This window comes from Pseudocitrobacter sp. RIT415, assembly GCF_003057695.2.
Lineage (GTDB): Bacteria > Pseudomonadota > Gammaproteobacteria > Enterobacterales > Enterobacteriaceae > Pseudocitrobacter > Pseudocitrobacter faecalis.
Window position 1 is genome coordinate 56,131 of sequence record NZ_QBJC02000017.1, and the last position, 45,959, is coordinate 102,089.

The following is a 45,959-nucleotide window of genomic DNA, read 5'->3' on the forward strand; positions in this document are numbered from 1 at the left end:
TACTGCGTGAAGGTGTGGGCGATGTGAAGCCGTTTCTCTGAGCGTGAATAAACCAGATGAATCTTTTCATCAGAAATTCAGGTAAGATACGCGGCCACGAATTATTGTTATGGCGCACGTGGTGCGCCATTTTACGTGTAAAAGATACCTTTCAATGAGTTAGGGTTTAAAAAAACTCAACACATTGTTTTTGAAAGTATACCCAGACGCCTGTGAAGGCGACACCGGAAGGAAGCTCTATGAGCGATAAAAGCGAAAAACTGCAAAAAGTGCTGGCGCGTGCTGGCCACGGCTCCCGTCGTGAAATCGAAGCGATCATTGAAGCGGGGCGCGTGAGCGTCGACGGCAAAATTGCTAAACTGGGCGATCGCGTTGAAGTGATCCCGGGCCTCAAAATTCGTATTGATGGCCATCTGATTTCCGTTAAAGAATCCGTAGAACAAATTTGTCGCGTTCTGGCTTATTACAAGCCGGAAGGTGAACTCTGTACACGTAACGATCCGGAAGGTCGCCCGACCGTATTCGATCGTCTGCCAAAACTGCGTGGTGCGCGCTGGATTGCCGTTGGTCGTCTGGATGTGAACACCTGCGGTCTGCTGCTGTTCACCACCGACGGTGAGCTGGCAAACCGCCTGATGCACCCAAGCCGCGAAGTTGAGCGTGAATACGCTGTCCGCGTGTTTGGCCAGATCGATGACAGCAAAGTCCGTGAGCTCTCCCGCGGCGTACAGCTTGAAGATGGCCCGGCGGCGTTTAAAACCATCAAATTTACCGGTGGCGAAGGCATCAACCAGTGGTACAACGTGACGCTGACGGAAGGCCGCAACCGTGAAGTGCGTCGTCTCTGGGAAGCCGTTGGCGTGCAGGTGAGCCGTTTGATCCGCGTTCGCTACGGTGATATTCCATTGCCAAAAGGCCTGCCGCGCGGCGGCTATACCGAACTGGATCTGGCGCAGACCAACTACCTGCGTGAGCTGGTTGAACTGCCGCCTGAAACCGCATCGAAAGTGGCCGTTGAGAAAGACAGACGCCGCATGAAGGCGAATCAGATTCGCCGTGCGGTGAAACGCCATAGCCAGGTGAGCAACCCGCGCCGTGGCGGGGGAAGCCGCAGCAACGGTTAATCAACCTCCTGATTATCAAGCCGGGCAAACAGCAATGTTCGCCCGGTTTTTTTGTGCCTGACATTCCACCTTCACAAAATCTGCCGAATTGATTGTTTTATAGTCAAAAAAGGAGATGTGGAGGAGATTCCATGAATCATATGTGAAATACGAATAATTATCATTAGTATGCGCACTTGATTTTATGCTTCATGACAGGGAATGATGGAATGTATATTTCTGTAACAACACGCAAAAAACCAATTGCCCTCTTTTTAGCCAGCCTGCTGAGCACCACTGCGTGGGCCGCCAATGAAGAGCCAACAGAACCGCTTGCCGATAACGAAACCATGATTGTTACCGCTGAGCAGGAACTCAAGCAGCAGCCGGGGGTCTCGACCATCACCGCTGAAGATATCCAGAAAAGCCCGCCGGTGAACGACCTTTCCGACATCATCCGCAAAATGCCCGGTGTTAACCTGACAGGGAACAGCGCCAGCGGCAGCCGTGGTAATAACCGCCAGATCGATATCCGTGGCATGGGGCCGGAAAATACCCTGATTATGGTTGATGGTGTGCCGGTGACATCACGTAACTCTGTGCGCTACAGCTGGCGCGGAGAACGTGACACGCGCGGTGATACCAACTGGGTTCCGGCGGAAATGGTCGAGCGCATCGAAGTGATTCGTGGCCCGGCGGCGGCGCGCTATGGTTCTGGTGCGGCGGGCGGGGTGGTGAATATCATCACCAAACGTCCGACGAATGACTGGCACGGCTCGCTCTCTCTGTTCACCAACCAGCCGGAAGACAGTAAAGAAGGTGCGACCAAACGTGCTAACTTCAACCTGAGCGGCCCGCTGGCCGGTGATGCGCTGACCATGCGTCTGTATGGCAACCTGAACAAAACTGATGCTGATGCCTATGATATCAATACAGCCCAGAACGGTTCTGCCGCTGCGGGGCGTGAAGGCGTGCGCAATAAAGATATTAACGCGGTGGTGTCGTGGAAAATTACCCCGTTGCAAATTGTCGATTTCAGCTATGGCTACAGCCGGCAGGGGAATATCTACGCGGGTGATACCCAGTACAGCAACAGCAACGTCAGCCCGGGCGGATTAATTCAGACGCTGTATGGCGACGAAACCAACCGCATGTACCGCCAGAACTACGGCATTACCTACAACGGCATCTGGGACTGGGGAACATCTAAACTCAACTTCAACTACGAAAAAACCAACAACACGCGTCTGGATGAAGGTTCCACCGGCAAAGTGGAAGGGATGATCAACAGTGATGATTATTCAACCAGCCGTCTTGAAAGCTATCGTGCGGGTGGCGAAGTGAACTTCCCGCTTCAGTTGCTGGTCGATCAAACTGTTACGCTGGGCGCAGAGTGGAACCGCGACGAGTTAAACGATCCGGCATCAATGACCGCCACGGATAGCGCAGGCGTTACTGTAGGCAACGTTTCCGGCAGTGCCAGCGACCGCAGCAGTAAAAACAGCGCGACGATTAGCTCCCTCTATTTTGAAGATAACATCGCCGCGACGGACAGTACCCAGATTCTGCCGGGGTTGCGCTTTGATTATCACGACACTTTTGGAGCCAACTGGAGCCCGAGCCTGAATATTTCGCAAGGATTAGGCGATATGTTCACTCTGAAAGCGGGGATCGCGCGTGCGTTTAAAGCGCCAAACCTCTATCAATCTACTGAGGGATATCTGCTCTCCACGCGTGGCAATGGTTGCCCGGTCGGGGTGAGTACCGGTAGCTGCTTCCTGTTAGGTAACGAAGACCTTGACCCGGAAATCAGCGTGAACAAAGAAGTGGGGATTGAGTTCCATGACAACGGCTATGCGGCAGGGGTGACCTGGTTCCGCAACGATTATAAAAACAAAATCGTGGCCGGGGATGACGTGGTAGGTTACGCCTCAAATGGCGCCAATATCCTGCGCTGGGAAAACGGCGGTAAAGCGATCGTTGAAGGTCTGGAAGGGAACCTGACTATTCCTGTGCTGCGTGATGTCCTTGAATGGCGTACCAACGCGACCTACATGTTCCGCTCGGAGAGCAAAAAAACCGGTAACCCACTCTCGGTTATACCGGAATTTACCATTAACTCGCAGCTTGATTGGCAGGTCACTGACAAACTGGATACCACGTTAAGCTGGACGCAGTATGGTCGTCAGAAGCCGCGCCAGAATGCGGAGATCCGTAATGAAGCGGGCGAGATGTCGAACCGCGAAATCAGTCCGTACGCTATTTTCGGCCTGAACGTCAATTACGACATCACCAAAAACCTGCGCGCCAATGCCGGGATCAACAACCTGTTTGATAAACGGGTTTATCGTGAAAACGACGGTGCATCCACCTACAACGAACCAGGCCGCGCGTACTACGCAGGCGTAACCGTTTCGTTCTAAGCCGTATGCCGGAAAGGTGAATCTTTCCGGCATTTCTTCGTTTAATAATCGATGCCGATCTGCGCTTTTATCCCCGCGTCAAACGCATGTTTCACCGGACGCAGTTCGCTGACGGTATCGGCCATCTCGGTGATATCACGGTGACAGCCGCGACCGGTGATAATCACTGACTGGTGCGTCGGGCGCTGGCGTAACGCGCTCAGTACCTCTTCCAGTGGCAGATAGTCATAGGCCACCATATAAGTCAGCTCATCAAGCACAACCAGATCCAGTGATGTATCGGCCAACATGCGTTTTGCGTGTTGCCAGACGTCCATACAGGCGGCAGTATCGCTCTCACGGTCCTGCGTATTCCAGGTAAAACCAGTGGCCATCACCTGAAACTCGACGCCGTGGGGCTCCAGTAAGTTGCGCTCACCGTTAGGCCAGGTACCTTTAATAAACTGAATAACGCCCACTTTTTTGCCGTGCCCGACGGCGCGCGTCGCCGTACCAAAGGCAGCGGTGGTTTTTCCTTTCCCGTTGCCGGTGAAAACCATCACAATGCCACGTTCTTCCTGAGCGGCCGCGACGCGGGCATCAACTTTATCTTTCACGCGCTGCTGGCGCTCACGGTAGCGTTCATCACTCATTGGGCAATCCCCGGTTTACGGCCTGGCTGGGCATCAAAAGTCATCCCCGTTTTACGGCGGCTATCGTCGCCCATCAGCCACAAATAGAGCGGCATGATATCGGCAGGTGTTTTCAGTTTTAACGGATCTTCCGTTGGGAACGCGCTGGCACGCATGCCGGTTCGCGTACCGCCTGGATTAATACAGTTGACGCGCAGGCGGTTTTGATACTCCTCAGCCAGCACCTGCATCATGCCTTCGGTGGCGAATTTTGACACGGAATAGGCCCCCCAGTTAGCACGCCCCTGGCGTCCTACGCTTGAAGAGGTAAAGACCAGTGAGCCCGCTTCAGACTGCAACAACAGCGGCAGTAGGGCCTGAGTCAACATAAAGGTACCGTTCACGTTAACCTGCATCACCTGCTGCCAGACGTCGGGTTTCTGCTCAGACATCGGCACCACGTCGCCGAGCAGCCCGGCATTGTGCAGTACGCCGTCAAGCCGCGGGTAATGCATGCTGATTTGCTGAGCTACCTGCTGGCAATCCTGTGGTGTGCAGGTGAGCAGGTCGAGCGTAAACCAACGTACGGGTAACCCGCCATGGTTTTCAATTTCTTGCGCGACGGCGCGTAATTTTTCTTCATTACGACCAAGTAAAACCACGCTGGCGCTATAGCGTGCGTAGGTGATGGCTGCTTCCCGACCAATACCATCACTGGCTCCGGTGACCAGAATTATACGGTTTTGCAACAAATCGCGTTTGGGCTGGTAGTGCACGACGACTCCTTTGTGGCTTTTCGCTACCACAATCTGTGTTCTTTTCATGGCTTTTGGGCTTTATGCCCTAATCGCGCCACTATTTCAATCAGCCAGGAGGAGAGACAACGGAAAATTAACAATTTGCAATGATTTCATCAGCCAATTTGAATTACTGAAAGCGTCTCGCAGGCTTTAATCGTGGATGAGACGTAGCGAAAACGGTGTTGTACACTGGGCGCAGATTCAGTGGATTTGTACAAGGTGAAAGCGTGGAAATTCTTTTTCAATATGGCCTGTTTTTGGCGAAGATCGTGACGGTTGTCGTCGCAATCATTGTAATTGCAGCACTTATTATTAATTTGTCACAGCGCAAGCGGCAACGTGGAGAGCTGCGGGTAACCAATCTCAGCGAGCAACATAAAGAGATGCAGGAGGATTTAGCGGTGGCGCTGCTCGACGGCCCGCAGCAAAAACTCTGGCATAAAGAACAAAAGAAAAAAGCCAAACTTGAAGCAAAGGCGGCCAAAGCAAAGGCCAAACAGGGCAACGCAACGCCTTCAGGCAAACCGCGCGTGTGGGTGATTGACTTTAAAGGCAGTATGGATGCACATGAAGTCGCTTCACTGCGTGAAGAGGTCACCGCCGTGCTGACGGTCGCCACGCCGCAAGATGAAGTGGTGGTGCGCCTGGAAAGCCCTGGTGGCGTGGTGCACGGTTACGGCCTGGCATCGTCTCAGCTGCAACGCATCCGTGATAAGCAGATCCCGTTGACGGTGGCGGTCGATAAAGTGGCGGCCAGCGGGGGTTATATGATGGCCTGCGTGGCAAATAAAATTGTCGCTGCCCCGTTTGCCATTCTTGGCTCTATTGGCGTGGTCGCACAAATTCCTAACCTTCATCGTTTTCTGAAAAATAAAGATATTGATATTGAACTGCACACGGCGGGGCAGTACAAACGCACTCTGACGCTGCTGGGTGAAAACACGGAAGAGGGGCGACAGAAGTTCCGCGAAGATCTTAACGAAACTCATCATCTGTTTAAGGCTTTCGTTAAAGAGATGCGACCCACGCTTGATATCGACGCCGTGGCGACCGGTGAGCACTGGTACGGCGTACAGGCGCAGGAGAAAGGGCTGGTGGATGAAGTGGGCACCAGCGATGAACTGCTGCTGAACCTGATGAAAGACCGCGAAGTGATGAGCGTGAGTTATAAACAGCGCAAGAAAATGATGGACCGTTTCACCGGGAGTGCGGCAGAAAGTGCGGATCGTCTGCTGCTGCGCTGGTGGCAACGGGGGCAAAAACCGTTGATGTAAGTCTCAGGACAGCCCGGTAGGCTCACTGCCGGGCTGTGAGATCGCCTGACTCAACGTGTGTTAGTCGACCAGGTGATATTTCTCGGAAAGCTGATGGGCAAGGTATTTAAACATGTTAAATACTGCCGTGCTTTTCGGCGTGGGCAGGCCTTGTTCATCCAGGAAATACTCGCCGCTGAATATCAATACGCCATTGCGCTGTTCTACGCCCGTGGCTTCGATGCCAGCTAAGGTATCTTCATGTTCACGGATGAGTCGGTTTGCTTCAATAAGCAGAGTTTGACGATCGATGGGTTGTGTATTACCAGACATTTTCTACTCCTCGAAAAACTTCCTCTAGTTTACGCCGGGCACGCGCTCGGGGCAAATACTCCCTTGAAACTTCAGGGCTATAGTTATGCTTTAGCCTGTGCCTGCCTTTCTGGCGCGTTTAACAAATGCGTGCTAATAAAGTTGCGTAACGAATTTTATCAGGTACAGTGTGACGCTTTCGGCAATCTGGCAACAGATTTGCTTGACATTCGACCGAAAATTCTTCGTGCTATAGCACCTGGCGGTAAAACGTCAGTGAACTCAACCGCCTGGCTTCAGGATGTGAAGTGGGTGGCTTAAGGGTTGATATCCATTGAGACCGCCGCAACATACAAGGCTTGTCGCCAGTGGACAGGTGACTCAATGTGCGATGTATTCTGGAAGAATCAAATTAGGTAAAGGTGAATATGGGTAAAGCTCTCGTTATCGTTGAGTCCCCGGCAAAAGCCAAAACGATCAATAAGTATCTGGGTCATGACTACGTGGTTAAGTCCAGCGTCGGTCATATCCGCGATTTGCCGACAAGTGGCTCAGCCGCCAAAAAGAGCGCTGACTCTGCCTCCACCAAAACGGCCAAAAAGCCTAAAAAGGATGAACGTGGCGCGCTGGTTAATCGCATGGGCGTTGACCCATGGCATGACTGGAAAGCGCACTACGAAGTGCTCCCGGGTAAAGAAAAGGTAGTTTCAGAACTTAAACAACTGGCGGAAAAAGCCGACCACATCTATCTCGCAACCGACCTTGACCGCGAAGGGGAAGCCATTGCCTGGCACCTGCGGGAAGTGATTGGTGGAGATGATTCGCGCTATAGCCGCGTGGTGTTCAACGAAATTACAAAGAATGCGATTCGTCAGGCGTTTGAAAAGCCGGGCGAACTGAATATCGATCGTGTTAACGCGCAGCAGGCGCGCCGCTTTATGGACCGCGTTGTGGGCTATATGGTGTCGCCACTGCTGTGGAAAAAAATCGCCCGCGGTTTGTCCGCAGGCCGCGTGCAATCCGTTGCCGTGCGTCTGGTGGTTGAGCGCGAGCGCGAAATCAAAGCCTTTGTGCCGGAAGAGTTCTGGGACGTGGTTGCCAATACGACTACGCCGGGCGGCGACGCGTTACCGCTGGAGGTGACGCATCAGAATGATAAAGCCTTCCGCCCGGTAAATCGCGACGAGACAATGGCTGCCGTTAGCTTGCTGGAAAAAGCGAGCTACAGCGTTCTTGAGCGTGAAGATAAACCGACCAGCAGCAAGCCTGGCGCACCGTTTATCACCTCTACGCTGCAGCAGGCCGCCAGCACGCGTCTGGGCTTTGGCGTGAAAAAAACCATGATGATGGCGCAGCGTCTGTACGAAGCGGGCCACATTACTTATATGCGTACCGACTCTACCAACCTGAGCCAGGACGCAGTGAGCATGGTGCGTGGGTACATCAGCGATAACTTTGGCGATAAATATCTGCCGAAGAACCCGAACCAGTACGCCAGCAAAGAGAATTCACAGGAAGCGCACGAAGCGATTCGTCCTTCCGATGTCTCCGTGGTGGCAGAATCACTAAAAGATATGGAAGCCGATGCGCAAAAACTGTATCAGCTGATTTGGCGCCAGTTTGTTGCCTGTCAGATGACACCGGCGCAATACGACTCCACAACGCTTACGGTGCAGGCGGGTGATTTCAAACTCAAGGCGCGCGGTCGTACCCTGCGTTTTGATGGCTGGACGAAGGTTATGCCTGCGCTGCGCAAAGGCGATGAAGATCGCACGCTGCCGATGGTTAATCAGGGGGACACACTCTCGCTGGTTGAACTGACGCCTGCTCAGCACTTCACCAAACCGCCGGCGCGCTTTAGCGAAGCCTCACTGGTTAAAGAGCTGGAAAAACGCGGTATTGGTCGTCCGTCCACCTATGCGTCGATCATTTCGACCATTCAGGATCGTGGCTATGTGCGCACCGAAAACCGTCGTTTCTACGCGGAAAAAATGGGCGAAATCGTCACCGACCGTCTGGAAGCAAACTTCCGCGAGCTGATGAACTACGATTTTACCGCGCAGATGGAAGACCATCTCGACCGCGTGGCAAACCACGAAGCCGAGTGGAAGCAGGTGCTGGATCTCTTCTTCGGTGATTTCACCAAGCAGCTTGAAACCGCTGAGAAACCGCCAGAAGAGGGCGGCATGCAGCCAAACGAAATGGTGCTGACCAGCATCGATTGCCCGACCTGCGGTCGCAAGATGGGTATTCGTACCGCCAGCACCGGTGTGTTCCTGGGCTGCTCCGGTTACGCGTTGTCGCCAAAAGAGCGCTGCAAAACCACCATCAATCTGGTGCCTGAAAACGAAGTGTTGAACGTGCTGGAAGGCGACGACGCTGAAACCAACGCGCTGCGCGCAAAACGTCGTTGCAAGAAGTGTGGTACGGCGATGGACAGCTATCTCATCGATCCGAAACGCAAACTGCACGTTTGCGGTAATAACCCGACCTGTGACGGTTATGAGATCGAAGAGGGTGAATTCCGCATCAAAGGGTATGACGGCCCGATCGTTGAGTGTGAGAAATGTGGTTCTGAAATGCACCTGAAAATGGGGCGTTTTGGTAAGTACATGGCGTGTACTAACGAAGAGTGTAAGAACACCCGTAAGATCCTGCGTAACGGTGAAGTGGCGCCGCCGAAAGAAGATCCGGTTCCATTGCCGGAGCTGCCGTGTGAGAAATCAGACGCCTACTTCGTTCTGCGTGACGGTGCTGCCGGGGTCTTCCTGGCGGCGAACACCTTCCCGAAATCGCGTGAAACCCGCGCGCCGCTGGTCGAAGAGTTGTTCCGATTCCGCGATCGTCTGCCGGAGAAACTGCGTTATCTGGCCGATGCGCCGCAGGAAGATCCGCAAGGTAACAAGACGATGGTGCGCTTCAGCCGTAAGACGAAGCAGCAATATGTTTCTTCCGAGAAAGATGGCAAAGCGACCGGGTGGTCTGCCTTCTTTGTCGACGGTAAATGGGTCGAAGCGAAGAAATAATTGTCACGTGACAAACCGCATAAAGGGCCGATCATCGGCCCTTTTTTATAACCGCGTTATTATTTTTTGTTCCCATCTATACACACTTGCTATAAATGATATAGTGGTTATAGCAAACACTTTTCTTATTATTAAATCGTCTTAATAGCGTATCACTACGCAACCGGATATCGCACCATGAAACTACAGCAGCTCCGCTATATCGTTGAAGTGGTTAACCATAACCTCAACGTTTCCTCTACCGCTGAAGGCTTGTACACCTCACAGCCGGGCATCAGTAAGCAGGTCAGAATGCTGGAAGATGAGCTGGGTATCCAGATTTTTGCGCGCAGCGGTAAGCATCTGACGCAGGTCACGCCAGCCGGCCAGGAAATTATTCGCATTGCCCGTGAAGTGCTGTCGAAAGTGGATGCGATTAAGTCGGTGGCGGGCGAACATACCTGGCCGGACAAAGGCTCATTGTACGTCGCCACAACGCACACCCAGGCGCGCTATGCACTGCCTGGGGTGATTAAGGGCTTTATCGAGCGCTATCCGCGCGTTTCTCTGCACATGCATCAGGGCTCGCCGACGCAGATTGCGGAAGCAGTCTCGAAGGGGAACGCGGATTTTGCCATCGCCACAGAAGCGCTGCATCTGTATGACGATCTGGTCATGTTACCGTGCTACCACTGGAACCGTTCCATTGTGGTGACGCCGGAGCATCCATTGGCATCGAAAACGTCGGTGACTATCGAAGAACTGGCCCAATATCCATTGGTAACCTATACCTTTGGCTTTACCGGGCGCTCAGAGCTGGATACCGCGTTTAACCGCGCCGGGCTGACGCCGCGTATAGTTTTCACCGCTACCGATGCCGACGTTATCAAAACCTACGTCCGCTTAGGTCTGGGGGTTGGGGTGATTGCCAGCATGGCGGTTGACCCGGTTTCCGATCCCGATCTGGTGAAACTGGATGCCGACGGTATTTTCAGCCATAGCACCACCAAGATAGGCTTCCGCCGCAGCACCTTCCTGCGCAGCTATATGTACGACTTTATCCAGCGCTTTGCGCCGCATTTAACGCGCGACGTTGTCGATACGGCGGTTGCGCTGCGATCGAATGAAGACATCGAAGCGATGTTCAAAGATATTAAATTGCCTGAGAAGTAATTCTCTGACCTTCTGAACGGTATCTCCTGGCGGGGATACCGTTTAAATCGTAATACGTCCTCTCCTCATTCTCATCTTCTTACTCAGAATATACGTCTCTGTTTTTCATTAATTTGTCTAATGTATTGCTGCGGCGCGCATAAAAGTAGAAACGAATTCCCCTTAAGGCAAATTTTACTGCTCAATTATTTATTTTTGGTCAAAAGATTAAATAAATGCGTCCGTTTTGCTGGCGAAAGCACTGGATTTTTGACTAGATTTTATTTAGGATTTGTCTCAGTGATGATTAATCGTACCGATTGTTTGGTGCCAAAATGATAAGTAATATCGATTGTAAGAGGTTGTCGATGCCGTCAGGAACCAAAGGCCCACAGCGCGATCCGCACGTGAAGCGAAAAGCCTGGACGGCGGTGTTCCTGGGCTCTGCGCTGTTTTGGGTGGTTGTTGCACTGCTTGTCTGGAAGTATTGGGGTTGATGATGTTCATCTCCAGTCGTTCCCGGCCTGCTCAGCCCAAGCCGCAGCCGGAGAAACGCGACAAGGTCAAAATTCCTGAATCATGGGAATTGACGCCAGAACAACGTGAATTTATTGAGTCCTTTAATCCTGCTGAGCGTAAAAAAAAATAATAGCAGGGTGGCTCGCCCAACTTACCTTCCGCATTGGCGCTGGCTTTTAAATACACCACAGCAACGGTCTGTCGGCACATTGTCGGCTGAATGCACTCCTGCATAAAAGGTGTACGCAAAATGAATACGCATCACAATTTGAAATACTGGTCATGGATGGGCGCGCTGTCGGCTTCGCTTCTGTTCTGGGGGCAAATTATCTGGCTGCTGTGCCGATAAACCCGCAGAGTAACTCTCTCCGTCTTCCCGCTATCTCACGCCTGGTCGTTGCGCCGGGCGTTTTCATTTCTCCGAATAGTCTCACCAATTTTATCAATTAGAGTTGTTATCAAAACGTTACGACATCTTTGTGTTATCTTTAATGCGTACCCTGAGGAGTGTCAGGGGGATTGCAAGTCCCGTTACGCATAAAGGAGGAGCTATGTCGTCAACACTACGAGAAGCCAGTAAGGACGCGCTGCACACACAAGATAAAACCTATCACTACTACAGCTTACCGCTGGCAGCCAACACGCTGGGTGACATTTCCCGTCTGCCCAAATCATTAAAAGTCCTGCTGGAAAACCTACTGCGCTGGCAGGATGGGGATTCTGTTACTGAAGAAGATATCAAAGCCCTGGCCGGGTGGGTGAAAACCGCCCATGTCGACCGGGAGATTGCCTACCGCCCGGCGAGGGTCTTGATGCAGGACTTTACCGGCGTACCGGCGGTGGTGGATTTGGCCGCCATGCGCGAAGCGGTGAAGCGTTTGGGTGGCGATACCGCGAAGGTGAATCCGCTCTCGCCGGTTGACCTGGTCATTGACCACTCGGTTACTGTGGATCATTTTGGCGATGACGATGCTTTCGCTGAAAACGTGCGTCTGGAGATGGAACGTAACCATGAACGCTATGTGTTCCTGCGCTGGGGGCAGCAGGCGTTCAGCCGATTCAGTGTCGTGCCGCCGGGTACCGGAATTTGTCACCAGGTCAACCTTGAGTATCTTGGTAAAGCGGTCTGGAGCGAGTTACAGAACGATGAATGGATTGCTTACCCCGACACGCTGGTTGGCACCGACTCACACACCACGATGATTAACGGCCTGGGCGTACTTGGCTGGGGCGTTGGGGGAATCGAAGCAGAAGCGGCAATGCTCGGTCAGCCGGTTTCGATGCTGATACCGGATGTGGTGGGCTTCAAGTTAACCGGCAAACTCAGCGAAGGTATTACTGCCACCGATCTGGTGTTGACCGTCACGCAAATGCTGCGTAAACACGGCGTGGTGGGGAAATTTGTCGAATTCTATGGCGATGGTCTGGACTCTCTGCCACTGGCAGATCGTGCCACCATCGCCAACATGTCACCGGAGTATGGCGCAACCTGCGGCTTCTTCCCGATTGATGGCGTTACACTCGATTACATGCGCCTGAGCGGGCGCAGCGACGAGCAGGTTGCGTTAGTTGAAGCCTACGCGAAAGCGCAGGGGATGTGGCGCAACACGGGTGATGAACCGATCTTCACCAGCAGCCTTGAGCTGGATATGGGTACGGTAGAAGCGAGTCTCGCCGGGCCGAAACGCCCGCAGGATCGTGTTGCGCTGGGCGATGTGCCTAAAGCCTTTGCCGCCGCGACAGAGCTCGAAGTGAACGTCGCCCAGAAAGATAAGCAGGCGGTGGAATACACATTGAATGGTCACACTATCCCGTTGCCGGATGGTGCTGTGGTAATTGCCGCCATAACCTCCTGTACCAATACATCCAACCCGAGCGTTCTGATGGCAGCAGGGCTGCTGGCGAAAAAAGCTGCACAGCTGGGCCTGAAGCCGAAACCGTGGGTGAAAGCCTCACTGGCGCCGGGATCGAAAGTCGTTTCTGATTATCTCGCCCATGCACGTCTCACCCCATACCTGGATAAACTCGGGTTTAACCTTGTGGGTTATGGCTGCACCACCTGTATCGGTAACTCCGGGCCATTGCCTGAACCCATCGAAACGGCGATTAAGAAGGGCGACCTGACCGTTGGGGCCGTACTTTCTGGTAACCGTAACTTTGAAGGGCGTATCCATCCGCTGGTAAAAACCAACTGGCTGGCCTCGCCGCCGCTGGTGGTGGCTTATGCGCTGGCGGGTAATATGAACGTCAACCTGGCAAGTGACCCGCTCGGCCACGATCAGAAAGGCGACCCGGTTTACCTGAAGGATATCTGGCCGAGCAGCCAGGAAATCGCTAAAGCTGTGCAGCAGGTGTCTACAGAGATGTTCCGCAAAGAGTATGCGGAAGTCTTTGAAGGCACACCGGAGTGGAAAGCTATTACCGTCACCGAATCGGATACTTACAACTGGCAGCAGGACTCTACCTACATTCGTCTGTCACCGTTTTTTGACGATATGGAAGCGCAGCCGAAGCCGGTGGAGGATATCCACGGCGCACGAATCCTGGCGATGCTGGGTGATTCCGTCACGACTGACCACATCTCCCCGGCAGGCAGCATTAAACCGGACAGCCCGGCAGGCCGCTTCCTGCAGGCGCGCGGTGTTGAACGTCGTGACTTCAACTCTTATGGTTCCCGCCGCGGTAACCACGAAGTGATGATGCGCGGCACCTTTGCCAACATTCGTATCCGAAACGAAATGGTGCCAGGTGTGGAAGGGGGAATGACGCGTCTGTTGCCCGGTTCGGAAGTGATGTCGATATACGATGCGGCAATGGCGTATCAGAAGCAGGGTACGCCGCTGGCGGTGATCGCCGGAAAAGAGTACGGCTCGGGTTCCAGTCGCGACTGGGCAGCGAAGGGGCCGCGTTTGCTGGGCGTGCGGGTGGTGATTGCCGAATCCTTTGAGCGTATCCACCGTTCCAACCTGATCGGTATGGGGATTCTGCCGCTTGAGTTTCCGCAGGGTGAAACGCGGCAGTCGCTGGGGCTGACCGGGGAAGAGAAGATTGATATCCCGGATTTACAGCAGCTTAAGCCAGGTGCCACGATCCCGGTGACCCTGACACGTGCTGACGGCACCACAGAAACGCTGGCCTGCCGTTGCCGTATCGATACCCAAACCGAACTGACGTATTACCAGAACGACGGGATCCTGCATTACGTAATTCGTAATATGCTGGATTGATTCGGTCAACACTACAGCCCGACACACGAAAGTGGTCGGGCTTTTTTTACCTATATTACTAATATTATTAGTTTTTGGTAAAAATAAATTTATGATTTATTAGTTTTATTAGCAAATATTTTATATTAATGCGTAAAGGACGATTAGAGCTTTAATTCATTCACGGTAATTATGTTTGATTCCTTGTGTGGCAAGGCTTTGATGCCGATCACAGCTTGCGTTTTCTTAATTATTTTGACTGTGATATCGATCGCGATGTTTATATGAATTTTACGGGATGATACGGCATTATTTATTTGTCCTGAGGCTGTTATGAATGAAAATAAGTGGCTAGGGTTGGCATGGATCTCACCCTACATAATTGGATTGTTGGTGTTTACCGCCTTTCCCTTCGTCTCTTCCTTTCTGTTGAGCTTTACGCAATATGATTTGATGAGTCCTCCTGAGTTTAACGGTATTGAAAACTACCGTTATATGGTCACGGAGGACCCGTTATTCTGGAAATCTCTCGCGGTCACTTTTGTATATGTGTTCGTTACCATCCCGCTGAAGCTCATGTTTTCGTTGTTCATTGCCTTTGTGCTGAACTTTAAACTGCGCGGCATTGGTTTCTTCCGCACGGCGTACTACATTCCTTCTATTCTCGGCAGCTCGGTCGCTATTGCCGTGCTGTGGCGTGCGCTGTTTGCTATCGACGGCCTGCTGAACAGCTTTACTGGTCTATTTGGCCTTGATCCCATCAACTGGTTGGGTGAACCGCCGCTGGCGCTGTTCTCTGTAACGCTGCTCAGCGTTTGGCAGTTTGGTTCTTCAATGGTTATTTTCCTTGCGGCACTGCAAAACGTGCCGCAGTCACAATACGAAGCGGCGATGATCGACGGTGCCACTAAGTGGCAAATGTTCCTGAAAATTACCGTGCCGCTGATTACACCGGTCATTTTCTTCAACTTCATTATGCAAACCAGCGGCGCATTCCAGGAATTTACCGCGCCGTTTGTCATCACCGGCGGCGGCCCAACCTACTATACCTACCTGTTTTCGCTCTACATCTACGATACCGCCTTCAAGTATTTCGACATGGGGTATGGCGCGGCGCTGGCGTGGGTGTTGTTCCTGTTGGTGGCCATCTTTGCGCTGTTGGCCTTTAAGTCATCGAAATATTGGGTCTTCTACTCGGCGGATAAAGGAGGCAAAAATGAGTGAACAACATATCATGACGGCAACTGCACAGGATGCGCAGAGCGAAGTCGCACGTACGCTCCGCCGCGAAAAAATCAGCCGTAATATTCGCTATTTGATTTTGCTGTTGGTCGGCCTGCTGATGCTTTACCCGCTGGTGTGGATGTTTTCTGCGGCCTTCAAACCGAACAGCGAAATTTTCACCACCCTGAATCTCTGGCCAACACATGCCACCTGGGATGGGTTTATCAATGGCTGGAAAACGGGTACGGAATATCACTTCGGTCACTACATGATTAACACCTTTAAGTACGTACTCCCGAAGGTGATACTGACCATTATCTCTTCCACCATTGTGGCTTACGGTTTTGCACGTTTTGAGATCCCGTGGAAGAAATTCTGGTTTGCCACGCTCATCGCCACCATGCTGCTGCCGAGCACCGTGCTGCTGATTCCGCAGTATCTGATGTTCCGGGAAATGGGCATGCTGAATAGCTATCTGCCGCTTTATCTGCCAACCGCGTTCGCCACGCAGGGGTTCTTCGTCTTTATGCTGGTGCAGTTCCTGCGCGGTGTACCGCGTGATATGGAAGAAGCCGCACAGATTGACGGCTGTAATTCCTGGCAGGTGCTGTGGTATGTGCTGGTGCCGATTCTGAAACCAGCGATTATCTCGGTCGCACTGTTCCAGTTTATGTGGTCGATGAACGACTTTATCGGCCCGTTAATTTACGTATACAGCGTGGATAAATATCCGATTGCACTGGCGCTGAAAATGTCCATCGACGTTACGGAAGGGGCACCATGGAACGAAATTCTGGCAATGGCGAGCATCTCCATTCTGCCATCTATCATTGTGTTCTTCCTGGCGCAGCGTTACTTCGTCCAGGGCGTATCCAGCAGCGGAATTAAAGGCTAAGAGGGAATATCATGGCTGAAGTGATTTTTAATAAACTGGAAAAGGTGTACTCCAACGGCTTCAAAGCGGTACATGGTATCGACCTGAACATTGCCGACGGTGAATTCATGGTGATTGTTGGCCCCTCCGGCTGTGCGAAATCCACGACCCTGCGTATGCTCGCCGGGCTGGAAACCATCAGCGGCGGTGAAATTCGTATCGGTGACAACGTAGTGAACAATCTGCCGCCAAAAGCGCGCGGTATTGCGATGGTGTTTCAGAATTACGCACTCTATCCGCACATGACCGTGCGGGAAAATCTGGCGTTTGGTTTGAAACTGAGCAAACTGCCGAAAGAACAAATCAATCAACAGGTTGAAGATGCCGCCAAATTGCTGGAGCTGGAAGATCTGCTGGATCGCTTGCCGCGTCAGCTCTCCGGCGGTCAGGCGCAGCGTGTGGCGGTAGGGCGTGCGATTGTCAAAAAACCGGACGTATTCCTGTTCGATGAGCCGCTCTCAAACCTCGATGCCAAACTGCGTGCCTCCATGCGTATTCGTATTTCAGACCTCCATAAGCAGCTCAAAAAATCGGGTAAGCCGGCGACCACCGTGTACGTCACCCACGATCAAACCGAAGCGATGACCATGGGCGACCGTATCTGCGTCATGAAGTTGGGCCACATCATGCAGGTGGATACGCCGGATAACCTGTACCACAAACCGAAAAACATGTTTGTCGCGGGTTTTATTGGCGCACCGGAAATGAACATCAAACCGGCGAAAATCGTGCGTCGCGATGATGGCTTACATATCACTGTTGGCGAGGATTTACTGGCCCTGAACGCCAGCCAGCAGGGTAAAGTGGCGCATTATGTGGATAAAGAGGTGTATTTCGGTATTCGCCCGGAATATGTGGATGTGTCGACAGCGCCGTTCGATACAAGCTGCGGGCGAGGGAAGTTAATCCGTATTGAAAACATGGGGCACGAATATTTTCTTTATTTGCAGGTTGGTGAGTTTGAACTGACGGCGCGTATCGCTTCCGATGCCGCGAAACCGATTATCGACAATGGGTTACAGCAGCAGGTGTGGTTCCGCTTTGAGATGGACAAATGCCACATTTTTGATGGTGAAACGCAGGAAAATATTTCGCTGTAAAAAAGCCCGCCAGGGTGGCTGGCGGGCTTGATGTTTATTCTTCTTTCAACAGGTGGCCCATCTTGGCCGCCTTGGTATCGAGATAGTAGGCGTTTTTCGGGTTACGCCCGACGATGAGCGGGACGCGTTCAACGATGTTGATGCCCGCTTCGGTCAGGATCTCAACCTTTTTCGGGTTGTTGGTCAGCAGACGCACTTCGTCCACGCCCAGCAGCTTGAACATATCTGCGCACAGCGTGAAGTCACGCTCATCGGCAGCGAAGCCAAGCTGGTGGTTGGCTTCAACGGTGTCGTAGCCCTGATCCTGCAACGCATAGGCGCGAATTTTATTCAACAGGCCGATGTTACGACCTTCCTGGCGATGATAAAGCAGAATGCCACGGCCTTCTTCCGCGATGTGCGTCAGGGCGGCTTCAAGCTGGAAACCGCAATCACAGCGCAGGCTAAAGAGCGCATCGCCCGTCAGACATTCGGAGTGAACGCGTGCCAGTACCGGCGTTTGCCCGGAAATGTCACCAAATACCAGGGCGACATGATCCTGCCCGGTTGCCAGTTCTTCAAAGCCCACCATCAGGAAATCGCCCCAGGGGGTTGGCAGTTTGGCTTCTGCCACACGTTTAAGCTGCATGTGATTCTCCAGATTATGTCAGCGCCATTAGCGCTTTCTGTTTTGTGTATTTTGCCACAACGTGCTTTGGTTCACCTAATGGTGCGCAAGTGACTGCTGTTAAAGCGCACAATTTTGCCAGTTTCGCCGTTATGTTATTATTCGGTTATTATTGAGGATTCAGAGACAAAGGAGCCGTTATGCTAACAATTGCCAGACGAACCGCCGTGGGGGCCGCCGTATTGTTAGCGATGCCGCTCGCAGTCTGGATCTCCGGTTGGGCCTGGCAGCCGGGCCATTCAGAAGTATGGCTAAAAGCGCTGTATTGGGTTACGGAAACGGTTACCCAGCCGTGGGGAATTATCACCCATGTCGTGCTATTTGGCTGGTTTTTATGGTGTTTGCGCTTTCGTCTGCGTCCGGCAATCATGCTTTTTGCGATCCTTGCCGGGGCGATAATGATCGGGCAGGGCGCGAAATCCTGGGTGAAGAGTATGGCGCAGGAACCACGGCCTTTTGTTATCTGGCTGGAAAAAACGCACCATATTCCCGTTGATGAGTTCTACACTTTAAAACGTAAGGATCGCGGCGCACTGGTTAAAGAACAGCTTGCACAACAACAGGATATCCCGTCGTTCTTACGCAAACACTGGCAAAAAGAGACCGGGTTCGCGTTTCCGTCAGGGCATACCATGTTTGCGGCCAGTTGGGCACTATTGGCGGTGGGCCTGCTGTGGCCGCGTCGACGCACGTTCACCATCGCGATTTTGCTGGTATGGGCAACGGCGGTCATGGGCAGTCGCCTGCTGTTAGGGATGCACTGGCCACGCGATTTAGTGGCGGCAACGTTGATGTCCTGGCTGCTGGTGACGGTGGCGACCTGGCTTGCTCAAAAAATATGCGGCCCGCTGTCACCGCCTGGCGAAGAAGCGCGGGAAATTCGCAAACGCGAGCAGGAAAATTGAGTCAGGGTTGATTTTGCCCCCTTTAACCCTCAAATCCTGAACTGGCCGTGTGCTTTTCCATTTCGTCCGCGTGGCGAAAATGATACTTTATAAGGCTGGATGCGATAGATTAAACAGGATTTATCAGCCAAAGCCACATAACGGGACGTCGTGTGAAATATTTTCTCATTTTCTTATTGGTGTTAGCGGTCTTTGTCATTTCAGTGACGCTGGGCGCGCAAAACGATCAGCTTGTGACCTTTAATTACTTATTGGCGCAGGGCGAGTTCAGAATTTCAACATTACTGGCGGTATTGTTTGCCGTAGGTTTTGCGATAGGCTGGCTGGTTTGTGGCCTGTTCTGGCTGCGCGTGCGTGTTTCTCTGCTGCGTGCAGAACGTAAAATTAAACGTCTGGAAAATCAGATTGCGCCTGAGAGTGTGCCGTCCGTTAACCCGACTGTGCCAGTAGCGAAGGAATAACGATTTATGCTGGAGTTGTTGTTTCTGCTTTTACCCGTTGCCGCAGCTTATGGTTGGTATATGGGGCGCAGAAGTGCACAACAGTCCAAACAGGACGAAGCGAGCCGTTTGTCACGAGATTATGTGGCAGGGGTTAACTTTCTCTTGAGTAACCAGCAAGACAAAGCGGTTGACCTGTTCCTCGATATGTTAAAAGAGGATACTGGCACCGTTGAAGCTCACCTTACGCTCGGCAATCTGTTCCGTTCACGCGGCGAGGTTGACCGCGCCATCCGTATTCACCAAACCTTAATGGAAAGCGCCTCGCTGACCTACGATCAGCGCCTGCTGGCAGTGCAACAACTGGGCCGGGACTACATGGCTGCCGGGCTGTATGACCGCGCGGAAGATATGTTCAGCCAACTGGTGGATGAAACGGATTTCCGTATCAGCGCACTGCAACAACTTCTGCAAATCGCACAGCTGACCAGCGACTGGCAAAAGGCTATTGATGTTGCCGAACGTCTGGTGAAGCTCGGCAAAGAGAAACATCGTGGCGAAATCGCCCATTTCTGGTGCGAGCTGGCCCTGCAACAGATGGGCAACGATGATATGGATAAGGCGATGACGCTGCTGAAGAAGGGGGCATCTGCCGATCCGTCGAGCGCGCGTGTTTCTATCATGATGGGTCGCGTCTGGATGGCGAAGGGCGATTACGCGAAAGCGCGCGAAAGCCTGCTGCGCGTCATCGATCAGGATAAAGAACTGGTCAGCGAAACGCTGGAAATGTTGCAAACCTGCTATCAACAGCTGGGTAAAACGGATGAGTGGGAATCGTTCCTGCAACGCTGCGTAGAGGAAAATACCGGTGCTGCCGCAGAACTGATGCTGGCGCAGGTGCTCGATCAGCGTGAGGGCGGCGACGTCGCGCAAACCTACGTGACGCGCCAGTTACAGCGTCATCCTACGATGCGCGTCTTCCATAAGCTGATGGATTATCACCTCAACGAAGCAGAAGAAGGGCGCGCGAAAGAGAGCCTGATGGTGCTGCGAGACATGGTTGGTGAGCAGATCCGCAGCAAACCGCGTTACCGTTGCCAGAAGTGTGGCTTCACCGCCTATACGCTTTACTGGCATTGTCCATCCTGCCGCGCATGGTCCACCGTTAAGCCGATTCGTGGCCTGGACGGGCAGTAATATTTAAAAAAACACCTATCTTAGTTACAACATACTCCTTGCTTGTTCCCTTATCAGATTCAGCATCGTGCGTGCAATGGTCAGCAGGGCGAATCGTGCCTGTCAATTTGGCGCACTCGCAGGTAGAATGCTCGCCGTTTACCTTTTCTGCGCCTGAATAGCCGGGCGCCCATCAACAAGAAGGTCTGGTCATGACGTCTACTGCTTCATCTTCTTCCCGTATTGTCACATCCTCTCCCGTTGTTGTTGCTCTCGATTACGATAACCGCGATAAAGCGCTCGCTTTCGTCGACCGTATCGACCCGCGCGACTGCCGTCTGAAAGTTGGAAAAGAGATGTTCACGCTGTTTGGGCCGCAGTTCGTGCGTGATTTGCAGCAGCGTGGCTTTGATATCTTCCTGGATCTGAAATTCCATGATATCCCGAATACCACCGCCCATGCCGTTGCGGCAGCGGCAGAGCTGGGCGTCTGGATGGTGAACGTCCATGCATCCGGTGGATCCCGCATGATGACCGCCGCGCGCGAAGCCTTGCTGCCATTCGGAAAAGATGCGCCGCTGCTGATTGCGGTCACCGTGCTGACCAGTATGGAAGCCAGCGACCTGCTGGATCTCGGCGTGACGTTGTCACCTGCGGATTATGCCGCCAGACTGGCAAAACTGACGCGTGATTGTGGCCTTGATGGTGTGGTGTGCTCGGCGCAGGAAGCGGTACGCTTCAAGCAAGAGTTTGGGCAGGCCTTTAAACTGGTAACGCCAGGTATCCGCCCCGTGGGCAGCGAAGCGGGTGACCAGCGCCGTATTATGACACCTGAACAAGCGCAGGCTGCGGGCGTAGACTACATGGTGATTGGTCGCCCGGTGACGCAATCTGCAGACCCGGCAATGACATTGCGCACCATTAACGCCTCACTGCAAAAGGGGGCGTAATGAACGACTCCAATAGCCGTCTGGTGTACTCCACCGACAGCGGTCGTATCGACGAACCGAAGGCCGCTGTGCAACGTCCAAAAGGCGATGGCATTGTACGTATCCAACGCCAGACCAGCGGGCGGAAAGGAAAAGGCGTGTGCCTGATTACCGGCATCGATCAGGATGATGAATCACTGGCAAAACTGGCGGCAGAACTGAAAAAGAAATGCGGCTGCGGCGGTTCAGTGAAAGATGGCGTGATTGAAATTCAGGGTGATAAGCGCGACCTGCTCAAAACATTACTTGAGGCGAAAGGGCTAAAAGTAAAACTGGCAGGCGGTTAACAAACAAAAAGGGCCCCGATAAAAATCGGGGCCCTGAATTCTTTTTCAAATACACAGACGATTAATTATTTGCCAACCTGGTGGCCGATAATCCCGCCGACTGCCGCACCGCCCAGTGTCCCCAGGGTGCTGCCGTCAGTTAATACTGCACCGCCCAGTGCGCCTGCGCCAGCGCCAATAGCTGTGTTACGATCGCGTTTGGACCAGTTTGAACATGCGCTCAGTGACATTACTAAAGTGGCAGCGATTACTGCTGCAGTGATTTTTTTGTTCATTGAAGTCATCGTATTTTCTCCTGAATATTCGATTCACGGAAAAAGCCTATTTAAATTATAGCCGCTGGCCAGAGATAAAAACGGCTTATGTCGTGAAGCATGTTGCGCAGGTTGTAGAACTGTTACTTAGTCACGCAAGTGATAGTTACTTCCTGTTATATCGCTAACATTAATTCTACGTTTTTATCGTATATTCGACAGGTAAAAAGTCCTAATTGGACACTAGGAAAAATCTCATAGCGGAGTGAGGAGCGCAATACGAGGAATGGATGTTTTGTGGGAGAAAGAGTCCTCACACTAACCCTCTCCCATAGGGAGAGGGAACCGATTGAGCCTTTTTCAATATGTGTGCGGTTTACTCCCTCTCCCTGTGGGAGAGGGCCGGGTGAGGGGCCCCCTACGGCCTCTTAACAATATCCACCTTCAGCCCGGATCGCTCAAGTAGAGTCTGCTGTTCTGCCGCCAGCCCATCATCGGTGATCACCCGGCTAAACTTCGTCATCGGCCCAAGCGGATATGCATGAGTAACGCCAAACTTGCTGCTGTCACTCAATGCAATCGCTTCACACTGTTTTTCCAGAACGGCATTCACCACGTCAGCACGCATCATGTCGCGGCCCGTAAAGCCCGTTGCAGCCTGCCAGCCGTCAATACCGATAAACGCCTTACTGAAATGAACCTGCTGGATGTACTGGCGCGTCAGTGGGCCTACCATGCTTTCGCTTTTCTTCTGATAGATACCGCCAAGCAGGATAACTTCCGCCGGCATCTCTTTCAGCAGGTGAGCAACATAACTGCTTACAGTAATAATCGTGATATCCGATTGCTCTGCCAGCGTCCGCGCCAGCAGGGCATTACTGCTGCCATTTTCGATGAACACGGTTTCGCCTGGCAGCACCAGTGAGGCGGCAAAGCTTGCCAGCTCGCGCTTAAGCGCAAAGTTATTCATCATGCGGGTTTCTACGTCTTCGCTGTCCAGCGGAACCGCAAAGCCGTGGGTGCGGCGCAGGTAGCTCTCTTTCTCGAGCAGGTTCAAATCCTGGCGGATGGTGACTTCAGAGACGCCGGTCATTTTAGCCAGGTCGGCGACGCTCATACGGCCTTTATCGATAACCATCTGCAGGATGGATTGTTGTCGGGCATTCATAATTAATTACGTATCAAAAGTCGGGGCGAAAACGCGCTGGCGCCTTTTCGCGAGGTGAGCGGTGTCAGATTTCCCACGGGGATTTTGGCTGACCTGTTTGTGTAGCTTGTTGATCGGCAATTTGTGTCAGCAGTTCAGCTTTAAGAATTTCCAGGTTATTGATTGCAGAGTGGTAATCACCTGCCACCAGGATATCGAGAACGGTATCAATACGTTGAGCAACCTGATGCGCATCAAGATTAGACATGGTGTAACCCTGTTTAGAAATTTGAATGAAATCAATGATGCTAAAAATAGCGGCAAAAGAGAAGAGAAAAAAATGGCAGACGATACAACATTAAGTGAAAAGCGGCTTCGTTTAACGAAACCGCTTTTTTATCAGGCTTAAACCGCCGGACGGGCGATAACGCTGCGGGTTTCCATGCGCACTTCTGCGATGGTCACATCAATAACGTCAGTCACTTTGTAAGCGACTTCGCCTTTGATCTGTACGGTGCCGTTTTCCTGGCTGCAAACCATTTCGTCACGCACGGCGTGCAGGAACGGTGCCGGAATAAAGGCCACGGCACCATTGTCGACCAGACGCACGCGCATACCGCCACGGCTGATATCGATAATTTCTGCCGCGAAGCGTGTCTCTTTACCCGCCTGCGGGTTCAGATAGCGCGCATACAGCCAGTCTGCGACGTCACGTTCCGCCATGCGGTTCAGGCGACGGCGTTCTGCCATTTGTACCGTAACATCATCCTGCGGGCGCGCAGCATTTTCACCTTTGATGATCGCTTTCAGCAGGCGATGGTTAAGCATGTCGCCGTACTTACGAATCGGTGAAGTCCAGGTCGCGTAGGCTTCAAGCCCCAGGCCAAAGTGCGGGCCGGGTTCGATGCTGATCTCAGCGAAAGACTGGAAGCGACGGATGCGGCTATCCAGGAAACCTGACGGCTGTGCATCCAGCTCACGACGCAGCTTACAGAAACCATTCAGAGTCAGAACTTCTTCCGGATCCACATGAACGTCGTGCGTTTTCAGCAATGCTGCCAGCGCTTCCGTATTTGCCGGATCAAAACCGGTATGCACGTTATAAATACCGAAACCAAGCTTGTCGCGAAGCACGCGTGCCGCGCAGATGTTAGCCGCAATCATTGACTCTTCAACGATACGGTTAGCGATACGGCGTGGTTCGGCAACGATATCCAGCACTTCGCCTTTTTCACCCAGCACAAAGCGGTAGTCCGGGCGGTCTTTAAACACCAGCGCGTGGGTTTTCCGCCATTCGCTGCGCAGTTGACACACACGTTCCAACAACGTGATTTGACGCGCAATATTCTCGCTGTCAGGTTTCCAGGCGCCGGTTTTTTCCAGCCAGTTGGAAACATCGTCGTAGGCCAGCTTAGCTTTCGATTCAATGGTAGCCGCGAAGAACTCGATATTATCTTCAATCGCACCATCGTCGGCCAGCGTCATACGGCAGGCGAGAACCGGGCGAACCACATTGGCACGCAGCGAGCAGAGGTCGTCGGACAGTTCACGCGGCAGCATCGGGATGTTAAAACCCGGCAGATAGTTGGTGAACGCGCGCACTTTGGCGATGTTATCAAGCTTGCTGCCTGCGACAATCCATGCGGTTGGGTCGGCAATCGCCACGGTTAAATTCAGCTTGCCGTCGGCGGCCTCTTCCACATACAGCGCATCATCCATATCTTCGGTGCTGGCGCTATCGATGGTGACAAAGTCGAAGGCGGTAAGGTCGCGACGTTCCAGCCCTTCATCCTGCATCTCCGTTGCCACGCCGTCCGGCGCTTCTTTTTCCAGATTATGACGGGCGAGAGTCACCCACCACGGCACGAAGTGATCGTCGCCGAAGGTGATGAACTGGGTCAGTTCTGCGTAGAAGGTGCGATCGCCTTTCAGCGGGTGGCGGCGCATTTCTGCCACGGCCCAGTCGCCTTCTTTGAAATCGTGATCCACGCCGCGCTCGGCGCGACAAGGAATGGAATCTTTGATTAAAGGATGATCGGGAACGATAGAGAGGCGATCGTCTTTACGGTGCACACGTCCGACAAAGCGGGTCAGGAATGGCTCAACCAGTTCTTCCGGTTCGGCGCTTTCTTTATCTTTTTCAGAATGAATCACAGCGATAATACGATCGCCATGCATCACTTTTTTCATCTGCGGCGGTGGAATAAAGTAGCTTTTCTGCGCATCGACCTCGAGGAAACCGAAACCTTTTTCCGTGCCTTTGACAACCCCTTCCGCACGCGGCGTCTGGGAGTGAAGTTGCTGTTTTAGCTGCGCGAGCAGCGGGTTATCCTGAAGCATAATGATGTATTTTCTTGGCCAAAAGAGCGGCTGACAGTTTTACGCGATTCTCACTGTTGCGGCAAGCGCTCTTTCATCCTTTTACGCAGGTTGCCGCTCGCTTCTCAGCGCGATTCGTAAGCGATTTAACCAGCCAAATAGCGCGCTCCAGGCGAGTAGCGTCGTACTCTCTTGCGCACTCAAGCCGTTTTCCGTGAGTGACGCAAATTGCGCGGGGCTAAAACGGTCCGGCGCGCGGGTCAACAGGCCAATAGCCTGGGTCACGGCCTGTTCGCGCGGATACTGATGGCACCATGCTTGCACAGCGCGATCGCCATTACGGATAGCCTCGGGGAGACCGCTGGCACCTTGCCATTGTGCGCTGTAGTAATTAAAGCAGCTCACGCTGCCGTTAATGCGCGCAGGCACCAGCGCCGCCAGAGTTTGCAGGGGCGGATTTACCGGGAGCGTTGCGATCAACTGCCCAAGATCATCCAGGATCGTTTCCTCGTGTGCTAACAGCGGGGTTAATGCGGCGAGTGTCGGTTGGGACTGCCAGCGCAGCAGCGATTGCGCCTGGGTTTTAGTTGCATAACGCGCATCGACGGGGGGCAAATCGCTCAGCCATTCACTCTCAGTCGCCACGAACACCTCTGCGGCGGCATCTTCTTGTGTCGGCATGCCGGGAATCCAGCGTACCGGTTGCCCCAGTTGCGCCTGGAAAATCGCCACTACGCGTGCCTGGAAGCCGACAAAACCCACAATCTGATTAATCAAAATAATGTCATAGGAGGTTAACCCGACATCGTCGAGCTGCTGTCGTGCCAGAGGTGTTATTACGGAGGGAGAACTGGCAAGCTGACGAGCGTACTGGGTAATTTGAGCAAGACGATGGTTACTTTCGCGCGAGGAATCAGGGCCAGGAAGGGGTGCCAGACGGGCGGCATAGTGATTACAGAGCCGTTGTACACCGCACACCTGTGCGACCGTTAGCGCGCTACTCAGACGGTCGTAGGCACTGAATGTCCGTAAGCGGCTGATGGCGACTTCATCAGGAAACAGTGCTCGTGCCAGATTACGGCAGGCGCTTAGCCATGATGAACAGTCGTGTTGCAGCGATTCAGGCAGCGATAACCCCAGTAAAAAGCGATCTTCAACGTGGGCGGCTTCAGGCACAAGGGGCAGAACATCACTGTGTTGCGATCGGGACTGGGTCTCATGATACCAGTGGCTTTTACCGTAAGCGCGGCGTTGCTCCATGGGCATTCCTTGAATGGTAAGTGGCGAACCGATGCAAGAATGAGAGGCAACACCGGATCGTTATGGATAAATATCCTGGCGTAAGCGCGCGATAGGAGAAAATATTGTTCGGTGCTAATTAATAACTTACTGGAATAACAGAAGGAAAAACGGGGGAGGGAATACCCTTCCGCGAGCGCGGAAGGGCAAAGAACTTATTTCAGTTCCAGTTCGTTCATTGCAGCGATGCTGAAGCCGCCATCAACGTGAACCACTTCACCGGAGATACCGGCAGAGAGGTTGGAGCACAGGAATGCAGCAGAGTTACCCACATCTTCAATGGTAACGGTACGACGAATCGGGGTAACCGCTTCGCAGTGCGCCAGCATTTTACGGAAATCTTTGATACCGGATGCGGCCAGCGTACGGATCGGGCCCGCAGAGATGGCGTTAACACGGATACCTTCCGGGCCCATAGCGTTAGCCATGTAGCGAACGTTAGCTTCCAGAGACGCTTTAGCCAGACCCATCACGTTGTAGTTAGGAATCGCGCGCTCTGCACCCAGGTAGGAGAGGGTCAGCAGGGCAGAGTCCGGGTTCAGCATGCTGCGGCAGGCTTTCGCCATTGCAACGAAGCTGTATGCGCTGATGTCGTGCGCAATTTTGAAGCCTTCGCGGGTCACCGCGTTCACATAGTCGCCGTCTAACTGGTCTGCCGGCGCGAAGCCGATGGAGTGAACGAAACCGTCAAATTTCGGCCATACTTTCGCCAGTTCAGTGAACAGGGATTCGATGCTTTCATCTTCAGCCACGTCACACGGCAGCACGATGCTGGAGTTCAGTTGTGCGGCAAACTCTTCTACGCGGCCTTTCAGTTTCTCGTTCTGATAGGTGAACGCCAGTTCAGCCCCTTCACGGTGCATCGCTTGCGCAATACCGTATGCGATGGACAGTTTGCTGGCAACGCCAGTGACCAGAATGCGCTTACCGGAAAGAAAACCCATAGCTTTTAATCCTTATATTCATTGTTATGGCGACCTGCCTGAAAACGGCGAGCCGTCGTTAAATCGCGGCGATTCTAGCATGAGTCGCCGGGAGAGTTAATCCGACCACTTCATCTCTGTCGGATTGGACATGAAATCTTTGCCAACGGCGGTGAACAATTATCTGTCTTTACGCCACGCGTCTGCTGTTAATGCCTCACCAAAATGGCCCGCAATCAAACGTTTAGTCAGATCATGCAGCGGTGCTGCCAGCACATCAGCAGTACTGCCGCGTTCGACCACTTCACCCTGATGCATGACCAGCACCTGGTCGCTGATATGCTTCATCATGCCCAAATGCTGAGTGACATAGATATACGAAATACCCTGTTTCTCCTGCAATTCCAGCATCAGGTTGACCAGCTGTGAGCGCATTGACATATCCAGTGACGCCAGCGCTTCATCGCAAACAATCACTTTGGGACGCAGAATCAACGCGCGCGCAAGCCCAAGACGTTGCTTCTGACCGGGTGCCAGCATATGCGGATAATAGCTGACGTGATCTGGCAGCAGCCCGACCATACGTAGCGTTTCGATAATCCGTTTTTGCCGCTCCTCCGCTTCAAGCTCTGTATTCAGGCGCAGCGGAAAATCGAGAATTTGCGAGATTCGTTGACGCGGATTCAGCGACGTTGACGGATCCTGAAAAATCATACGAATACGCTGGCTACGGAACGAATAATCGCCATAGTGAAGAGGATGATCGTCAATCAACAGCTCACCCGTGGTCGGTTCAATCATACCTGCAAGCATTTTGGCCAGCGTTGATTTCCCAGAACCGTTTTCGCCGATGATCGCCAGCGTCTGTTTTTCACGCAATGTAAAGCTGAGCGGTTTGACCGCCTGAAGCGTCTGGCGGTGAAACCAGCCAGTACGATAGCGGAACGTTTTACTCAGATTGCGCACTTCAAGTAATGTCTCGACCACGTCACTCTCTCTCCATATTCAGCGGAAAATGACAGGCGAAAAGATGGTTTTTTGCACCGGTCAAACGCGGCGTTTCAATGCATTCCCGCTGCGCATAAGGGCAACGCGGCCCCAGGCGGCAGCCAATCGGTAACTGCTCCAGCAGGGGAATAGCGCCCGGCATGGTATTCAGGCGGCTTTTATGCGGCATAGGGCTTCCAAAATCAGGGATCGCGCGAATTAACGCCTGCGTATACGGATGATGCGGAATGGTCACCAGATCTTCGCTTGGTGCCGTTTCCACCGTTTGCCCGCAGTACATGACGTTGATTTTATCCGCCCATTTGGTAAGCATCTGCAAATCATGTGAAATCAACAGAATCGTGGTGTTGTTGTTTTGGTTGAGACGCGTCAGCAGACGGAAAATCTGTGCCTGGGTGGTCGGTTCCATGGCGTTCGTTGGCTCATCGGCAATCAACAAACGCGGCTGGTTCGCCAGGGCGATGGCAATCATCACTTTCTGGCATTCACCTTCCGTAAGTTCATACGGGAAACTGCGCATCGCATCTTTATGATCTTTAATCCCCACGCGGTGCAGCAGTTCGATGACACGGCGCTTGCGCCAGCCAAAACGCTGCCACCAACGGCCTTTGTAGGTCCAGCCGGGGATATTCTGCTTCAACTGCTTGCCAACGCGTTCTGACGGATCAAGACAGGATTGCGGTTCCTGGAAAATCATCGACACGTTATGGCCGACCAGCTTGCGACGCTCTCGGTTAGAGAGGCGCAGCAGGTCGATATCATCAAAGCGCATGCGGTCTGCGGTGACGCGCCAGTTATCTTTATTGACGCCGCAAATGGCTTTAGCGATCAGGCTTTTCCCTGAACCGGATTCGCCAACCAGCCCACGAATTTCACCTTCAGCGAGCGTCATGCTGACGCGGTCGACGGCCTTTACCCAGCCTTCGTTGGTTTTCAGTTCAATGGTTAAATTACGAATATCCAGTAATGGCATTACTCCACCCCCGCGTTAATGGCACGACGAATACCGTCGCCAAGCAGGTTAACCAGCAGCACGCTAATCATTATCGCAGCACCTGGCAGCATCACCGTCCACGGCGCAACGTAGATCAGTTCCAGCGCATCGCCCAGCATCGCGCCCCATTCCGGAGACGGCAACTGCGCGCCAAGGTCAAGAAAACCAAGCGCGGCAATATCCAGAATCGCCATCGACAGCGCGCGGGTGATTTCCGTTACCAGCCCCGCTGCGATATTCGGCAAAATAGCGAACCACAAAATATTCAGTGTTGATGCACCATCCAGACGGGCGGCTACCACATAATCACGCTCGAGTTCATCATGCACCATACTGTAAATAGAACGTACCATGCGCGGCAGCAATGCCAGCCAGACGGCAAACATCGCATGCGATAGATGCGGGCCGGCGAAGGCGACGACGATGATCGCCAGCAGCAGCGACGGAATTGAGAGCAGGGTGTCGAGAATGTGGTTCAGCATGGCGGAACGCAGGCCATGCGTCGACCCGGCGAGAACGCCGAGTACCAGCCCGCACAGTGTGGCAGCTAATGTCACCACAAAGGCACCGCCTACGGTCGGCGCAGCACCGCTCAGCAAGCGGCTTAGCACGTCGCGGCCGAGATCGTCCGTGCCAAGGAAGAAGGAGACTTCACCATAGCGCGACCACGACGGTGGCAGCAGTTGATAACCGAGAAATTGCTGATCGATACCATAGGGCGCGAACCAGCTTCCGAATACGCACAGCAGCACCAGCCCCCCACAGCCATAAAGACCAATCATCGCGGTGGTGTCACCGTAGAATTTACGCCACACGGTGCGCAACGCACCGGGCGGGCGCTTCTCGATGTAGACGCTATCGTAAGGCATACCATTCCTTATGTTTCAGAGGGTTAGCCATTGCACCCAAAATATCAGAGACGACGTTTACCATAATGACCAGCGAGCCAATGACCATCACGCCCGCAGAAATCGCCGCGTAATCTTGCTGGCGGATAGCGTTAATCATCCAGCGTCCCAGCCCCGGCCAGCTAAAGACCATTTCGGTGATCATCGCAAGCGTTAGCATAGTGGAAAACTGTAGCCCTAAACGCGGGATCACCGGCGGCAGTGCGTTATGCAGAACATGGCGACGCAAGATTGTTAACCGGGAGACACCGCGCGTCGCAGCCGCTTTCACGTAGTTGGAATCAAACACCGCAATGGTGCTTAAACGCATCAAACGCACGACCTCGGTGGTGGGTGCGACGGCCAGAGTCAGTACCGGCAATACCATATGACGCAGCGCGCTGGCAATCATCTCTTCGCGCCATGGCGAATCAGAGAGCCAGGCGTCAATCAGCGCGAATCCGGTCACGCTTTTGACCTGATAAAGCAGATCAAAACGTCCGGATACGGGCAGCCATCCGAGTGTCAGCGAGAAGAAAAGCGTGAACAGCAGGGCAAGCCAGAACACCGGCACAGAGAAACCGACCAACGCCAACGCGCTGATTAATTTATCCTGCCATTTATTGCGCGTGATGCCGGCCACCATCCCAACGGGAATACCCACCAGCAGAGCAAAGCCAAAGGCGAGAAGGCACAACTCCATCGTTGCCGGGAAAACATCTTTTAACTGCTCGGAGATAAGCTGTCCGTTGATGCTGGAAACGCCGAAATCCCAGTGCAGCACGCCGTTAAACCAGAACACCAGCGCATTCCAGAACGATGCGCCCTGCAATGGCGCATGCGGCGTGAAGTAGCTGAGGCTAAAACCCACCAGCCCAAGAAAGAAGAGCGTCACCAGCAAAAGCAGTAAACGACGAAGGGTAAAAATGATCATGGCTTTTTCACCTTATCTTCTTTCTCACGCGATACCCCAGCAAACGAGGCGTTGCCGAACGGGCTCAGCACCAGGCCTTTAATATCATAGCGATAGGCCTGTAAACGCAGGGATGAGGCCAGCGGTAACACAGGCAATTCGCGTGCCAGAATCTGCTGGGCTTCGTCGTAGGCATCGATGCGCGATGCCAACTGTTGTGAGGCCAGCGCTTTACGCAGCACGTCATCGAATTCGCGGTTACACCAATGGGCAAAGTTGGTTTGCGAGGAGATGGCCGCGCAACTCAATAACGGGCGGAAGAAACTGTCTGGATCGTTACTGTCCGTCGCCCAACCGGACAACGTCAGATCATGATTCATATCCATCAGGCGCGCCTCCTGGAAACGGCCTTCAACCGGCACTATCACCACTTTCACGCCAACCTGCGCCATATCCGCCTGAATCAGTTCGGCGGTTTTTAACGGACTCGGGTTCCATGCCTGCGAACTGGTCGGCACCCACAACTGAAGCGTGAGGTTTTCCGCGCCCAGGGATTTCAGCAACTGGCGTGATTTTTCTGGATTGTATTCGGTAATTTTAGCCTCGTTATCATAAGCCCAGGAGGCGCGAGGCAAAATGGAAGCCGCTGTTTCCGCTGTACCGTAATAGATAGACTGCATCAGACGCTGGTTATTAATCGACAGGGCCAGCGCGTGGCGAATCTCAGGATTATTCAACGGCGGTTTATCAGTATTGAACGCCAGATAAGCGATGTTCATCCCCGGACGCAGCGTCAGGCGCAAGCGTGGATCGTCACGTAAGATGGTTAACTGGCTGGCGGCAGGCCAGGCCAGAACATCACACTCACCGGTCAGGAGTTTTGATAAGCGACCGGTTCCACCGGAGCCTAAGTCAACAACAACCTGAGGCATCAAGGGCTTACCGCGCCAGAATTTTTCGTGACGTTGTAACCGAATGTATTGTCCGGTGCGATATTCATCGAGCAGAAATGGCCCTGTGCCCACTGGCTGGCGATCGAGCAGTTCTTCGTGATCCTGCTTCGCCAGTTGGTTGGCATACTCCGACGACATGACGGAGGCGTAGTGGGTCGCCAGGTGCCAGAGGAAGGAGGCGTCCGGGTGATTCAGGCGAAATTCTACCGTGTGGCTGTCGAGTTTGCGCACGCTCTGAACCGTATCGGCGAATTGCAAACTGTCGAAATAGGGGAAGTTGCCGCCGTTGACGTTATGCCATGGATGATTCCGATCAAAGATACGCGCGAAGGTGAAGACGACATCGTCCGCGTTGAGGTTTCTGGACGGCTTAAACCAGCGCGTGGTCTGGAACTGCACGTCGTTGCGCAGATGGAAGCGGTAGGTTGCACCGTTATCCAGCACCTCCCAGCGTTCAGCCAGTTCCGGTACCAGACGATAAGTATAGGGGTCGACATCCAGCAGCCGGTCATAAAGCTGGGCCGCCAGCGTGTCGACAATCAGACCGCTACCTGCTTTTTGCGGGTTAAACGTGTTGACCTGCCCGCTGACACAGTAGACAAAGCCGCTATCGCGAATGTCGGCATTGGCGGGCAGGGAAGCGGGCGGCGCGGCAATCGCCTGACCACAAACTAACCCTAACCCTGCCAGGAGTGATGACAAATTCAGGCGCATAATTCTTTTTTGATGTGAGATAGTATGGCTATCTTATTAATAGTTAATGACATTTGTCATATCCGTGTGTCCAGGAGAAAGTGGGTGCTTCACCGGTCGCATCGTTCGATACGGACAGCGTGGGCATTTTCAGATTCCCCATAGATTATACCCTGTAAATCAACTCTCCGTCCTGAAGCTCCACTTTCCCTTGTCGTGCTCAAAGGGCGCCCGCTATGCGCAAGAGGAGCAAAATGACGGAACATGCTCAGAGTACGCTGATATTATTTGATTAAAAAATTATCAATAGAGAGAAAAGTCTCCATCGCCTTGAAGTATGGTATCTTTTTATCGATAACATCTCCAGTTAGCCTTCTTATTCCTCTGATTAATGCTTGCTGACCTGCCTACAATGAACGCTGTGCAGACGATTGCAAAAGTGACCAGAGCGGTTGTAAAAACATAATCTTAACAAGATGATGCAACCGCACTGCTGAAAGGGATGCGCAATAAAAAAACAAGTCATTGATTTTATGAGCAAAAAAAGGCAGCGACTTTTTGGGCTCCTTTTTGACGGGAGAGTCTTTGCATTTGGAATTTATGCCCAATCCGATAAACGGCATGGAGGGCATTGACCGGAATTGTTACATTTACATTTTCTCTATGGCCAATATTGACATCGCAGGGTTATTTCATCCTGTATAAATGTGACACATGATTTCCAGCACAATACCATCATGCCTGGTAAGCCTTCTGTAATGCGTTACATTTATCTGGCCAGGTTGATGAATCAGGATTGTGATTATGCGTTATGAAAGTATTGTCAGTGATATGGCCGCGTGGATTGAAAACAATAAATATCATAATCTTAAGATAGAAGAGATCACTGAAAAATCAGGATTTTCCAGAAGACACCTACAGCGTTTTTTTAAACAAAAAACGGCATTGAGTATCGGCACATATAGTCGTCTTAGGCGACTCTCAGGCGCTGCTATTGCGCTACGAATTACCGGGCACGCTGTTAAGGATATCGCACGATGGTTCGGCTTTGATTCTGCTGCATCCTTTATTGCAGCCTTTCGTCGTCAGTTTGGTGTCACTCCGATTGTATTTCGTAAACGCGATGAATGGCCCTTTGAGGATATGATACCTCGTTATGATTACCTGGCTCACGTAGCGAAACTGGATTGCCGACTAATACGATGCAGCATTGATAAACCTATCATGAGTAGCGTTAATATTGCTGAAGTCACGCAGAATATTCAGCCAGCAGGATTATATTCAATGCTTATTAAGAATGTGAAATATGATGAGGAGTTTATCACTAACAGTGATGTTATGCTGTCTTACGCATTATGCATAGAAGAAAACCAAACCAGTGATAAGCTGGATTGGATTTCAATTACACTTAACGAAAATATTGATAACTTAACTCACATCCAAAAAGTGATCTACGCGGGTTTGCTGCCATCTATTGGCATAACACGTCTTCGTGCACCGGATGTTTTAAAGATTGAATCTAATCAGTTGGGTGAGGTTATCATTACTGAATACCGGGTGCCTTGCGTACCACATACCACAAATTTTTGACCAAACTCGACTTATGCGATCATCACAGAGGGTGTAGTGAATAGTGTTCTTTTTTAAAAATAATAAAACCAAACAATGCGTGATGTCTGAAGTCGTTGATGAGATTCCTTTACAGGAAAAGAGGAGGCTTTATCTTCTTGAAAATGGCGTAAAGAATTTTTCGGGGGGTGTCACCAGTTTACATGACAGAATCGATGAGATGCTCCGCAACGGTTGTACCGATACTGAAATGCTTCGCACATTGCTTAGCGATCTTTCTATCTATCTCCGTGATTTACAGGTAGTGGGGAAACTTAAGCCTGATTAATGCATTTTACAATTTCCATAGCCTGTCAATAAAGCGGGGCAGGCTGGTTTCATCCAATGTTGTCGACACAGATAAAAACTCAGATGCCGTTGCGTTAGGAATCGCTTTATTCCATTTTTTAAAGGGAATGCCCTGGTCGCTAAGATAGTCCTCAATCTCATTCTCACAAAACCTTACGTCATGTATCAATCCACAACGGTAAAGGCAGTTTGCCAGTAATGTCACCTTATCTATTGGCATGCTCATGACCTGCTTCTAGTATTCATGTATGATCGGCAGTGGGACAGGGTAGTTATTTCTCAGTCCGAGTAACTGGCAGCGTACAAATTTTTGTTGATCCTGATACCAAAAAATAAAGCTACCACTATTACGATCATAAATCATTTGATCAAGATTAGCGAACTCAAATATCGATTTGGAACCATCGATGATATGACCTCCCCCCGTTTCAAACTCATCCTTTCCCCATCGCTCCTGAGTGTGAAGATAATGGTGTAGGATAACCTCAATGTTTCCGCGTAGCGGACACTGAAGTGATATATATGCGTCGTCTATGTTAATGGCCCAGGTGAGTGGTGTGGCAAACAGTAAATGCAATACCAAAATGACCTTTCTCATACTATATCTCTATGAATAAAACTAAAATGATAAAATGCCGAATACGTTCAGAAACTCATCGTGTAATGGTGTTTTTACCGTTCTCCTTAGAGAGGTAGAGCAATTTATCAACGGCCTCTAATGCTTCTAATCCGGTCTTATTATCAAATGACACAACGCCACCACTTACTGTTGTTCTAAGATTACTTTCACGATATTTCATGGCCGCTATGTCCATGCGTAACGCTTCGATAATAGAGTTCGCAACATTGATATTGATGCCGTCAAACAGCGCCGCAATCTCTTCTCCACCGTAGCGATAGAATTTAATGTGTTCGGTTTCATATTTTCGGGCCAGTTTGGCAATGGTCTTGAGTACCAGATCGCCTTTAGTGTGGCCAAATTTATCGTTTATGGCCTTAAAATCATCTATATCAATGAGTGCAAGGCAAGAGTCAGATTTGTAGCTAAATGTCTCAAGTTGTTGATCAAAAGCTCTGCGGTTGAGCAATCTGGTAAGGCCATCGGTTGCTGCCTTTGAAGAGATGTCTTCTAACCGCGAAATATTGTTTTCAATTTCAAACGCTAAAATTTTTGAAGAGTCTTCTCCATCAAATCGGCCGTATCGAATACTTGATGCAATATTCGTTAAGGTGGTGTTCATTACTGAAATGATAGCCCACCAGGCGAAGCAGATAATCAGAATGGAAAGCATGATGAAATAATAAATTTTGGTGTTCATTTCAATCATGGTGCTATTCATGGTTTGCTGTGTAACTTTATAAAAAACGACCCATGAGGGATTATCCATTTTCTTGTAAAAATAGTATGAATCATCTTCCTGATTGTAAAATGAACCACTCTTCCATATTGTTTGCCTCAACAACTGCATGTTCTTTTTGATATTTGTCATGATGACTTTATCTGTGATTTGCTCACCATTATCTGTCAAAATGAAGTTATTGCCAGGCATTGGTGGATCAATACTACTTAATGCTTGGTTAACAAACGATAAATCAATATCAAAAGCGACGACACCATTCGTTAATTCGTCACTTTCAAAGAAAGGTAGTGAAACAGATACGATTCTTTTAGTTGAAATGTAGTCATTGTAAGGCTGTGTGAAAGAAGTTTGTTCTGAATAACTGGTGGCTATCTGATACCATGGGCGTGACTGAGGAACGAACCCTTTGATGAGTTTATTGTTTTCGCTCAGCATAGGGATCCGTGTGTAATGATTATGTGCATCGAGAATGTTCAGGCCCGTTATATTAGGCATGATGTATAGCTGGCTACTTAGCCATTTATTGAATCTGCGAGAGCTGATTTCTGAGTGATCACATATTGTTTCTGTGATGAGTTTCAGGGATGTTTCACTATTGGTAAGCTTTTCGTTGATAATATTTTCCAAAACCGATACATATTTTTTTGAAAATGAGATGCACGATTTTTTTATATCTATCCACTGATGATAAGCGATCATACCGCTGGCGATAATTAACGTAAACAATAAGCTGGAGAAAACAATATTTAAGGATTTAGTGAAGGAGATTTTTTTCTTTAATTTCATACTTTCAAGGGACGTGTGTTTTTACAGCTATGATGCTAAATAATTTTGTGCGATGTGTCAAAAATTGGATATGGTATTTGTGCCAAATTGCCCGTTACTAATAAAGTATGGCGTTAATCGAACAGTGCCTGATTTAATTTCAGGCACTTGTTATGGCGATCTGGAATCAATTTTAACGATTTTTTTGGCGTGAGCGGGGCCGATTAAACCAGGACATCACACCGGAAAAAAGCAGGACTACCCACACACATTCGTGCAAAAACACGCCGATGTAGACGCGATTGAAGATGAAAAGCAGGTACAGGATCAACACACTGCAAAAAATCGAGAAGCTATAGCGGAAGGTTTTAGCGCGCATAATGGGATTTCGATTGAGAAAGGTGCGTGATTATACGATCACAATCATTTGCAGATGTAGTGAGTTTTTTCGAACAAGAGATTCGACCTCATCAACGACTAACTGACCTAAACTTTACCTAACCCCTTTTTCATCTTATCGACGATGTCGGGAGGTGACAATGAGCCTCTATCAACGCATTCATGGCGACCTCTGGCGCAATATTTGGGTGGTGGGCGATCTGCACGGCTGCTACGCGTTATTGATGCAACATCTTGAGCGCATTGCATTTCAGCCTATGCAAGATCTGCTGATTTCGGTGGGGGATTTAATCGATCGGGGAAGCGAAGATGTTGAATGCCTGATGATGCTCAATCAGCCCTGGTTCCGGGCGGTGCGCGGCAATCATGAAGAGATGATGCTGGACGCGCTGGAGGGAAACGGTCACACAAATCTGTGGGTGGCAAACGGGGGCGGATGGTATTTTGACCTCAACGTGAACGAGCAACATCGCGTGAAAGCGCTGCTGTATCGTATTGCAGAGTTACCGTTGATTATCGAAGTGGTGACCGGGGATAAAAAAATGGTTATCTGCCATGCGGACTACCCGGACGACCATTATGCCTTCAACAAACCGGTTGACCCTTTTCAGGTGGTGTGGAACCGCCAGCGTATTAATCGCGCCCAGCGCGGCTCCATGTGTTTGATAGGTGGGGCCGATCAGTTTTTCTTCGGCCACACGCCTGTGTCTAAACCTTTTAAATCCGCCAATCAGCTCTACATTGATACGGGCGCCGTGTTTTGCGGCAACCTGACGCTGGTGCAACTGCAACGTCGTGTTAAAGCTGGTGCTTCTTCAGCAACGCCCGTAGCTGATGGTAGGTAAGCCCAAGCAATTCCGCCGCCTGCTTCTGATTAAACCGCGCCTGCTGCAAACTCTTTTGCAGGAGATCTTTTTCCTGATCCAACTGAAACTGGCGTAAATCCATCGGTAGTTTTGGCTCGTTTGGGCTACTTTTTTCCGCTGTTTCTGGCTCACTTTGCCGTTGGAATGGATCGATAATAATGTCGTCCAGCGGAATATCACTGCTGCCATGCCGATAAACGGAACGCTCCACGACGTTCTTCAATTCTCGAATATTCCCAGGCCAACGGTAGCCCATCAATGTTTCACGGGCGTGCTCGGTGAAACCTGGAAACAGCGGCATCCCAAGTTCACGGCACATCTGAATAGCGAAGTGGTTTGCCATAAGCATGATATCGCTTTGGCGCTCACGCAGCGGCGGGAGCTGTACGACATCAAAGGCTAACCGGTCAAGCAGGTCGGCGCGGAACGTACCGTCTTCTACCATCTGGGGTAAATCAGCATTAGTGGCGCACACCAGCCGAACGTTTACCTGCAACGGCTGGCTGCCGCCGACGCGTTCCAGTTCGCCATATTCAATTACGCGTAGCAGCTTTTCCTGTACCAGCATGGGCGCGGTCGCCAGCTCATCGAGGAATAATGTCCCGCCATCGGCGCGTTCAAAACGCCCCGGATGGCGCTTTTGCGCGCCGGTAAATGCACCAGCTTCATGGCCGAATAATTCCGAATCGAGCAGGTTTTCATTGAGCGCCGCGCAGTTAAGCGAAATAAACGGCCCCTGCCAGCAGGAGGAGAGATAATGCAGACGGTTCGCAATCAGCTCTTTACCCGTACCGCGTTCGCCGATGATCAACACCGGCTTATCCAGTGGCGCAAGGCGTGAAACCTGCTCCAGGACTTCCAGAAAGCGGTTGGCTTCGCCGAGAAGATTGTCTTTATATTCTGCCATGATGAAATTCACCATTTGTTAGTGTAATTCGCTAATTCACTCTACGTCGAAAGCGGGTAAATTTCAATCACCTTAAGTAGAATCAATAAGATACAAAGTTGGCACGCGAATTGTATTACTCATACAGCAGGCTAATGCCTAAAACAGAAATTATGAGGACTATATTATGGGTATCTTTTCTCGTTTTGCCGACATCGTGAATGCCAACATCAACTCCCTGTTGGAGAAAGCGGAAGACCCGCAAAAGCTGGTGCGTCTGATGATTCAGGAAATGGAAGACACGCTGGTGGAAGTGCGTTCTACATCGGCGCGGGCGCTGGCAGAGAAAAAAGATCTGACGCGTCGCGTTGAGAAAGCTTTTGCACAGCAGGCCGAATGGCAGGAAAAAGCCGAACTGGCGCTGCGTAAAGAGAAAGAAGATCTGGCGCGTGCGGCATTGATCGAAAAGCAGAAACTGACCGATTTAATCACCACCCTGGAACATGAAATTACCCTGGTGGACGAAACCCTGGCACGCATGAAAAAAGAGATTGGCGAGCTGGAAAATAAACTGAGTGAAACGCGGGCCCGTCAACAGGCGCTGGCACTGCGTCATCAGGCGGCAAACTCTTCCCGCGATGTGCGCCGCCAGCTAGACAGCGGTAAAATCGATCAAGCGATGGCGCGTTTTGAATCTTTTGAGCGCCGCATCGACCATATGGAAGCGGAAGCTGAGAGCCACCGTTTCGGTAAACAACCGACTCTGGATCAGCAATTTGCCGAGCTTAAAGCGGATGATGAAATCAGCGAACAGCTGGCACAACTGAAAGCCAAAATGAAGCAGGACAACCAATAATTATTCTGGCGGCACGCGGCGTGCCGCTGCTCATCATTGTAAGGAGTACCTATGAGCGCGCTTTTTCTTGCCATTCCGCTGACACTGTTTGTGCTGTTTGTCCTGCCGGTATGGATTTGGCTGCACTACAGCAACCGCTCGCGCAGCAGTGGATTAACGCAAAATGAGCAGCAGCGTTTGTTACAGCTCACCGATGACGCTCAGCGTATGCGCGAACGCATTCAGGCGCTGGAAGCCATTCTGGATGCAGAGCACCCGAACTGGAGGGATAAATAATGGCCTTAGATTTTAATAAAAAATTGTGGCGGATTCCCCAGCAGGGCATGGTGAAAGGGGTTTGCGCAGGTATCGCGCACTACCTGGACGTGCCGGTAAAACTGGTGCGAATTATCACCGTGCTGGCGATGTTATTTGGCCTGTTTTTCTTTGTGGTCGTCGCCTACATTATTCTGACTTTCGCGCTCGACCCGATGCCGGAAGGCGCGATGGGTGAGGCGAACAGCCCCACCAGCAGTGAACTGCTGGATGCGGTGGACGCGCAACTTGCCGCGGGCGAACAACGTCTGCGGGAGATGGAACGTTACGTGACGTCGGATACTTTTTCGCTACGTAGTCGTTTTCGTCAACTCTAATTGAGGATACTCATGAATACTCGCTGGCAACGTGCCGGGCAACAGGTAAAACCCGGTTTAAAAATCGCAGGTAAGCTGGTGCTTCTGACCGCGTTACGTTACGGCCCGGCAGGGGTTGCTGGCTGGGCGGTAAAATCCGTCGCTCGACGTCCGTTGAAGATGCTGCTGGCGGTGGCGCTGGAGCCTTTGCTGAGCCGCGCGGCGGCGAAATTGTCGAAACGGTATAACCGACAGTAAAATAAACGAAGTGGCGCAACAGGGGTTGCGCCTCAGATTGCCGACAAAGTGCGCTATGTTCTTGCCGGATGCGGCGTAAACGCCTTTTCCATCCTGAAAAACATTGCAAATTCAATATATTGCGGAAACGTTGTAGGCCTGATAAGCATAGCGCATCTGGCAATGTTGCGTTTGTCATCCGTCTCCGGCACAACAGGGGGCCCATTGTAATCTCTGAGCTTTTACATCTTTCCTTATCACCCTCATGTAATATCTACCTCATACGTTTTTCCTTCAGGGCATAATGGAACCGCTATGAAGCGACTTAAAAATGAATTCAATGCGTTGGTTAACCGGGGTGTCGACCGACATCTGCGTCTCGCCGTTACCGGCCTGAGCCGCAGCGGGAAAACGGCGTTTATCACCGCGATGGTGAACCAACTGTTAAGCCTGCACGCCGGGGCGCGTTTGCCGCTGTTGAGCGCAGTGCGCGAAGAGCGTCTGATTGGCGTGAAGCGCGTGCCGCAGCGGGATATGGGCATTCCGCGTTTTACTTACGATGAAGGGCTGGCGCAGCTTTACGGGCAACCGCCAACCTGGCCGACGCCAACCCGTGGCGTGAGTGAGATTCGTCTGGCGCTGCGTTTTCGCTCCAATGAATCGCTATTACGCCACTTTAAAGACACCTCAACGCTGTATCTGGAAATTGTCGACTACCCCGGTGAATGGCTACTGGATTTGCCGATGCTGGCGCAGGATTACCTGAGCTGGTCGCGCCAGATGACCGGCCTGCTGCAGGGGCAACGCCTCGAGTGGTCTGCACAGTGGCGTAAGTTATGCGAAGGGCTCGATCCGCTGGCGCCCGCCGATGAAAACCGTCTGGCGGCGATTGCTCAGGCGTGGACTGATTATCTTAATACCTGTAAGCAGGAAGGCCTGCACTTTATTCAGCCGGGGCGCTTTGTGCTGCCGGGTGATATGGCAGGCGCGCCTGCGTTGCAGTTCTTCCCCTGGCCGGATGTCGATGGTATCGGCGAGGCCAAACTGGCGCAGGCTGATAAACACACCAATGCGGGCATGCTGCGCGAGCGTTTTAACTACTATTGTGAAAAAGTGGTGAAAGGCTTCTATAAAGAGCATTTTCTGCGCTTTGATCGCCAGATTGTGTTAGTCGATTGCCTGCAACCGCTTAACAGCGGGCCACAGGCCTTCAATGATATGCGCCTGGCCTTAACGCAGTTAATGCACAGTTTTCACTACGGCCAGCGCACGCTGTTTCGTCGGCTGTTCGCGCCCGTTATTGATAAGTTGCTGTTTGCCGCTACGAAAGCGGATCACGTTACCGTCGATCAGCACAGCAATATGGTGTCACTGCTACAGCAACTGATTCAGGATGCCTGGCAGAATGCGGCCTTTGAAGGCATCACCATGGATTGCCTGGGGCTGGCCTCCGTGCAGGCGACGCAGAGCGGGCTGATTGACGTCGATGGAGAGAAAATCCCGGCGCTGCGCGGTCATCGGCTCAGCGACGGACGGCCGCTCACGGTTTACCCGGGGGAAGTTCCCGCGCGGTTGCCGGGGCAGGCGTTCTGGGATAAACAGGGTTTTCAGTTTGAGGCGTTTCGTCCGCAGGTAATGGATGTTGACCAGCCGCTTCCGCATATTCGTCTTGATGCGGCGCTGGAATTTTTGATTGGAGATAAATTGCGATGAACGAACCGTTAAAACCGCGCATCGATTTCGACGGCCCGCTGGAAGCGGAAAAAAGCGAACAGTTCCGGCAGTCACAAACCTTCACTGATGATGTCGCAGACAAGTTTGCGCCGGCTGTGCTTGATGAAACCCTGCCGGAAGAGGGGCAGGCGGAAGCGGTTGTGGAATCGGTGCTGCGTCCTAAACGTAGCCTGTGGCGCAAGATGGTCACCGCGGGCCTCACTATCTTTGGCATCAGCGTGGTGGCGCAGGGCGTACAGTGGACGATGAATGCCTGGCAAACCCAGGACTGGGTGGCGCTGGGCGGTTGCGCTGCCGGGGCGCTGATTGTTGGCGCGGGTGTGGGGTCGGTGGCAACGGAATGGCGGCGCTTGTGGCGTTTACGCCAGCGCGCGCAGGAGCGGGACGAAGCCAAAGAACTCATGCAGAGCCACGGCGTCGGTAAAGCCCGTGCATTTTGTGAAAAACTGGCACAGCAGGCGGGTATCGACCAGGCGCATCCGGCGCTGCAACGCTGGTATGCGGCCATCCACGAAACCCAAAACGATCGTGAAGTGGTCAGCCTATACGCGCATCTGGTGCAACCGGCGCTGGATGCGCAGGCGCGTCGGGAAATCAGTCGCTCGGCGGCAGAATCTGCCATGATGATTGCCGTCAGCCCGCTGGCGCTGGTGGATATGGCGTTCATCGCCTGGCGCAATTTGCGTTTAATTAATCGCATCTCCACGCTTTACGGCATTGAACTGGGCTATTACAGCCGCCTGCGCCTGTTCAAACTGGTGCTGCTCAATATCGCGTTTGCCGGGGCCAGCGAACTGGTGCGCGAAATTGGCATGGACTGGATGTCGCAGGATCTGGCCGCGCGCCTTTCCGCACGCGCCGCGCAGGGGATTGGTGCCGGGTTGCTGACTGCACGCCTGGGCATTAAGGCGATGGAACTGTGTCGCCCACTGCCGTGGATCGATAACGACAAACCCAGGCTCGGCGATTTCCGGCGCGAGCTGATTGGTCAACTTAAAGGCGTCGTCCAGAAGGGCGGCGCGAAGTGATCTTCTTCAGGCCGACCCTGTGTCGGCCTGTGCTCATTTATCCCCTGAACGAAAATCTTTACGGCGCAATGGCGTTTTTTCCGCCATACTGTCAATAATTGTTGACAGCCTGCTTCCCGCCGAACGATAAGTGTCTTATTATTCACGGGTCTTTGGCTTATAAGGGTGAAAATTCCCATGCGTCTTGAAGTCTTTTGTGAGGACCGCCTCGGTCTGACACGTGAATTACTCGATTTGTTGGTGCTGCGCGGCATTGATTTGCGCGGGATCGACATTGACCCTATTGGCCGAATCTACCTCAATTTTGCCGAGCTGGAGTTCACCAGCTTTAGCACCTTAATGGCGGAGATCCGCCGCATCGCGGGCGTGACCGACGTGCGTACCGTGCCGTGGATGCCTTCTGAACGTGAGCATCTGGCATTAAGCGCACTGCTCGAAGCGATGCCGGAGCCGGTGCTCTCGCTCGACACCCGCAGTAAAATCGAACGCACCAACCCGGCGAGCTGTCAGTTGTTTGGCATGAGCGCCGACAAAATGCGCAACCATAACGCCAGCCAGCTCATCAGCGGTTTTAACTTCCAGCGCTGGCTGGAAAGCGAGCCGGTGGAAACACAGGCGGAACACGTGGTGATCAACGGGCAAAACTTTTTGCTCGAAATCACCCCGGTATACATGAGCGGCGAGCACGAACAGCGTATCCTTGCCGGAGCCGTTGTGATGCTTCGCTCGACTGTTCGGATGGGCCGTCAGCTTCAGACTCAGACTCCCCAGGATGTGAGCGCATTCAGCCAGATCGTCGCTGTGAGCCCGAAAATGCGCCATGTGGTCGATCAGGCACGCAAACTGGCGCTGCTGACCGCACCGCTGTTGATTGTCGGCGAAACAGGTACCGGTAAAGATCTGCTGGCGCATGCCTGCCACCTGGCGAGTCCACGCGCGGCAAAACCGTATCTGGCGCTGAACTGCGCCTCGATTCCGGAAGATGCGGTTGAGAGCGAACTTTTTGGCCACGCGCCTGAAGGTAAAAAAGGGTTCTTTGAGCAGGCGAACGGCGGTTCGGTGCTGCTGGACGAGATTGGCGAGATGTCGCCGCGCATGCAAACCAAACTGCTGCGTTTCCTGAACGACGGTACATTCCGCCGCGTGGGGGAGGATCATGAAGTGCACGTTGATGTGCGCGTGATTTGCGCCACCCAGAAAAACCTGGTGGAACTGGTTCAGAAGGGGTTGTTCCGGGAAGACCTCTATTATCGCCTGAACGTTCTGACGCTGAATTTGCCGCCGCTGCGCGATCGTCCGCAGGACGTGATGCCACTGACCGAACTGTTCGTGGCGCGCTTTGCCGATGAGCAGGGCATCTCGCGCCCGAAACTCTCGGCCGATCTCAGTAATGTGTTAACCCGCTACGGCTGGCCGGGTAACGTTCGCCAACTGAAAAACGCCGTCTATCGCGCGTTAACGCAGCTGGAAGGTTATGAACTGCGTCCAAATGATGTGCTGCTGCCGGATTATGACGTCACCACTACGGCGGTGGGAGAAGAGGCGATGGAAGGTTCGCTAGATGAGATCACCCGCCGCTTTGAACGTTCGGTGCTGACGCAGCTATATCGTAGCTTCCCGAGTACGCGTAAGCTGGCGAAACGTCTTGGTGTGTCGCATACGGCGATTGCGAATAAACTGCGTGAATACGGTTTAAGCAATAAGAAGAGTGAAGAGTAAACAAAATAGCCTCCATCTGGAGTAATGCCGATCAGTTAAGGATCGGTTGAACGATCCAGTGGTTGTGTAAGAATCCGGAAATGC

The 45,959-nt window shown here is 52.1% G+C and carries 48 protein-coding genes (1 of these 48 running past the window's edge); 29 read left to right on the forward strand and 19 right to left on the reverse strand.

From position 1 onward, the window contains the following. The 3 genes from DBY68_RS16395 to DBY68_RS16405 form a co-directional block, all read left to right on the forward strand. Positions 1–41, forward strand: partial view of an L-threonylcarbamoyladenylate synthase gene (locus DBY68_RS16395; RefSeq protein ID WP_108475623.1) — the 3' portion only. The gene continues 580 nt to the left of window position 1, outside the view; 41 of the gene's 621 nt are visible here — the last part of the coding sequence; its start codon lies beyond the left edge, outside the window; the stop codon is at positions 39–41. Between the two features lie 198 nt (positions 42–239). Next, positions 240–1,124 carry a 23S rRNA pseudouridine(2605) synthase RluB gene (rluB, locus tag DBY68_RS16400; protein ID WP_015964655.1) on the forward strand — a complete coding sequence of 295 codons (885 nt, stop codon included), beginning with the start codon at positions 240–242 and terminating at the stop codon, positions 1,122–1,124. A 209-nt stretch (positions 1,125–1,333) separates the two neighbouring features. Further along, the gene (locus DBY68_RS16405) at positions 1,334–3,526 is read left to right on the forward strand and encodes a TonB-dependent siderophore receptor (RefSeq protein ID WP_108475622.1); all 2,193 of its coding nucleotides are present in this window, start codon (positions 1,334–1,336) and stop codon (positions 3,524–3,526) included. 41 nt (positions 3,527–3,567) lie between these two features. Here the strand turns inward: DBY68_RS16405 and cobO are convergent, their stop codons facing one another. Beyond that, positions 3,568–4,158 carry a cob(I)yrinic acid a,c-diamide adenosyltransferase gene (cobO, locus tag DBY68_RS16410; protein ID WP_108475621.1) on the reverse strand — a complete coding sequence of 197 codons (591 nt, stop codon included), beginning with the start codon at positions 4,156–4,158 and terminating at the stop codon, positions 3,568–3,570. After that, a complete protein-coding gene (locus DBY68_RS16415) occupies positions 4,155–4,913 on the reverse strand; it encodes a YciK family oxidoreductase (RefSeq protein WP_108475620.1) in 759 nt (252 codons plus the stop codon). The genes cobO and DBY68_RS16415 overlap by 4 nt, the downstream gene beginning before the upstream one ends. Positions 4,914–5,164: 251 nt before the next feature. On the opposite strand from DBY68_RS16415, the gene sohB reads away from it, so the two are divergent. After that, the gene (gene sohB / locus DBY68_RS16420; protein WP_015964651.1) at positions 5,165–6,211 is read left to right on the forward strand and encodes a protease SohB; all 1,047 of its coding nucleotides are present in this window, start codon (positions 5,165–5,167) and stop codon (positions 6,209–6,211) included. Positions 6,212–6,271: 60 nt separating this feature from the next. On the opposite strand, the gene DBY68_RS16425 is transcribed toward sohB, so the two are convergent. Beyond that, complete coding sequence (locus DBY68_RS16425; RefSeq protein ID WP_015964650.1) at positions 6,272–6,523, reverse strand: YciN family protein; 252 nt, start codon at positions 6,521–6,523, stop codon at positions 6,272–6,274. Between the two features lie 407 nt (positions 6,524–6,930). Between DBY68_RS16425 and topA the strand changes: the two genes are divergently transcribed. From topA to DBY68_RS16460, 9 genes are all read left to right on the forward strand, one after another. Continuing rightward, entirely contained in the window at positions 6,931–9,528 is a 2,598-nt protein-coding gene (gene topA, locus DBY68_RS16430; RefSeq protein ID WP_108475619.1) for a type I DNA topoisomerase, read from the forward strand. Positions 9,529–9,705: 177 nt separating this feature from the next. Then, positions 9,706–10,680 carry an HTH-type transcriptional regulator CysB gene (gene cysB / locus DBY68_RS16435; protein ID WP_015964648.1) on the forward strand — a complete coding sequence of 325 codons (975 nt, stop codon included), beginning with the start codon at positions 9,706–9,708 and terminating at the stop codon, positions 10,678–10,680. 314 nt (positions 10,681–10,994) lie between these two features. Then, positions 10,995–11,156 (forward strand): YmiA family putative membrane protein, encoded by a 162-nt coding sequence (locus tag DBY68_RS16440; RefSeq protein ID WP_108475618.1) that lies wholly within the window; start codon positions 10,995–10,997, stop codon positions 11,154–11,156. Continuing rightward, positions 11,156–11,308, forward strand: coding sequence for a hypothetical protein (locus DBY68_RS22925; protein WP_158529121.1), 153 nt, complete (start codon positions 11,156–11,158; stop codon positions 11,306–11,308). The genes DBY68_RS16440 and DBY68_RS22925 overlap by 1 nt, the downstream gene beginning before the upstream one ends. A gap of 120 nt (positions 11,309–11,428) precedes the next feature. Continuing rightward, a complete protein-coding gene (gene ymiC, locus DBY68_RS23115; RefSeq protein WP_229837649.1) occupies positions 11,429–11,527 on the forward strand; it encodes a small membrane protein YmiC in 99 nt (32 codons plus the stop codon). Positions 11,528–11,729: 202 nt separating this feature from the next. After that, on the forward strand, positions 11,730–14,405 hold the full coding sequence (gene acnA / locus DBY68_RS16445) for an aconitate hydratase AcnA (protein ID WP_108475617.1): 2,676 nt from the start codon (positions 11,730–11,732) through the stop codon (positions 14,403–14,405). 312 nt (positions 14,406–14,717) lie between these two features. After that, complete coding sequence (locus tag DBY68_RS16450) at positions 14,718–15,608, forward strand: sugar ABC transporter permease (protein WP_108475616.1); 891 nt, start codon at positions 14,718–14,720, stop codon at positions 15,606–15,608. Continuing rightward, the gene (locus DBY68_RS16455; RefSeq protein ID WP_108475615.1) at positions 15,601–16,503 is read left to right on the forward strand and encodes a carbohydrate ABC transporter permease; all 903 of its coding nucleotides are present in this window, start codon (positions 15,601–15,603) and stop codon (positions 16,501–16,503) included. The genes DBY68_RS16450 and DBY68_RS16455 overlap by 8 nt, the downstream gene beginning before the upstream one ends. Before the next feature lie 11 nt (positions 16,504–16,514). Beyond that, positions 16,515–17,642, forward strand: a complete 1,128-nt coding sequence (locus tag DBY68_RS16460; RefSeq protein ID WP_108475614.1) for an ABC transporter ATP-binding protein — start codon at positions 16,515–16,517, stop codon at positions 17,640–17,642. Positions 17,643–17,676: 34 nt separating this feature from the next. Here DBY68_RS16460 and ribA read toward each other — a convergent pair whose 3' ends face one another. Then, positions 17,677–18,270, reverse strand: a complete 594-nt coding sequence (ribA, locus tag DBY68_RS16465; RefSeq protein WP_015964640.1) for a GTP cyclohydrolase II — start codon at positions 18,268–18,270, stop codon at positions 17,677–17,679. Positions 18,271–18,449: 179 nt separating this feature from the next. On the opposite strand from ribA, the gene pgpB reads away from it, so the two are divergent. From pgpB to yciH, 5 genes are all read left to right on the forward strand, one after another. Further along, the gene (gene pgpB, locus DBY68_RS16470; protein WP_108475613.1) at positions 18,450–19,214 is read left to right on the forward strand and encodes a phosphatidylglycerophosphatase B; all 765 of its coding nucleotides are present in this window, start codon (positions 18,450–18,452) and stop codon (positions 19,212–19,214) included. A 152-nt stretch (positions 19,215–19,366) separates the two neighbouring features. Further along, positions 19,367–19,675 (forward strand): LapA family protein, encoded by a 309-nt coding sequence (locus DBY68_RS16475; protein ID WP_108475612.1) that lies wholly within the window; start codon positions 19,367–19,369, stop codon positions 19,673–19,675. Positions 19,676–19,681: 6 nt separating this feature from the next. Beyond that, positions 19,682–20,851 carry a lipopolysaccharide assembly protein LapB gene (lapB, locus tag DBY68_RS16480; protein WP_015964637.1) on the forward strand — a complete coding sequence of 390 codons (1,170 nt, stop codon included), beginning with the start codon at positions 19,682–19,684 and terminating at the stop codon, positions 20,849–20,851. Positions 20,852–21,042: 191 nt separating this feature from the next. Next, positions 21,043–21,780, forward strand: a complete 738-nt coding sequence (gene pyrF, locus DBY68_RS16485) for an orotidine-5'-phosphate decarboxylase (protein ID WP_108475611.1) — start codon at positions 21,043–21,045, stop codon at positions 21,778–21,780. Beyond that, positions 21,780–22,106: a stress response translation initiation inhibitor YciH gene (gene yciH, locus DBY68_RS16490; RefSeq protein WP_108475610.1), complete on the forward strand. Its 327-nt coding sequence runs from the start codon at positions 21,780–21,782 to the stop codon at positions 22,104–22,106. The genes pyrF and yciH overlap by 1 nt, the downstream gene beginning before the upstream one ends. 65 nt (positions 22,107–22,171) lie before the next feature. Here yciH and osmB read toward each other — a convergent pair whose 3' ends face one another. From osmB to DBY68_RS16505, 3 genes are all read right to left on the reverse strand, one after another. Continuing rightward, positions 22,172–22,390, reverse strand: a complete 219-nt coding sequence (gene osmB, locus DBY68_RS16495) for an osmotically-inducible lipoprotein OsmB (RefSeq protein ID WP_015964634.1) — start codon at positions 22,388–22,390, stop codon at positions 22,172–22,174. A gap of 388 nt (positions 22,391–22,778) precedes the next feature. Beyond that, positions 22,779–23,528: a DNA-binding transcriptional regulator YciT gene (locus DBY68_RS16500; RefSeq protein WP_108475609.1), complete on the reverse strand. Its 750-nt coding sequence runs from the start codon at positions 23,526–23,528 to the stop codon at positions 22,779–22,781. Positions 23,529–23,592: 64 nt separating this feature from the next. Next, entirely contained in the window at positions 23,593–23,775 is a 183-nt protein-coding gene (locus DBY68_RS16505; protein ID WP_108475608.1) for a hypothetical protein, read from the reverse strand. Here DBY68_RS16505 and DBY68_RS22930 point away from each other — a divergent pair. Further along, positions 23,755–23,916 carry a hypothetical protein gene (locus DBY68_RS22930; RefSeq protein WP_158529122.1) on the forward strand — a complete coding sequence of 54 codons (162 nt, stop codon included), beginning with the start codon at positions 23,755–23,757 and terminating at the stop codon, positions 23,914–23,916. The two genes, DBY68_RS16505 and DBY68_RS22930, sit on opposite strands and share 21 nt — an antisense overlap. Here the strand turns inward: DBY68_RS22930 and DBY68_RS16510 are convergent. The 8 genes from DBY68_RS16510 to sapA all read right to left on the reverse strand — a co-directional run bounded on the left by DBY68_RS16510 (position 23,913) and on the right by sapA (position 33,517). After that, a complete protein-coding gene (locus DBY68_RS16510) occupies positions 23,913–25,847 on the reverse strand; it encodes an exoribonuclease II (protein ID WP_108475607.1) in 1,935 nt (644 codons plus the stop codon). The genes DBY68_RS22930 and DBY68_RS16510 overlap by 4 nt on opposite strands. 81 nt (positions 25,848–25,928) lie before the next feature. Further along, entirely contained in the window at positions 25,929–27,086 is a 1,158-nt protein-coding gene (locus DBY68_RS16515; protein WP_108475606.1) for a carboxymuconolactone decarboxylase family protein, read from the reverse strand. A 194-nt stretch (positions 27,087–27,280) separates the two neighbouring features. Continuing rightward, on the reverse strand, positions 27,281–28,069 hold the full coding sequence (gene fabI / locus DBY68_RS16520) for an enoyl-ACP reductase FabI (protein ID WP_108475605.1): 789 nt from the start codon (positions 28,067–28,069) through the stop codon (positions 27,281–27,283). A 159-nt stretch (positions 28,070–28,228) separates the two neighbouring features. After that, the gene (gene sapF, locus DBY68_RS16525; RefSeq protein ID WP_108475604.1) at positions 28,229–29,035 is read right to left on the reverse strand and encodes a putrescine export ABC transporter ATP-binding protein SapF; all 807 of its coding nucleotides are present in this window, start codon (positions 29,033–29,035) and stop codon (positions 28,229–28,231) included. Position 29,036: 1 nt separating this feature from the next. Further along, positions 29,037–30,029: a putrescine export ABC transporter ATP-binding protein SapD gene (gene sapD, locus DBY68_RS16530; protein ID WP_108475603.1), complete on the reverse strand. Its 993-nt coding sequence runs from the start codon at positions 30,027–30,029 to the stop codon at positions 29,037–29,039. Then, positions 30,029–30,919, reverse strand: a complete 891-nt coding sequence (sapC, locus tag DBY68_RS16535) for a putrescine export ABC transporter permease SapC (RefSeq protein ID WP_015964626.1) — start codon at positions 30,917–30,919, stop codon at positions 30,029–30,031. The genes sapD and sapC overlap by 1 nt, the downstream gene beginning before the upstream one ends. Continuing rightward, positions 30,906–31,871 (reverse strand): putrescine export ABC transporter permease SapB, encoded by a 966-nt coding sequence (gene sapB, locus DBY68_RS16540; protein ID WP_108475602.1) that lies wholly within the window; start codon positions 31,869–31,871, stop codon positions 30,906–30,908. The genes sapC and sapB overlap by 14 nt, the downstream gene beginning before the upstream one ends. Then, complete coding sequence (sapA, locus tag DBY68_RS16545) at positions 31,868–33,517, reverse strand: ABC transporter substrate-binding protein SapA (protein ID WP_108475601.1); 1,650 nt, start codon at positions 33,515–33,517, stop codon at positions 31,868–31,870. The genes sapB and sapA overlap by 4 nt, the downstream gene beginning before the upstream one ends. A gap of 783 nt (positions 33,518–34,300) precedes the next feature. Here sapA and DBY68_RS16550 point away from each other — a divergent pair. Together DBY68_RS16550 and DBY68_RS16555 are read left to right on the forward strand one after the other, a co-directional pair. Continuing rightward, positions 34,301–35,086 carry a helix-turn-helix domain-containing protein gene (locus DBY68_RS16550; RefSeq protein WP_108475600.1) on the forward strand — a complete coding sequence of 262 codons (786 nt, stop codon included), beginning with the start codon at positions 34,301–34,303 and terminating at the stop codon, positions 35,084–35,086. 82 nt (positions 35,087–35,168) lie between these two features. Then, on the forward strand, positions 35,169–35,393 hold the full coding sequence (locus DBY68_RS16555; protein ID WP_146745470.1) for a hypothetical protein: 225 nt from the start codon (positions 35,169–35,171) through the stop codon (positions 35,391–35,393). A 6-nt stretch (positions 35,394–35,399) separates the two neighbouring features. Here DBY68_RS16555 and DBY68_RS16560 read toward each other — a convergent pair whose 3' ends face one another. The 3 genes from DBY68_RS16560 to DBY68_RS16570 are packed head-to-tail and all read right to left on the reverse strand — an operon-like array spanning position 35,400 to position 37,560. Further along, positions 35,400–35,633, reverse strand: coding sequence for a hypothetical protein (locus DBY68_RS16560; protein ID WP_108475598.1), 234 nt, complete (start codon positions 35,631–35,633; stop codon positions 35,400–35,402). A 15-nt stretch (positions 35,634–35,648) separates the two neighbouring features. Further along, the gene (locus DBY68_RS23120) at positions 35,649–36,011 is read right to left on the reverse strand and encodes a hypothetical protein (protein WP_108475597.1); all 363 of its coding nucleotides are present in this window, start codon (positions 36,009–36,011) and stop codon (positions 35,649–35,651) included. Positions 36,012–36,066: 55 nt separating this feature from the next. Beyond that, entirely contained in the window at positions 36,067–37,560 is a 1,494-nt protein-coding gene (locus DBY68_RS16570; RefSeq protein ID WP_108475596.1) for a sensor domain-containing diguanylate cyclase, read from the reverse strand. Positions 37,561–38,078: 518 nt separating this feature from the next. Here DBY68_RS16570 and DBY68_RS16575 point away from each other — a divergent pair. Continuing rightward, the gene (locus DBY68_RS16575) at positions 38,079–38,783 is read left to right on the forward strand and encodes a metallophosphoesterase (protein WP_108475595.1); all 705 of its coding nucleotides are present in this window, start codon (positions 38,079–38,081) and stop codon (positions 38,781–38,783) included. On the opposite strand, the gene pspF is transcribed toward DBY68_RS16575, so the two are convergent. Next, positions 38,737–39,726, reverse strand: a complete 990-nt coding sequence (pspF, locus tag DBY68_RS16580) for a phage shock protein operon transcriptional activator (protein WP_189623234.1) — start codon at positions 39,724–39,726, stop codon at positions 38,737–38,739. The two genes, DBY68_RS16575 and pspF, sit on opposite strands and share 47 nt — an antisense overlap. Before the next feature lie 151 nt (positions 39,727–39,877). Here pspF and pspA point away from each other — a divergent pair, with 151 nt between their 5' ends. The 7 genes from pspA (at position 39,878) to tyrR (ending at position 45,875) form a co-directional block, all read left to right on the forward strand. Beyond that, the gene (gene pspA / locus DBY68_RS16585) at positions 39,878–40,546 is read left to right on the forward strand and encodes a phage shock protein PspA (protein WP_108475593.1); all 669 of its coding nucleotides are present in this window, start codon (positions 39,878–39,880) and stop codon (positions 40,544–40,546) included. Positions 40,547–40,597: 51 nt separating this feature from the next. Beyond that, the gene (gene pspB / locus DBY68_RS16590; protein WP_108475592.1) at positions 40,598–40,822 is read left to right on the forward strand and encodes an envelope stress response membrane protein PspB; all 225 of its coding nucleotides are present in this window, start codon (positions 40,598–40,600) and stop codon (positions 40,820–40,822) included. Continuing rightward, entirely contained in the window at positions 40,819–41,178 is a 360-nt protein-coding gene (gene pspC, locus DBY68_RS16595; protein ID WP_108475591.1) for an envelope stress response membrane protein PspC, read from the forward strand. The genes pspB and pspC overlap by 4 nt, the downstream gene beginning before the upstream one ends. Positions 41,179–41,190: 12 nt before the next feature. Continuing rightward, a complete protein-coding gene (gene pspD / locus DBY68_RS16600; protein WP_015964613.1) occupies positions 41,191–41,415 on the forward strand; it encodes a phage shock protein PspD in 225 nt (74 codons plus the stop codon). Positions 41,416–41,709: 294 nt separating this feature from the next. After that, complete coding sequence (locus tag DBY68_RS16605) at positions 41,710–43,107, forward strand: YcjX family protein (RefSeq protein ID WP_108475590.1); 1,398 nt, start codon at positions 41,710–41,712, stop codon at positions 43,105–43,107. Then, positions 43,104–44,156 (forward strand): YcjF family protein, encoded by a 1,053-nt coding sequence (locus DBY68_RS16610; protein ID WP_108475589.1) that lies wholly within the window; start codon positions 43,104–43,106, stop codon positions 44,154–44,156. The genes DBY68_RS16605 and DBY68_RS16610 overlap by 4 nt, the downstream gene beginning before the upstream one ends. Positions 44,157–44,333: 177 nt before the next feature. Beyond that, positions 44,334–45,875, forward strand: a complete 1,542-nt coding sequence (gene tyrR / locus DBY68_RS16615) for a transcriptional regulator TyrR (RefSeq protein ID WP_108475588.1) — start codon at positions 44,334–44,336, stop codon at positions 45,873–45,875. Positions 45,876–45,959: the final 84 nt, after the last annotated feature.

What these genes read in the sequence shown, in the direction of transcription:
- rluB (WP_015964655.1), top strand. Translation starts at nt 240, where the DNA reads ATGAGCGATAAAAGCGAAAAACTGCAAAAAGTGCTGGCGCGTGCTGGC.
- DBY68_RS16405 (WP_108475622.1), top strand. Translation starts at nt 1,334, where the DNA reads ATGTATATTTCTGTAACAACACGCAAAAAACCAATTGCCCTCTTTTTA.
- cobO (WP_108475621.1), bottom strand. Translation starts at nt 4,158, where the DNA reads ATGAGTGATGAACGCTACCGTGAGCGCCAGCAGCGCGTGAAAGATAAA.
- DBY68_RS16425 (WP_015964650.1), bottom strand. Translation starts at nt 6,523, where the DNA reads ATGTCTGGTAATACACAACCCATCGATCGTCAAACTCTGCTTATTGAA.
- topA (WP_108475619.1), top strand. Translation starts at nt 6,931, where the DNA reads ATGGGTAAAGCTCTCGTTATCGTTGAGTCCCCGGCAAAAGCCAAAACG.
- cysB (WP_015964648.1), top strand. Translation starts at nt 9,706, where the DNA reads ATGAAACTACAGCAGCTCCGCTATATCGTTGAAGTGGTTAACCATAAC.
- DBY68_RS16440 (WP_108475618.1), top strand. Translation starts at nt 10,995, where the DNA reads ATGATAAGTAATATCGATTGTAAGAGGTTGTCGATGCCGTCAGGAACC.
- DBY68_RS22925 (WP_158529121.1), top strand. Translation starts at nt 11,156, where the DNA reads ATGATGTTCATCTCCAGTCGTTCCCGGCCTGCTCAGCCCAAGCCGCAG.
- ymiC (WP_229837649.1), top strand. Translation starts at nt 11,429, where the DNA reads ATGAATACGCATCACAATTTGAAATACTGGTCATGGATGGGCGCGCTG.
- acnA (WP_108475617.1), top strand. Translation starts at nt 11,730, where the DNA reads ATGTCGTCAACACTACGAGAAGCCAGTAAGGACGCGCTGCACACACAA.
- DBY68_RS16450 (WP_108475616.1), top strand. Translation starts at nt 14,718, where the DNA reads ATGAATGAAAATAAGTGGCTAGGGTTGGCATGGATCTCACCCTACATA.
- DBY68_RS16455 (WP_108475615.1), top strand. Translation starts at nt 15,601, where the DNA reads ATGAGTGAACAACATATCATGACGGCAACTGCACAGGATGCGCAGAGC.
- DBY68_RS16460 (WP_108475614.1), top strand. Translation starts at nt 16,515, where the DNA reads ATGGCTGAAGTGATTTTTAATAAACTGGAAAAGGTGTACTCCAACGGC.
- ribA (WP_015964640.1), bottom strand. Translation starts at nt 18,270, where the DNA reads ATGCAGCTTAAACGTGTGGCAGAAGCCAAACTGCCAACCCCCTGGGGC.
- pgpB (WP_108475613.1), top strand. Translation starts at nt 18,450, where the DNA reads ATGCTAACAATTGCCAGACGAACCGCCGTGGGGGCCGCCGTATTGTTA.
- lapB (WP_015964637.1), top strand. Translation starts at nt 19,682, where the DNA reads ATGCTGGAGTTGTTGTTTCTGCTTTTACCCGTTGCCGCAGCTTATGGT.
- pyrF (WP_108475611.1), top strand. Translation starts at nt 21,043, where the DNA reads ATGACGTCTACTGCTTCATCTTCTTCCCGTATTGTCACATCCTCTCCC.
- yciH (WP_108475610.1), top strand. Translation starts at nt 21,780, where the DNA reads ATGAACGACTCCAATAGCCGTCTGGTGTACTCCACCGACAGCGGTCGT.
- osmB (WP_015964634.1), bottom strand. Translation starts at nt 22,390, where the DNA reads ATGACTTCAATGAACAAAAAAATCACTGCAGCAGTAATCGCTGCCACT.
- DBY68_RS16500 (WP_108475609.1), bottom strand. Translation starts at nt 23,528, where the DNA reads ATGAATGCCCGACAACAATCCATCCTGCAGATGGTTATCGATAAAGGC.
- DBY68_RS22930 (WP_158529122.1), top strand. Translation starts at nt 23,755, where the DNA reads ATGCGCATCAAGATTAGACATGGTGTAACCCTGTTTAGAAATTTGAAT.
- DBY68_RS16505 (WP_108475608.1), bottom strand. Translation starts at nt 23,775, where the DNA reads ATGTCTAATCTTGATGCGCATCAGGTTGCTCAACGTATTGATACCGTT.
- DBY68_RS16510 (WP_108475607.1), bottom strand. Translation starts at nt 25,847, where the DNA reads ATGCTTCAGGATAACCCGCTGCTCGCGCAGCTAAAACAGCAACTTCAC.
- DBY68_RS16515 (WP_108475606.1), bottom strand. Translation starts at nt 27,086, where the DNA reads ATGGAGCAACGCCGCGCTTACGGTAAAAGCCACTGGTATCATGAGACC.
- fabI (WP_108475605.1), bottom strand. Translation starts at nt 28,069, where the DNA reads ATGGGTTTTCTTTCCGGTAAGCGCATTCTGGTCACTGGCGTTGCCAGC.
- sapD (WP_108475603.1), bottom strand. Translation starts at nt 30,029, where the DNA reads ATGCCATTACTGGATATTCGTAATTTAACCATTGAACTGAAAACCAAC.
- sapC (WP_015964626.1), bottom strand. Translation starts at nt 30,919, where the DNA reads ATGCCTTACGATAGCGTCTACATCGAGAAGCGCCCGCCCGGTGCGTTG.
- sapB (WP_108475602.1), bottom strand. Translation starts at nt 31,871, where the DNA reads ATGATCATTTTTACCCTTCGTCGTTTACTGCTTTTGCTGGTGACGCTC.
- sapA (WP_108475601.1), bottom strand. Translation starts at nt 33,517, where the DNA reads ATGCGCCTGAATTTGTCATCACTCCTGGCAGGGTTAGGGTTAGTTTGT.
- DBY68_RS16550 (WP_108475600.1), top strand. Translation starts at nt 34,301, where the DNA reads ATGCGTTATGAAAGTATTGTCAGTGATATGGCCGCGTGGATTGAAAAC.
- DBY68_RS16555 (WP_146745470.1), top strand. Translation starts at nt 35,169, where the DNA reads ATGTCTGAAGTCGTTGATGAGATTCCTTTACAGGAAAAGAGGAGGCTT.
- DBY68_RS16560 (WP_108475598.1), bottom strand. Translation starts at nt 35,633, where the DNA reads ATGCCAATAGATAAGGTGACATTACTGGCAAACTGCCTTTACCGTTGT.
- DBY68_RS23120 (WP_108475597.1), bottom strand. Translation starts at nt 36,011, where the DNA reads ATGAGAAAGGTCATTTTGGTATTGCATTTACTGTTTGCCACACCACTC.
- DBY68_RS16570 (WP_108475596.1), bottom strand. Translation starts at nt 37,560, where the DNA reads ATGAAATTAAAGAAAAAAATCTCCTTCACTAAATCCTTAAATATTGTT.
- DBY68_RS16575 (WP_108475595.1), top strand. Translation starts at nt 38,079, where the DNA reads ATGAGCCTCTATCAACGCATTCATGGCGACCTCTGGCGCAATATTTGG.
- pspF (WP_189623234.1), bottom strand. Translation starts at nt 39,726, where the DNA reads ATGGTGAATTTCATCATGGCAGAATATAAAGACAATCTTCTCGGCGAA.
- pspA (WP_108475593.1), top strand. Translation starts at nt 39,878, where the DNA reads ATGGGTATCTTTTCTCGTTTTGCCGACATCGTGAATGCCAACATCAAC.
- pspB (WP_108475592.1), top strand. Translation starts at nt 40,598, where the DNA reads ATGAGCGCGCTTTTTCTTGCCATTCCGCTGACACTGTTTGTGCTGTTT.
- pspD (WP_015964613.1), top strand. Translation starts at nt 41,191, where the DNA reads ATGAATACTCGCTGGCAACGTGCCGGGCAACAGGTAAAACCCGGTTTA.
- DBY68_RS16605 (WP_108475590.1), top strand. Translation starts at nt 41,710, where the DNA reads ATGAAGCGACTTAAAAATGAATTCAATGCGTTGGTTAACCGGGGTGTC.
- DBY68_RS16610 (WP_108475589.1), top strand. Translation starts at nt 43,104, where the DNA reads ATGAACGAACCGTTAAAACCGCGCATCGATTTCGACGGCCCGCTGGAA.
- tyrR (WP_108475588.1), top strand. Translation starts at nt 44,334, where the DNA reads ATGCGTCTTGAAGTCTTTTGTGAGGACCGCCTCGGTCTGACACGTGAA.